This window comes from Clostridioides sp. ES-S-0001-03 (assembly GCF_020676075.1).
Taxonomy (GTDB): Bacteria; Bacillota; Clostridia; order Peptostreptococcales; family Peptostreptococcaceae; genus Clostridioides.
In genome coordinates, this window is the sequence record NZ_JACVWJ010000001.1 from 519,043 (window position 1) to 576,713 (window position 57,671).

At 29.5% G+C, this 57,671-nt stretch carries 49 protein-coding genes (2 of these 49 only partly in view); 45 read left to right on the top strand and 4 right to left on the bottom strand.

All coding sequences use genetic code 11. The features are described 5' to 3' along the window. From IC174_RS02255 to IC174_RS02410, 32 genes are all read left to right on the top strand, one after another. Positions 1–1,240 carry the 3' portion of an amidohydrolase family protein gene (locus IC174_RS02255; RefSeq protein ID WP_227482054.1) on the top strand. It extends 362 nt beyond the left edge of the window, so 1,240 of the gene's 1,602 nt are visible here — the last part of the coding sequence; the start codon falls outside the window, past its left edge; its stop codon occupies positions 1,238–1,240. Between the two features lie 1,008 nt (positions 1,241–2,248). Beyond that, positions 2,249–3,574: a solute carrier family 23 protein gene (locus tag IC174_RS02260; protein ID WP_227482055.1), complete on the top strand. Its 1,326-nt coding sequence runs from the start codon at positions 2,249–2,251 to the stop codon at positions 3,572–3,574. A 374-nt stretch (positions 3,575–3,948) separates the two neighbouring features. Continuing rightward, positions 3,949–4,437, top strand: a complete 489-nt coding sequence (locus IC174_RS02265; RefSeq protein WP_413927171.1) for a (2Fe-2S)-binding protein — start codon at positions 3,949–3,951, stop codon at positions 4,435–4,437. A gap of 3 nt (positions 4,438–4,440) precedes the next feature. Beyond that, entirely contained in the window at positions 4,441–6,693 is a 2,253-nt protein-coding gene (locus IC174_RS02270) for a molybdopterin cofactor-binding domain-containing protein (protein ID WP_227482056.1), read from the top strand. A gap of 133 nt (positions 6,694–6,826) precedes the next feature. Beyond that, positions 6,827–7,561 carry an SDR family oxidoreductase gene (locus IC174_RS02275; RefSeq protein ID WP_227482057.1) on the top strand — a complete coding sequence of 245 codons (735 nt, stop codon included), beginning with the start codon at positions 6,827–6,829 and terminating at the stop codon, positions 7,559–7,561. Positions 7,562–7,588: 27 nt separating this feature from the next. Continuing rightward, on the top strand, positions 7,589–8,548 hold the full coding sequence (gene mch, locus IC174_RS02280; RefSeq protein WP_227434349.1) for a methenyltetrahydromethanopterin cyclohydrolase: 960 nt from the start codon (positions 7,589–7,591) through the stop codon (positions 8,546–8,548). 36 nt (positions 8,549–8,584) lie between these two features. Further along, positions 8,585–9,565, top strand: coding sequence for a thiamine pyrophosphate-dependent dehydrogenase E1 component subunit alpha (locus tag IC174_RS02285; RefSeq protein ID WP_227482058.1), 981 nt, complete (start codon positions 8,585–8,587; stop codon positions 9,563–9,565). Continuing rightward, on the top strand, positions 9,565–10,542 hold the full coding sequence (locus IC174_RS02290; RefSeq protein WP_227434351.1) for an alpha-ketoacid dehydrogenase subunit beta: 978 nt from the start codon (positions 9,565–9,567) through the stop codon (positions 10,540–10,542). Before IC174_RS02285 ends, IC174_RS02290 begins: the two co-directional genes overlap by 1 nt. 17 nt (positions 10,543–10,559) lie before the next feature. Then, positions 10,560–11,825: a dihydrolipoamide acetyltransferase family protein gene (locus IC174_RS02295; RefSeq protein ID WP_227482059.1), complete on the top strand. Its 1,266-nt coding sequence runs from the start codon at positions 10,560–10,562 to the stop codon at positions 11,823–11,825. Positions 11,826–11,963: 138 nt separating this feature from the next. Continuing rightward, positions 11,964–13,361: an amidohydrolase gene (locus IC174_RS02300; RefSeq protein WP_227482060.1), complete on the top strand. Its 1,398-nt coding sequence runs from the start codon at positions 11,964–11,966 to the stop codon at positions 13,359–13,361. Between the two features lie 28 nt (positions 13,362–13,389). Continuing rightward, positions 13,390–14,397 (top strand): dihydrofolate reductase family protein, encoded by a 1,008-nt coding sequence (locus IC174_RS02305; protein WP_227482061.1) that lies wholly within the window; start codon positions 13,390–13,392, stop codon positions 14,395–14,397. Between the two features lie 58 nt (positions 14,398–14,455). After that, positions 14,456–15,856: a dihydrolipoyl dehydrogenase gene (lpdA, locus tag IC174_RS02310; RefSeq protein WP_227482062.1), complete on the top strand. Its 1,401-nt coding sequence runs from the start codon at positions 14,456–14,458 to the stop codon at positions 15,854–15,856. Between the two features lie 119 nt (positions 15,857–15,975). Beyond that, on the top strand, positions 15,976–16,323 hold the full coding sequence (locus IC174_RS02315) for a TIGR03792 family protein (protein ID WP_227482063.1): 348 nt from the start codon (positions 15,976–15,978) through the stop codon (positions 16,321–16,323). 163 nt (positions 16,324–16,486) lie between these two features. Then, a complete protein-coding gene (locus tag IC174_RS02320) occupies positions 16,487–17,830 on the top strand; it encodes a uracil-xanthine permease family protein (RefSeq protein ID WP_227434357.1) in 1,344 nt (447 codons plus the stop codon). A gap of 25 nt (positions 17,831–17,855) precedes the next feature. Beyond that, a complete protein-coding gene (locus IC174_RS02325) occupies positions 17,856–18,530 on the top strand; it encodes a flavodoxin family protein (RefSeq protein ID WP_227434358.1) in 675 nt (224 codons plus the stop codon). A gap of 230 nt (positions 18,531–18,760) precedes the next feature. Continuing rightward, positions 18,761–20,050 (top strand): hemolysin family protein, encoded by a 1,290-nt coding sequence (locus IC174_RS02330; RefSeq protein ID WP_227434359.1) that lies wholly within the window; start codon positions 18,761–18,763, stop codon positions 20,048–20,050. A gap of 28 nt (positions 20,051–20,078) precedes the next feature. Further along, a complete protein-coding gene (locus tag IC174_RS02335) occupies positions 20,079–20,759 on the top strand; it encodes an HAD family hydrolase (protein ID WP_227434360.1) in 681 nt (226 codons plus the stop codon). 101 nt (positions 20,760–20,860) lie between these two features. Next, on the top strand, positions 20,861–21,394 hold the full coding sequence (locus tag IC174_RS02340; protein ID WP_227434361.1) for a putative ABC transporter permease: 534 nt from the start codon (positions 20,861–20,863) through the stop codon (positions 21,392–21,394). A gap of 195 nt (positions 21,395–21,589) precedes the next feature. Continuing rightward, positions 21,590–22,609: a Gfo/Idh/MocA family protein gene (locus IC174_RS02345; RefSeq protein ID WP_227482064.1), complete on the top strand. Its 1,020-nt coding sequence runs from the start codon at positions 21,590–21,592 to the stop codon at positions 22,607–22,609. Positions 22,610–22,645: 36 nt separating this feature from the next. After that, positions 22,646–23,617 (top strand): Gfo/Idh/MocA family protein, encoded by a 972-nt coding sequence (locus tag IC174_RS02350; protein WP_227482065.1) that lies wholly within the window; start codon positions 22,646–22,648, stop codon positions 23,615–23,617. 242 nt (positions 23,618–23,859) lie between these two features. After that, positions 23,860–25,050 carry a D-alanyl-lipoteichoic acid biosynthesis protein DltD gene (gene dltD, locus IC174_RS02355; protein WP_227482066.1) on the top strand — a complete coding sequence of 397 codons (1,191 nt, stop codon included), beginning with the start codon at positions 23,860–23,862 and terminating at the stop codon, positions 25,048–25,050. Beyond that, positions 25,016–25,156: a hypothetical protein gene (locus IC174_RS02360; RefSeq protein ID WP_227434522.1), complete on the top strand. Its 141-nt coding sequence runs from the start codon at positions 25,016–25,018 to the stop codon at positions 25,154–25,156. Before dltD ends, IC174_RS02360 begins: the two co-directional genes overlap by 35 nt. Before the next feature lie 14 nt (positions 25,157–25,170). Further along, the gene (locus IC174_RS02365; protein ID WP_227434365.1) at positions 25,171–26,685 is read left to right on the top strand and encodes a D-alanine--poly(phosphoribitol) ligase; all 1,515 of its coding nucleotides are present in this window, start codon (positions 25,171–25,173) and stop codon (positions 26,683–26,685) included. After that, positions 26,685–27,833, top strand: coding sequence for a D-alanyl-lipoteichoic acid biosynthesis protein DltB (gene dltB / locus IC174_RS02370; RefSeq protein WP_227434366.1), 1,149 nt, complete (start codon positions 26,685–26,687; stop codon positions 27,831–27,833). Before IC174_RS02365 ends, dltB begins: the two co-directional genes overlap by 1 nt. A gap of 18 nt (positions 27,834–27,851) precedes the next feature. Beyond that, the gene (gene dltC, locus IC174_RS02375; RefSeq protein WP_227434367.1) at positions 27,852–28,082 is read left to right on the top strand and encodes a D-alanine--poly(phosphoribitol) ligase subunit DltC; all 231 of its coding nucleotides are present in this window, start codon (positions 27,852–27,854) and stop codon (positions 28,080–28,082) included. A 308-nt stretch (positions 28,083–28,390) separates the two neighbouring features. Beyond that, positions 28,391–29,176 carry a DeoR/GlpR family DNA-binding transcription regulator gene (locus IC174_RS02380; protein ID WP_227434368.1) on the top strand — a complete coding sequence of 262 codons (786 nt, stop codon included), beginning with the start codon at positions 28,391–28,393 and terminating at the stop codon, positions 29,174–29,176. Between the two features lie 257 nt (positions 29,177–29,433). Beyond that, positions 29,434–31,344 carry a 2-aminoethylphosphonate--pyruvate transaminase gene (gene phnW, locus IC174_RS21330; protein WP_227482067.1) on the top strand — a complete coding sequence of 637 codons (1,911 nt, stop codon included), beginning with the start codon at positions 29,434–29,436 and terminating at the stop codon, positions 31,342–31,344. 254 nt (positions 31,345–31,598) lie between these two features. After that, positions 31,599–32,441, top strand: coding sequence for a hypothetical protein (locus IC174_RS02390; RefSeq protein WP_227482068.1), 843 nt, complete (start codon positions 31,599–31,601; stop codon positions 32,439–32,441). Positions 32,442–32,480: 39 nt separating this feature from the next. Continuing rightward, entirely contained in the window at positions 32,481–33,251 is a 771-nt protein-coding gene (locus IC174_RS02395; RefSeq protein WP_227482069.1) for a polymer-forming cytoskeletal protein, read from the top strand. 7 nt (positions 33,252–33,258) lie between these two features. Further along, on the top strand, positions 33,259–33,879 hold the full coding sequence (locus tag IC174_RS02400) for a YhbD family protein (protein ID WP_227434372.1): 621 nt from the start codon (positions 33,259–33,261) through the stop codon (positions 33,877–33,879). A gap of 214 nt (positions 33,880–34,093) precedes the next feature. Then, entirely contained in the window at positions 34,094–34,528 is a 435-nt protein-coding gene (locus IC174_RS02405; protein ID WP_227434373.1) for a MarR family winged helix-turn-helix transcriptional regulator, read from the top strand. Next, on the top strand, positions 34,521–35,852 hold the full coding sequence (locus tag IC174_RS02410) for an MATE family efflux transporter (RefSeq protein WP_227434374.1): 1,332 nt from the start codon (positions 34,521–34,523) through the stop codon (positions 35,850–35,852). Before IC174_RS02405 ends, IC174_RS02410 begins: the two co-directional genes overlap by 8 nt. 395 nt (positions 35,853–36,247) lie before the next feature. Here the strand turns inward: IC174_RS02410 and rbr are convergent, their stop codons facing one another. Both rbr and IC174_RS02420 read right to left on the bottom strand, forming a co-directional pair. Beyond that, positions 36,248–36,835: a rubrerythrin gene (gene rbr, locus IC174_RS02415; RefSeq protein ID WP_227434375.1), complete on the bottom strand. Its 588-nt coding sequence runs from the start codon at positions 36,833–36,835 to the stop codon at positions 36,248–36,250. Between the two features lie 86 nt (positions 36,836–36,921). Continuing rightward, positions 36,922–37,359, bottom strand: a complete 438-nt coding sequence (locus tag IC174_RS02420; protein ID WP_227434376.1) for a MarR family winged helix-turn-helix transcriptional regulator — start codon at positions 37,357–37,359, stop codon at positions 36,922–36,924. Positions 37,360–37,479: 120 nt separating this feature from the next. Between IC174_RS02420 and IC174_RS02425 the strand changes: the two genes are divergently transcribed. Beyond that, on the top strand, positions 37,480–38,475 hold the full coding sequence (locus IC174_RS02425) for a YhdH/YhfP family quinone oxidoreductase (protein WP_227482070.1): 996 nt from the start codon (positions 37,480–37,482) through the stop codon (positions 38,473–38,475). Between the two features lie 199 nt (positions 38,476–38,674). On the opposite strand, the gene IC174_RS02430 is transcribed toward IC174_RS02425, so the two are convergent. Next, positions 38,675–39,601, bottom strand: coding sequence for a carbon-nitrogen hydrolase family protein (locus IC174_RS02430; RefSeq protein WP_227482071.1), 927 nt, complete (start codon positions 39,599–39,601; stop codon positions 38,675–38,677). Between the two features lie 397 nt (positions 39,602–39,998). On the opposite strand from IC174_RS02430, the gene IC174_RS02435 reads away from it, so the two are divergent. Then, positions 39,999–41,597, top strand: a complete 1,599-nt coding sequence (locus IC174_RS02435) for an amidohydrolase (protein WP_227434379.1) — start codon at positions 39,999–40,001, stop codon at positions 41,595–41,597. Positions 41,598–41,777: 180 nt separating this feature from the next. Here IC174_RS02435 and IC174_RS02440 read toward each other — a convergent pair whose 3' ends face one another. Further along, positions 41,778–42,320 carry a helix-turn-helix domain-containing protein gene (locus tag IC174_RS02440; protein WP_227434380.1) on the bottom strand — a complete coding sequence of 181 codons (543 nt, stop codon included), beginning with the start codon at positions 42,318–42,320 and terminating at the stop codon, positions 41,778–41,780. A 370-nt stretch (positions 42,321–42,690) separates the two neighbouring features. Here IC174_RS02440 and serS point away from each other — a divergent pair, with 370 nt between their 5' ends. The 11 genes from serS to IC174_RS02495 all read left to right on the top strand — a co-directional run. Continuing rightward, on the top strand, positions 42,691–43,962 hold the full coding sequence (serS, locus tag IC174_RS02445; RefSeq protein ID WP_227482072.1) for a serine--tRNA ligase: 1,272 nt from the start codon (positions 42,691–42,693) through the stop codon (positions 43,960–43,962). 198 nt (positions 43,963–44,160) lie between these two features. After that, on the top strand, positions 44,161–45,654 hold the full coding sequence (locus IC174_RS02450) for a histidine kinase (protein ID WP_227434382.1): 1,494 nt from the start codon (positions 44,161–44,163) through the stop codon (positions 45,652–45,654). A 128-nt stretch (positions 45,655–45,782) separates the two neighbouring features. Next, the gene (locus tag IC174_RS02455) at positions 45,783–46,481 is read left to right on the top strand and encodes a response regulator transcription factor (RefSeq protein ID WP_227434383.1); all 699 of its coding nucleotides are present in this window, start codon (positions 45,783–45,785) and stop codon (positions 46,479–46,481) included. Positions 46,482–46,766: 285 nt separating this feature from the next. Continuing rightward, the gene (locus IC174_RS02460) at positions 46,767–47,855 is read left to right on the top strand and encodes a hypothetical protein (protein WP_227434384.1); all 1,089 of its coding nucleotides are present in this window, start codon (positions 46,767–46,769) and stop codon (positions 47,853–47,855) included. Positions 47,856–48,035: 180 nt separating this feature from the next. Then, the gene (glyA, locus tag IC174_RS02465; RefSeq protein WP_227434385.1) at positions 48,036–49,292 is read left to right on the top strand and encodes a serine hydroxymethyltransferase; all 1,257 of its coding nucleotides are present in this window, start codon (positions 48,036–48,038) and stop codon (positions 49,290–49,292) included. Between the two features lie 356 nt (positions 49,293–49,648). Then, positions 49,649–51,250, top strand: a complete 1,602-nt coding sequence (locus IC174_RS02470; protein WP_227434386.1) for a GGDEF domain-containing protein — start codon at positions 49,649–49,651, stop codon at positions 51,248–51,250. A gap of 103 nt (positions 51,251–51,353) precedes the next feature. Then, a complete protein-coding gene (locus IC174_RS02475) occupies positions 51,354–52,832 on the top strand; it encodes a GGDEF domain-containing protein (protein ID WP_227482073.1) in 1,479 nt (492 codons plus the stop codon). Continuing rightward, the gene (locus tag IC174_RS02480; protein WP_227482074.1) at positions 52,832–54,121 is read left to right on the top strand and encodes a GGDEF domain-containing phosphodiesterase; all 1,290 of its coding nucleotides are present in this window, start codon (positions 52,832–52,834) and stop codon (positions 54,119–54,121) included. The genes IC174_RS02475 and IC174_RS02480 overlap by 1 nt, the downstream gene beginning before the upstream one ends. 36 nt (positions 54,122–54,157) lie before the next feature. Then, a complete protein-coding gene (locus IC174_RS02485; RefSeq protein WP_227482075.1) occupies positions 54,158–55,804 on the top strand; it encodes a peptide ABC transporter substrate-binding protein in 1,647 nt (548 codons plus the stop codon). A gap of 27 nt (positions 55,805–55,831) precedes the next feature. After that, on the top strand, positions 55,832–56,788 hold the full coding sequence (locus tag IC174_RS02490; protein WP_227482076.1) for an ABC transporter permease: 957 nt from the start codon (positions 55,832–55,834) through the stop codon (positions 56,786–56,788). Continuing rightward, positions 56,772–57,671: the 5' portion of an ABC transporter permease gene (locus IC174_RS02495; protein ID WP_227482077.1), read on the top strand. Its footprint extends 96 nt past the window's final position; only the first 900 of its 996 coding nucleotides appear in the window; its start codon is at positions 56,772–56,774; its stop codon lies beyond the right edge, outside the window. Before IC174_RS02490 ends, IC174_RS02495 begins: the two co-directional genes overlap by 17 nt.

A 57,671-nucleotide genomic window follows, 5' to 3' on the forward strand; every position in this document is an offset into this window, starting at 1 on the left:
TATAGATAAAAATAAGCATTGGGATAGTTTTATAGAATATTGTGATCTTATATCTAAGAGTGGAATAGCTATTAATATGGGATTTTTATTGGGTCATGGGACTATAAGATGGAGTGTTATGGGAGGGTCTAAAGATAGACCTCCTACAAAAAAAGAAAAAAATGAAATTACAGATATAATAAATGATGGCATGAAAAGTGGTGCTTTTGGAATATCTACTGGATTGGCATATATACCAAGTAAGTATGCTGATATTGATGAACTTGTTGATATTGCAAAGTTAATTAAGGAACATGATGGTATATATACATCCCATATTAGAGATTACATAGGAAGATATAATGCAGTAAAAGAAACTATAGAGGTAGGTCAAAAAAGTGGTGCTAGAGTTCAAGTATCACATTTAAGTCCAGTTGAAATAGAAGCCTTTGATGAGATATTAAAAGCTAGATACAATGGTGTTGATATAATGGTTGATACAGTACCAAGAAGTTCTGGACATTGTATGAAGAAAAAAAGAGTACTTCAATTTATTATGGCAATATCATCTAGTTTGTTTGAATTAGGTATGGATGGAGTTATGGATGCTCTTAGTAATGAAGAAGGAAGAGCTTTGATATTAAAAGAGGCATTTATACTTGGAGATAGAGGAAGTATAATACTTCTAAATACCAATGATATTGATATGGAAAAGAAATCAATACGTGAAATAGCTATGCAAAAAGGTATAGATGAGAATAAGTTATTACTAGATTTACTTTTATATGGAGATGAAGAACTTATATTTTGTCTAGGAGGAATGTACAGGGGAGATTTTCCTGATAAATTACATGATAAAAAGATAATAAATAATCCATTTGTTATGGTTGGTTCAGATTGTTTGTTTAGTGTAGGTGGAGATATGTCATGGTTTGAGCTTCAAAGAAGAGGGGCATTTCCAATTTTCTTTGATATGTATAAAAAATCAGGTGTAAGATTGGAAGAAGTAGTAAGAAGGGTAACTTCATTACCAGCTAACCAGTTTAAAATAAAGGATAGAGGTATACTTAAAGAGGGTAAAATAGCTGATATAGCAGTTATTGATATGGAAAACTACAGCTATCCTAGGTCTGAAGAGATTGACTTCTCAAATCCACAGTTATTAGCCAAAGGTGTTGAATATGTAATTGTAAATGGAAAAATTGCATTAGAAGAAGGTAAAGTTACTAAAAATCCATGTGGTGAAGTATTAAAAAGATAGATTATTAAAAAGATAAAGTATTAAAAAATAATAGAAATTTAGAAATTAAATAAATAGCTAGTAAGAAAAAACGAAGTTTGAATATTATTTAAATAAAAATCACTCTTCGTTTTTTTTCGTAATAGTAATAGATATTAATTTATAGCAATAATAAAAAGCATGAGTAATAAGAAATGTACAAAAAATAATTTACTTTTATAATAAAAAATTAAGATTTTTATTTATTGAAATATGTAGAAAAATTGGGAAAATAAATGGTTATAATTTTGAAAAATAAATTTTTTGTAAGTATGTAAAGATAAACTTTTTACAAAAAAATGTTAAAAAAATATCTAATAGAAGAGAATTTAAATATCAGAGAATGAGAAAATAATAAAAAATAATTATTTTTTTTATATATATTAAAATAATATTGTATTATAAAATATATGTACTATGTCTGATTTTATTAAATAAACAATAAAATATTTATATTTATCCAATAATTAAAATTTTTATGATTATTATATATATCTTTATTTATTATATTTACTGAAATAGTGTTATATGGCTAAAATAAGAAGTTGTATATATTTTATAGAAATAAATATTAAACTGAATTTAGATAATAAAATAACAAAAATTTGAAAATTAAAGTATTTTAATACTGATTTTATTCTACAAATTGATTATTATTTTTACTTTAATAATTCTAAATAAAACTAAAATTAAATTGTCAGAATAATCTTGACAGTATAAAATCGTGACTGTATAATACAATTAAAAATCGGATTAATTACCTAGCTTACAAAAAATAAAAATGATGCTAAAAGCAAACGTTTTATTTTTTTAGTAACTAATCCTCCGCCACTCCTTAAATTAGAGCTTTTCTAATTTCAAAATGTATTACTAAAACTTCATAATGTAACTGTGCAATATTTATTAGGCTCTAACTTTTAAGGTTACTAATAATTTATTACATAGCTCCATACATTTGGCGGCAATGGCGGGAGCGATAAGGGGTAAGATATGGAAAATTACAAGTATGGATTTAATGACAAGCCAAAGCTTCTAACAGCAATACCGCTTAGTATGCAACATGTTTTTTCTGCTTTTGCAGGTACTATGTCAGGTGCTATTTTAGTAGCTGTGGGCATGGGTCTCTCACTAAGTGAGACTGCATTTTTGATTCAATGTTCGATGTTGATTGCAGGAGTGAGCACCATACTGCAATCTATGGGAATTGGACCAATAGGGTCACGGTTGCCAATTGTTACTGGTGGAAGTTTCACCTTTGTAGCACCATTAATTGCCTTAAGTACAAATAATGATGTTGGTATTGCTGGAGCTTTTGGAGCAGTACTTGTAGGAAGTCTAGTTTTAACTTTAGTAGGACCTCTTGCAGTAAAATATTTACATAAATATTTTACACCTACTGTTACAGGAAGTGTTGTTTTGGCAGTAGGGTTATCACTTATGAGTTCTTCATTTGACTACGCAGTATCTTTTGATGCTCATGGACCTAATGTAGTTGCTAATTTTTCTTTAGCTATATTCACATTATTATTAACACTTATTTTAAATCAATTTGGAAAAGGTTTTCTAAAAGTAGCATCCATAATAATTTCAATAGTAATAGGGTATGTAGTAGCAATAATATTTGGTATGGTTGACTTTTCTAGTATGGCACAAGCAAATTGGTTTGCAATGCCAAAACCTATATACTGGGGATTGGAGTTCAACTTGGGCGCTATTATAACCATATGTACAATTCATATTGTTACAGTTATGGAAATAATAGGAGATACGACAGGTGTTGTCAGTTCTGTTGAAAACCGTCTACCTACACAAAAAGAATTGATGAGAGCTGTGAGAGCAGATGGAGTTGGAAGTTGTTTTGCAGCCTTGTTTAATGGGCTTCCAGTTATATCAGGTAGTCCAAACATAGGAATAATTTGTATGACAGGAGTTGCAAGTAGGTACATAGTAGCACTTGGAGGAGTAATGTTAGGCGTATTAGCATTTTTCCCAAAGTTTGCCCAGATATTAGCTTTAACACCAGACCCAGTTATTGGAGGAACCTTAGTTATGATGTTTGGAACAATTGCATCATCAGGTATTAAGGTTATTGGAATGGGAAAGATGACAAATCGTAATATAACAATTTTAGCAGTCTCATTGGGCATTGGTATGGGTGGTTATTTTAATCAAGCTGCATTAGCATTTTTACCAAGCCTTGTAGTCACTTTAATGACTGGTATATCTGGAACAGCTTTATTATCTTTAATACTAAATATTGTATTGCCTAAGGAAAAAGAAGATGTAGCGGAAAGTAAAGTAAGTTGTAAAGCTTAGAGAATGTAATTCTAAAGGATATCCAAGAAGGAGCGCCTTGCTTCTATTTTTTTTACCAAAAATAGAATTGAACTTTGAAGGAAACCTAATAGCTTGCATTTGAGCAGAATATAATCTGAAAGGATATCCAAGAAGGAGCGCCTTGCTTCTATTTTTTTTACCCAAAAACCTTAAAAAACTAAATAATCAAAAGATATGATACTCATTTTAATAAAAGTATAATCTGAAAGGATATCCAGGAGGAGCGCCTTGCCCCTCCTTTTTTAACAGTAATTATGGATTTTACTTGTCAAAGGAGAGTAAATAACTTGGATAAATTAATCAAAGATTAAATTTCATAGAAAATATTAAAATTTAAATTATGTGGGGAGAAGGTGGAGATTATAGATGTTATTGAACTTGATATAAATGGCAGATTGAGAAAGGTGAGTATAAAAAAAAGCTGGACTTTACTTTATGTTTTAAGAGAAGTGTTTAATTTAACTGGAAGTAAGTGTGGATGTAGTACTGGTGATTGTGGAGCTTGTAAAATAATTTTAGATGGAGAAGCAGTTAATTCATGTCTGATTCTAGCAAGAAACGCAGTTGGGAAAAAGATATTGACAATTGAAGGGTTGTCAGATGGAATCAATATACATCCAATTCAACAAGCATTTATTGATTGTGGAGCTGTTCAATGTGGATATTGCACTCCAGGGATGATAATGTCGGCAAAAGCCTTACTAGACAAAAATCCAAATCCTTCTGAGGCAGATGTTAGAAAGTCTATAGATGACAATCTTTGCAGATGTACAGGATATGTAAAAATTGTTGAGGCTATACTTTTATCAGCAAAAAGGATGGGGGGTATAAGGGGGGTATAACCTGTGAGTAATAAATTTAAAATTATTGGTGAGAGAGTCCCAATAAGAGATGCTGTACTTAAAGCTACTGGCCAACTTAAATATACTGCGGATATGAAAATTCCAAATATGCTTTATGCTAAGGTTTTATTCAGCCCTATAGCGCATGCAAAAATTAAAAAAATAGACACATCAAAAGCTGAAAAATTAGAAGGTGTAAAAGCCATAGCCACTTATAAAAACTCACCTCAAAAAGCCTTTAATAGTGCCATGAGATTTTATGAACATGAGTTGCCAGAGGTTGAATATATCTTTGATGATACTGTTCGTTTTGTTGGTGATAAAGTTGCAGCTGTTGCAGCTGAAGATTTACAAACTGCTGAAAAAGCATTGAAGCTTATTGAGGTTGAATACGAAGAATTACCATCAGTATTTAATCCAGAAGAAGCAATACAAGAGGGTGCATATCCAATCCATAAAGGTGGAAACAAGCTTGCAGTAAGTGTACAACAGTGTGGAAATATTGAAGAAGCTATGAAAAAAGCTGATTATATTTTTGAAGATAAGTATACACTTCCAGCTATACATCATGGTGCAATAGAAACTCATGTGGCTATTGCAGATTATGATTACAGTGGAAAACTTACTGTTTATAGTCCTAATCAAAATACTTTTGGCTTTAGGATAATCTTATCTAAGTTATTTGAAGTACCAATGAATAAAGTTAGACTAGTAAGTCCAGCTATTGGAGGAGCTTTTGGAGGTAAATTAGAGATTACAATTGAGCCAATTGTAGCATTATTAGCAAAACTATCAGGTAGGCCAGTCAAACTAGAACTTAACAGGAGAGAAACTATTGCTTCAACAAGAACTAGACATGGTGCAGTTGTATATCTAAAAACAGGTGTTATGAAAGATGGTCAAATTGTAGCACAAGATATGAAAGTTCTAACAAATACAGGAGCATATGCATCAAGTGCTTTAAATGTAATTGGAGCAATGAGTCATAAAGTATTTAAAGCATATAAGATTGAAAATATGAGATATACAGGAATACCAGTGTATACAAACACACCAATTGCAGGAGCAATGAGAGGATATGGTTCTCCACAAGCTTTTTTTGCACAACAATCCCAACTAAATAAAATTGCAAAAAAACTAAATATGGATATTTTAGATTTACAGCTTAAGAACTTAGTTGAACCAGATGGAATAGACCAACGATTTAAAAGTCCTCATGGTAATCCAAGACCAATAGACTGTATAAAAAAAGGTGCTGAAATGTTTGACTGGAAAAAACAAATAAGACAGCAAAATGAATCAAATGGTAGGTTTTTAATTGGTGTAGGTATGGCAGTTGGTTCACATGGAAATGGATGCTTTGGGGCACATAGAGATATAACAGCCTTAATGTTGAAAATGAATGAAGATGGTTCAGCTGTATTATATACAGGTACTCATGATATGGGAAATGCATCTGTAAGTGTCCAGGTGCAAATTATATCTGAAGTACTTGGAATAAGCCAGGAAAAAATAGAATGTATACAGGCAGATACAGAAGCATCACCATGGAATTTAGGAGATTATGCAAGTAGAGGAGTTTTTGTATCTGGAAATGCAGCTTTAAAAGTAGCAAACTCAGTAAAAAAAGAACTTTTAAAAGAAGCATCCCAACTCTTAAAAGAGGATGAAGAATATATAGAATTTAAGGACGATAGAGTTTATTCTATCAAAAATAACAACAAACAAGCCACTTTATGCGATGTCATGATACATGCTCAAAGGGTAAGTTTAAGAGAGATTATAGGAGCTGAAACTTTTGCATCTCAAACTGGAGCGAGTTCATATGGTGTACATTTTGCTAAAGTTGAGGTTGATACTAAACTGGCAAGTGTAAGAGTTTTAGAATATGTTGCAGTACATGATGTGGGTAAAGCTTTGAACCCAATGTCTGTAGAAGGTCAGATTGAAGGAGCAATTCAAATGGGAATAGGATATGCGTTAACTGAAGCGCTTGAGTTTGATAATAGAGGAAAAATAAAAGCTAATTCATTTCGCTCGTATCATATGATAAAGGCTAGTGAAATGCCACAAATAAAAGTTGGAATGATAGAATGTGGAGAACCTGGAGGTCCATTTGGAGCTAAGAGTATAGGTGAATGTTCTGTTGTACCATCAGCACCAGCAGTAGCAAATGCAGTAGCAAATGCGTTAAACTGTGATTTTTATAGTTTGCCATTAAAGAAAAATATTTTAATGGATAATATAAATATTTAATGTTGTTTTATACAAAAGAAATTAGTTATACAAAGTAAAAAGATATTTATTTAAAATACTTTAGATATTGAAATGTAAGACATTTTTCTAAATATAAGTTTGAATTATAAGAATGTAGAGGATGTGATGGATTGTGAATTTAAGATTTAAAGATAAGGTTGTTGTGATAACAGGAGGAGGGCAAGGATTAGGAGCAGGATTTGCTTTAGATTTTGCTATTGAAGGAGCAACAGTAGTCTTAATTGGTAGAACTAAAAGTAAATTGGATAATGTTGCAGAAAGAATCATTAAATCTGGTGGTAAAGCCTTTGTTTCAGTTTGTGATGTAAGCAAACCAGAAGAAGTAGAAGTTTGTTTTAGTGAAGTAATAGATAAATTTGAGCGTGTAGATGTATTGATTAATAATGTAGCTCTCCATAAATCAGCTCCAGTAGTTGATACTACAATTGAAGATTGGGATGTTCAGATAAAGACTAATTTAAGTGGAACTTTTTATTGTACTAAGGCTGTTCTTAGAACAATGATTGATAAAAAGTATGGAAAAATAATAAATATTAGTTCTACAGCAGCAAAACATTTTTTTCCGGGTTTTGGGGCATATGCTGCTTCTAAAGGTGGGATGGTAAGTTTTACTCAAACTTTATCAGAAGAAGTAAAAGAGTATGGAATCAATGTAAATGCAATATATTTAGGTATGACTAATACTGAATATACAAGAAAAAGATTTGACTATGATGATGCAGTTACGATACCACTTGAAGAAATGTTGCAAGTGGAAGAAGTATCAAAAGTTGTAACTTTCTTAGCATCTGATGAAGCAAGTCCAATAATGGGAGCTGCAATTGATGTATGTGGGAAGGAGGCATAAATAAAATATATATTGAGAGGTATAAAGATGATAAGTTTAAACAAGAAAGCTATGGTGGTAGTAAGAGAGATACTGGAAGATGCAGAGGCATTAGGGTGTGAAGTTGTTAAGATGGATTGTGGAGCAACTATAATTGATATGGGATTAAATTGTAGTGGAAGCTGGAAAGCAGGTGTTTTATTTACTAGGGCTTCTATAGGCGACCTAGGAACAGTATCATTAGGAGATTTTAAATTAAATGATGAATATTCTTTCTCAGCAGTTGAAGTATTTATAGATAAACCATTGATTGCATGTATGGGTTCACAGATTGCTGGATGGAAACTTGGAGAAGGTGAATTTGCAACTATTGGGTCAGGACCAGCAAGAGCTTTAGCAAGAGTTAAATCAGACTGGTATTTTGAAATGACTCCATATAAAGACACTTATCATGAGGCAGTCCTATGTATCCAAGATATAAAATATCCTAATGATGAAACGGTCTTAGAGGTTGCAAATGCCTGTAAAGTAAAACCAGAAGACACATATATATTAATTTCACCAAGTACATGTATTGTAGCATCAATGCAAGTGTCAGCAAGAATTATTGAGCAAGTATGCCATAAGATGTTTGAAAAAAACTTTGATGCAGGTCAAATTGTACTTGCTAGAGGAAAAGCACCAATCGCACCTGTATTAAAAGATGAACTTAAGACTATGGGAAGAATAAATGATGCATTGATTTATGGTAGTGAAACTGAGTTTTGGGTGGATTCGACTGATACTGCTATTGCAAAAACTATACACCAGTTGGCAGGGAAAACTTCGTCTCCAAATTATGGAGAGTTGTTTGAAGATGTATTTGAGAAGGCAGGAAGAGACTTTTTCTATGTAGACCATGATGTACACTCAATAGGCAAAATACAGATACATAATATAAATACTGGGAAATCATTTTCGGCAGGAGAAATAAATTACTCAGTACTTGAAAAAAGTTTCTTAAAATAAACAACTTAAAAATTTATTGATTCAGGGGGAGATAAGATGGCATTAGGTAAGTTAAGATTAGAAAAATTATACCGTGACATGGTTATGATTCGCAGATTTGAAGAAGTAATAGAAGTATATGCTGCCAATGGAACAATACCAGGATTTGTTCATTTAAGTATAGGGCAAGAAGCTTGTCAAGCAGGCATAGTTGATGCACTTAGAAAAACAGATTATAAATTTCCAGACCATAGAGGTCATGGAACTATAGCACTTTGTGGTACTGACCCAAAACTTGTAATGGCAGAAATTTTTGCTAAGTCTACAGGAATAAATGGTGGTAGAGGCGGTTCAATGCATATAAATGATATTGAATGTAGAAATATGGGGTTTAATGGAATACAGGGTTCAACTATGGTAACTTGTCTTGGTACAGCTTTTGCATCTGTGTATAAAGAAACAGATGATGTTACAGCAGTATTTCTAGGAGATGGAACTTTAGGAGAAGGAACTTGCCACGAAAGTCTTAATATGGCAGCAACATGGAAACTTCCTATAATATATTGCCTACTTAATAATCAATATGCTATATCTACACACTATACAGATTCACATCCTCAAAAAGAATTAAAAACTTGGGGCGAGGGGTATGAGATTCCAAGTTATAGGGTAGATGGAAATGATGTAGAAGCAGTAATTGAGATAGTGGAAATAGCAGCAGATAGGGCAAGAAAAGGTGAAGGACCAACTTTAATAGAATTTCTCACTTATCGCTGGCAAGGTCATTTTGCAGGAGACCCAGCAGCATATAGACCTGAAGAAGAAGTTAAGTATTGGAAAGATAGAGACCCAATCAAGTTAACTAGAAAGATACTTATTGAAAGAGAAGGTATGTCAGATGAATCACTTAAGCAAATAGAAGAAGAAATAGAGGCTGATGTTCAAGAAATGCTGAGATTCTCATTGGAGAGTCCATCACCAGATATTAAAGATGCAGTTACACACACATATGTTGATAGAGAGGTGGAGATAAGATAATGGGAAGAAAACTTTCATATGGAATGGCAATAAATGAAGCACTTCATCAAGCTATGGAAAATGATGATAGAGTTTTTATACTAGGTGAAGATGTAGCTAAAATGGGTGGAGATTTTGGGATTACTAAAGGAATAATGGCTAAGTGGCCAAATAGAATAAAAGATACAGCTTTATCAGAATCAGCTATATTGGGATTATCAAATGGTGCAGCACTTTGTGGACTAAGACCAGTTCCAGAGATAATGTTTGCAGATTTTTTGGGAGTTTGTTTTGACCAACTTGTAAATAATGCAGCAAAATTAAATTTTATGTTCCAAGGAAAAGCACATTGCCCAATTACTGTTCGTGCTGTACAGGGAGGTGGTATACGCTGTGCATATCATCATTCAGTTTGTGCAGAGTCATGGTTTATGAATACACCTGGGCTTGTAGTAGTTTCACCAACAACACCTTATGAAGCTAAAGGGATGTTGCTTTCAGCTATAAAAAACGATAATCCTGTATTATTTTTAGAACATAAAATGCTATACAATGTCAAAGGAGAGGTGCCAGTTGAGCCATATGAAATTCCTCTATATGAAGCTGAGATTGAAAAAACTGGAAGTGATATTACTATAGTAGCTACTCAAATGATGTTAGGGTTAGCACATAAAGCAGCAAGTCAACTTGAAAAAGAAGGGATTAGTGTAGAGATAATCGACCTTAGAACTGTATTTCCTTATGATAAAAAAACTATAGTAGAGTCAGTTGCGAAAACTAGTCGATTGGTTATTGCTCAAGAAGGTCCAAGAGTTGGAGGATGGGCTGCTGAAATATCTGCAATGATAAATGAAGATGTATTTGAGTATCTAAGTGCACCAATAAAAAGAGTTACATCAATTGATGCTCCAGTAGCATATGCACCAGTTTTAGAGGATTTTGTTCTACCAAAATTAGAAAATCTAATTAAGGCTTGTAAGGAAGTTATGCAATATTAGTCAGGGGAGGATAAACAATGATTACAGAGGTTAAGATGCCGAAGTTTGGTCTTTCTATGGAGGAAGGAACAATTGGCACATGGTTGATTGAAGAAGGAAGTGTAGTAAATAAGGGTGATGAAATTTTAGAAGTTGAAACTGACAAGATTACTAATACTGTTGAAGCACCAGAAAGTGGGGTATTGAGAAAAAAATTTTTTGAAGAGGGCGATATTGCTAATTGTGGAGAACTAATTTGTATAATTGCAGAAGCCAATGAAGATATTAGTGGATTTAACTTGATAGATAAAACTGATAATGAAAAAGAGGTAGATATTTTAAGTTTAGAAAATGCAACTAAGAAAAAAGATTTAAATATAGAGAAAAAAATAACTCCGAGAGCTAAAAAAATAGCTGAGGAAAAAGGAATTAACTATTCAAATATAGAGGGTACAGGAATACATGGTTCAATAACAATTGATGATTTGAAAAATTTCATGAACAATAATCCAGTAGAAGAAGTTATGGAAGTCAATCAAAATAAAGTAGTAGAAAAAGAAGTACGGCAAGAAGTTACCAATATTTCTCAAGTTAATAACATTAAGGTAAACATAGGAGAAAATGATTTGGTAACTAAGATGACACCAATGCAAAATGTAATAGCAAAAAAAATGCATGAGAGTTTATTGACAACAGCTCAAACTACAATTGCCACTGAATTAGAAATTACTAACTTATCAAAAGTATATAAAGGATTGAAAGAAAAGTATAAAAAAGTAGGAGTTAAATTAAGTTATACAGCTCTTATAATAAAGGCTGTAGCTGAAGCACTTGAAAATCATCCTAAACTTAGAACACAAATAGTTGATGAAAATCATTTTAAAGTAAGTAGCGAAATTAATATAGGTGTAGCTGTAGATATTCCAAATGGCTTGGTGGTACCTATAATAAAAAATGCAAATTTAAAAGACTTAAAAACAATATGTATTGAACTAAGTGATTTAAGTGATAGAGCTAAAAATAACAAGTTAAATTCTGATGAAATGAGTAATGGAACTATTACTATAACTAACTTAGGGATGTTTGGAATAACATACTTTACCCCAGTATTAAATACACCAGAAAGTGCAATTTTAGGTATTGGAAGTATAATAGAAAAAGTTCTTGTAAAAGATGGTGCATTTTACGCTGGTTCAACAATGAATATGAGTTTAACTCATGACCATAGAGTAGTAGACGGAGCTCCTGGAGCACGTTTTCTTCAAGAAGTCACACAAAATCTTTTAGATTTTAGATGGATGTAATTCAGCCAGATTTAAAGTGATTTTATAGTATACTAGTAATCTGACAGATAGTTTGTTATGCGTTTCTCGAAAGATTTTTTCTCTCCAAACTATCTGTCAAAATTAAGATATAGCAAAAAATTATATGGAGGTTACTACATGAGAAAAGTAGATTTGATAATTAAAAACGCTTATCTAATTTCAATGAATAATGAGAGGGAAATACTAAATGATGCTTGTATAATAATTGAAAAGAACAAGATAATTGATATAGGAAAGAAGAATTTACTAGAAAAATACATCTCTGAAAAAATTATAGATGCTAGAGGTAAATTTGTTTTACCTGGATTTATAAGTACTCATTCTCATCTATTTCAGACTTTGCTAAAGGGATTAGGAAGAGATAAATTATTGTTAGACTGGCTTGATAGCTCTGTTAGAAGAGCTATACATAAAATAGATGAAGAATGTTGCTATTATGCAGCTTTAACAGGATGTATAGAAGCAATTAGAACAGGTACAACTACTATACTTGACTATATGTACTGTCATGGAAAAGAAGGTCTTGATGATAGTATAATTCAAGCATTTGAAGACTTAGGAATAAGAGGAATACTTGGTAGAGGATTTACAGATACAAGTAAATTCCCAAAAGAATTTGGTTGTACCTATCATGATACAGAACAAAAGTTTTTTGATGATGTCAGAAGATTAGAGAAAAAATATAGAGACCACTCGAGAATAAGTTTAGCATTAGCTCCTGGTATTATATGGGATAACACAGAAGAAGGATACAAAGAAATGAGAAATATAGCCAATGAGCTTCATATTCCAATAACTATGCATTTACTTGAGACTAAGGACGATGATAAATACTGTTTAGAAGATAGAGGTATGAAGACTGTGCCATATCTTGAAAAAGTAGGAATTTTAGGGCCTGACTTTATTGCAGTCCACTGCATACAAATGTCAGATGAAGATATAGAGTTATTTAAAAAATATGATGTTAAAATATCTCATAATCCAGTATCTAATATGGTTCTAGCAGCAGGAGTAGCACCAATTCCAAAGCTTATTGAAAATGGATTGACTATAAGTTTAGCTTGTGATGGCTCAGCGAGTAATGATACTCAAAATATGTTAGAAGTAATGAAAATGACTACATTATTACAAAAAGTTACTCATAGAGATGCAAAGCTTTTACCTTCGTCAAGTGTACTGGAAATGGCAACACTTGGAGGAGCAAAATCCATAAATAAATTAGACTGCTTAGGGTCAATAGAGATAGGAAAAAATGCTGATATTATAATTTATAATCCATATAAAAGTGCAATTTCTATACCAGTTCACGACCCAATTAGTTCATTAATATATTCATCTACTCCAAATAATATAGAAACTTCTATTATAGATGGAAAAGTAGTTATGGATAAGAATCAAATAGTTAATATAGATGAAGAAAAAGTAATCTATAAAACTCAAAAAATATCAAGTAAGTTAATAGAGGATGTTGGTCTAGGAAATATGCAATGGGGAAAAAGAATTTATGGATTATAAAAAATAATTGAGAGAAGGTGGTCAAAGTATGAATAAGCTTGAGTTTTTCAATATACCAAAACATAACTTAAAAATAAATGTATTAAATAGAAATGAAAAGATATTAGACAATATAAAAGAAGAATCTAATGAAAATATCTGTATACCAGATGCTTTAGAGTATTATACAGAGTTGTTTTTTCCAAAATCAAAAGATAAAAGACCATATATATTTTCATCTATGGTGCTTTCATCTGATGGAAAAATGGCATATGAAGACAATAAAGCAGGCCCTTTAATTGGAAAAAATAATTTTGTTGATCCAGATGGAGCCTTGGCAGATTTTTGGGTTTTAAATGTTCTAAGAGCATATTCAGATGCTGTAATTATAGGGGCTAGAACGTTGCAAAATGAACCTGGGATAACATGCCATGTATTTGATGAAAGTTTGACACAGCAAAGAAAAGACTATTTAAATAAAAAATATCAGCCATGTGGAGTAGTAGTTTCTTTTGATGCTAGAGATATTCCATTTGACCATTATACATTTAGAGTTGATAAGAGTCAGGAATATAAAATGGTTATAGCCACATCTCCAAATGGTTGGGATTATATAAAAGAAAATTCTCCTTTAAAACACATATGTATAGGGAGTTTTAATTCAATTAAGGATGTTGATGATTATAAATTTGAAGAATTATACAAAGATTTTGATGTTTGTCCTGTAATTGTTACTGGTAAAGATAGTACTCCAGACTCTAAGATATTACTTTATGTACTTAAAAATCTAGGGATAGAAAAAATGTGTATCGAATCTCCTTCATACTGTACTCACCTAATTGAAAATGAATTATTAGACGAATATTTTATGAATTATTCCATGGTATTTGTTGGTGGAAAAATGACTCCAGGCTGTACAACAGCTTATAGCCATTTAGAACATCCACATTCGGAACTATTGATAGTAGGAATGCATAGAAATAATTTTATTTTTACACGTCAGAAACTTTGCTATGGTATTAAAAATCAAGTAGATTTAACAAGCTATAAATATTGATACTAAAATTTTAATTATAGATATTAATATCTATAACTTAAAAGGAGGAAAAATAAATATGAACGCTGATTTAATCGTAATTGGTGGTGGTCCAGGTGGGTATGTTGCAGCGATTCGAGGAGCTCAACTGGGGTTAAAAGTTATAATTGTAGAAAAGAATGAATTTGGAGGTACTTGTCTAAATACAGGTTGTATTCCTACAAAGACACTATTTAAAGATGCACAGGTTTTAAATTATTTTAATCATGCTGAAGAATATGGGATAAAAGTTGATGAATATAAATTAGACTTGGAAAAAGTTCAGAAAAGAAAGAAACATATAGTTAAGACCTTAACTAGTGGTGTAAAAGGATTATTAAAAGCAAATAAAGTGACTGTAGAAAAGGGAGAAGCAAAGTTAATAAGTAAGGATTCTGTAGAGATAAAATTAGAAGATGGCTCAAAGAAGATAATTAAAGGAAAAAATATTTTAATTGCATCTGGTTCAAAATCTTCTAAGCCTCCTATTAAAGGGATTGATTTGGAGGGAGTAATAACAAGTAAAGAAGCTTTAGAAATAACTAAGTTGCCTCAGAAATTAGTAATAATTGGAGGTGGAGTTATAGGAATTGAGTTTGCAGGAATTTTAAATGAATTTGGTTCAGATGTAACTATAGTTGAGTTCTTGAATAATATAATTCCTATGGTTGATAATGAGGTATCTAGTAGGTTAACTAAACTACTTAATAAAAGGGGGATTAAAATACTACTTTCATCAAAAGTAGAAGAAATATCTAAGAGTGATAAAGAACTAGTAGTAGATATAAATCAGAATGGAGAAAAAACAAAGATTGCTTGTAATAATGTACTTATATCTACAGGAAGAGAGTTAGATGTAGATGGACTAAATCTAGATAATTTAGGCATCAAATATGATAAAAAGGGAATAAAAGTCGATGAAAATTACTGTACATCTGTACCAGGTATTTATGCAATTGGAGATGTAATTGGAGGAATAATGCTTGCACATGTTGCATCTGAAGAAGGCAAAGTAGTTGTTGAACGAATTGTAGGGGAAAAAACAAGTGTAGATTATGACTTAGTACCAAATTCCATTTTTACTTTTCCAGAGGTATCTACAGTTGGATTGTCTGAAGAAGAAGCCAAAAATAAAAACTTAGACTATGTCGTTGGTAAATTTCAGTTTTCTGGTAATGGAAAAGCTCTTACAATGAATGATTCAGATGGTATGGTTAAGGTAATTGCTTCAAAAGATAAGACTACAATATATGGGGTTCATATCATAGGGCCTAATGCTAGTGATTTAATTCATGAAGCTGTAATTGCAATGAAAGCAATGTTGACAGTTGAAGAAGTTGTAAGTACTATGCATGGACATCCAACCTTATCAGAAGCTTTTGCAGAAGCTACTATGGGAATAGTAGGTAAAGCAATACATGTACCTCCTGCTAGAAGGTAGTCTTGCAAGAAGTAAAAATAAAGAGTGGTTATATGCAAGAATATTATGTTGAAAGTACTTAAATGTAAAAAGCATTTAAATAAAAAAGTAGTCAAATATTAAAGAGGGAAGTATATAATATGAAATTAAAATCATTTGAAAGACCTTTATTTATTGAAGAGCTAACTTTTAGGATAGATACTAAATTAATAGAAAAGTACTTACAATTAGATTATGAGATTTGGATTAAAGGTCTAGAATTATTAGAAGGATTTGCTGGTTCTGAGATATGGATTAGTGAAAGTAATCCAGAAGAAATAACATCAATAATATATTGGACAGATTACAAGTACTATAAAAATATTGATAAAGATTGGTTAAGTGATAGAAAGAAAAGAATGTCTGAATTAATGGGAGAAGGAAATTTAGAGTTTGTAAGAGCAGAGCATGATGTCAATAAAAAGTATAAACTTAGAGAATATAAATAATAAGATTAAGTGCACTAAACAACTATACATAAATAATATTTTAGTTAAAATAAATATCATTTAAGTTAAGAATTAACTAGATTAAGATGTGTATAGCTCAAAATTAATTGTTAATAAATTCATGGTCGTAAAGAAAAATAAAATTTATGGGAGGATTTATTTTATGAAAGAGCACGATACATCAAAATTTCATCTAGAGGGAAAACCGCCTTTTAAGGAAGCTTTACCTTTAGGATTACAGCATTTTGTTTCAATGATAGCTGGTAATATGGTTCCAGCTATGCTTATATCGAATATAGTAGGGCTTGATAAACAGATGTCAACTATGCTTATGCAAGGTGCTATGTTGGTAGCTGGAATAGCAACTTTACTACAATTGTACTCAATACCACTATTTAAAGGGCATAGGCTTGGTTCAAAGCTTCCTGTAATAATGGGAACAAATTATGTGTTTTTAGGTGCATGTCTTTCAGTAGCTGGCAAATATGGGCTTAAAGCTCTTTTTGGAGCTCAAATTGGAGGGGCAATAGTAGTGTTTTTTATAGCCTTTGGAATTAAGAAGATAAGACATTTATTTACTCCAATTATAGCAGGTACAATGATTGCCTGTATGGGTATTAGTCTATTTCCAACCGCTGTAAAAAATTTAGCTGGGGGAGAAGGCTCAGCCACATTTGGAGAACCTATAAATTTCGCAATAGGACTTATAGTTGTTGTAGTCATAATTTTGCTTATGAAATTTGGCAAGGGTTTGGTTCAAGATGCTGCAATTTTAATAGGTATAATATTTGGTTATTTAGTATCACTTGCATTTGGATTGGTTGATTTTTCTGCAATTCAAGGGACATCAATACTTTCTTTTCCAAAGCCATTGGCATTTGGTCTAGAATTTAGACTTGATTTAATATTAATGTTTGCCATTTTATTTATGGTAGCTATAGCTGATATGATGGGAGCAGCAACAATTGCTACAATGGGAGCTATGAATAGAGAGGTTACAGATAAAGAATTAGAGTCTGCTACAATGGGAAATGCATTAACATCTATAATTGCATCTGTATTTAGTTCAATACCAACAGGAGTATTTGGTCAAAATGCTGCAATCGTAGCTATAAATAAAGTTACTAGTAGATTTGTATTGTCAATTACAGGAGTAGTATTAATTTTAGTTGGATTTTCGCCATTATTGGGTGCAATAATAACTACTATACCTTCATGCATAATAGGAGGGGTCGCTTTAATCGTATTTTCATCAATTGCTATGGCTGGTTATGATATGATAAGTCAATGTGGATTTACGTCAGATAACAATCTTATAGCAGGAGTTTCAATTACCTTAAGTATAGGTATAACTTCAGTTCCTCAGACTTTAGAAAAGTTTCCAGAGATTATTAGAACCTTAGTTGGAAATTCTTGTATAGTATCAGTATTTATTGTAGCAATGATAATTAAATATATATTATCAATAAAATCGAATAAGTCTAATGATATAAACATAGAGGCTTAAATTAAAATTTGTGGGAGGTATAGTTATGGCTAAGATACTAGGAATATGTGGAAGTCCAAGAAAAGGAGCAACTGAATATGCAATACTACAAGCTTTAGAGGAAGCTAAAGAAATACCAGGAATAGAAACTGACTTTTGGACTGTAAGAGGAAAAAATATAGGTCCATGTATACATTGTGATGCTTGTATGAGAAAAGCAGAAAAATGTACTATACAAGATGATATGGGCGAACTAGAAAAAAAATTGCTAGAAGCAGATGGATTTATAATAGGTTCTCCTGTTTATGATATGGGAATAACTGCTCAATTGACTGCTGTGTTAAATAGATTAAGACATATGTATTTAGTACATGGATGTAATTTGCAAAATAAAGTAGGAGCTGCTATAACTACTGGTGGAACTAGATATGGTGGACAAGAAATGGCCAGATTACCAATAATAAATTTCTTTTTAATGCATGAGGTATTGGTAACAGGAGGACTTATTGGAGGATACACTGGTGCTAGTATTTGGAGTAAAGATGCAAAAGAACAAGGTGCAAAAGATGATGAAGTAGGCATGAATACGATAAAAAGACTTGGGAGAGGTCTAGCAGAAGCTGTTAAAATATCTAAATATGGTCTTGAAAAATGGAATATTGAAAAAGAAGAATTAGGAATAACAAGTGAAACTGAAAAAAGTCCTGTAAAAGACCACTAAAATTTATATTGCCCATACGTAAAATTTAATTAGCCCCTCTTAATATATGATACAACCCATCATAAATATTAAGAGGGGTAATTTTGTATTTAAAATTATTTGTAATAAAATAAGATATATTAATAAATATGATAGAATATATATTATAAATTAAATTTTATAAATATAAGGGGGGAACTTTGAGTTCTTATAAATTTCTTATGTTATAAGATTATAAGGGCCAATATTTTATGCGGGAGTTATTAAATGTAACACTTATAATAGTACTTGTTTTAATAAATGCATTTTTTGTAGCTTGTGAATTTGCTATGGTAAAGCTTCGTAGTTCTAGGATAGATACTATGATAGCTGAAGGTAATAATAATGCTAAAAGGTGCAAAATAATAAAAGATAATCTAAATTCCTATCTTTCTGCATGTCAACTTGGGATAACACTTTGTTCACTTGCACTAGGATGGATGGGAGAATCTACAGTTAAAGAGTTAATATTGCCAATAATAAGTATATTTAATCTTAGTGAAAGTGTTATATATACAATATCAATTTCTATTTCCTTTTTAATTATAACAATGGTAGAAGTTGTAATAGGGGAGCTTGTTCCTAAAGCCTTAGCACTTTATAATACAGAGAGAATAATGCTAAGTACATCTTTTTTGTTGATTGGATTTTATAAATTGACATACCCAATAATATACTTTTTTAATCTAAGCACTGATTTATTTCTTAAGCCATTTGGATATTCACAAGCAGATGAAGTTGATGAGCCACATACAGGTGATGAAATAAGATTATTAGTTGAAGAAAGCTATAAAAGTGGGCTTATAGATGAATCAGAGCAAAGATTAGTTGACAATATTTTTGAATTTGAAGAAAAGAAAATTAGAGAGATAATGGTACCTAGAACTGATATGATTTGTATATATGAAAGTGACTCGGAGGAAAAGATATTATCTATTTTGAGAGATGAAGGTGTTACTAGGTATCCAGTATGTAAGAAAAATAAAGATGATATATTAGGATTTGTACATATAAGAGATTTGTATAATCAAAAAATAAACAGAAATAAAATTGAACTAGGAGAAATACTTAGAGATATTATATATATATCAGAAAATTGTACTATAGATAAGGCTCTTGAGAAATTAAGAAAAGAAAAACTCCAACTTGCTATAGTGGTAGATGAATATGGTGGTACATCTGGTGTAGTAACAATTGAAGATATACTGGAAGAGATAGTAGGAGAAATTCAAGATGAATTTGATAAAGAAGAAACTCATATTAAGAAAATAGGAACAAGTTCTTACTTAGTTGATGGAACTGAATCAATCAATGATATCAATAAATACTTTGGGCTTGATATAGAACATGATGGATTTGATAGTATAGGTGGTTGGATATCCTATATGCTTGGTTCAAACATTAAAGTAAATCAAAGTGTAACTTTTGAAAATTACAATTTTACTATATTAGAATTGGATAAATTGAGGGTTGTAAAATTAATCATAAAAAGTGTAATATAATTATATCAAAAAATATTGGAGGAATTGTATGCAAAAAGTAGAAGGAATTATTTTTGATATGGATGGAGTTTTGTTTGATTCAGAGAGAATCTCTCTTGAATTTTGGATAGAGACATTTGAAAAGTATGGATACACTATGACTAAAGAAATATATACATCTGTTATGGGAAGGAATCGTAAAGGGATAATAGAAGGTCTTACTAAGATATATGATAGCTCTGTGCCGATATTAGATTTGTATGATGAGAAAACTAAAAATATGATTGAATTTATGGATAGAGAAGGAGCTCCTATCAAATTAGGAGTTAATGAATTAATATCTTTTTTAAAGAAAAATGGGTATAAAATGGCAGTTGCAACTTCTACAAAACGAGAAAGAGCAGTTAAAAGATTAGCCAAAGCAAATTTAAAAGAATACTTTGATGCTATAGTTTGTGGAGATGATGTTGTAAACTCTAAGCCAAATCCAGAAATATTCTTAAAGGCAGCCAAAAAGATAAATGTTAATCCAGAAAATTGCATTGTTATAGAGGATTCCCCTATGGGAGTAGAGGCTGCTTATAATGGGGGTATAAAATGTATAAATGTACCTGACTTAAAAGAGCCAGATGAACAAATTAAAGAACAATCACATAAGATACTTGAAAATTTATTGGAAGTTAGAGAATACCTAAAAAGTTTAGAATCTAAAGAATGTTGTAGCCTATAATATGAAATATTAAATCAAAGAATTTAAATTTAATTTCTTTGATTTAGAATAAATCCATGAATATGAGAAAAAATAATTATAAACAATTAGGAGGAATATTCATGGATAGTGTAGGTTCTCTATTATATTTTTTATTTAATTTTTTCTTGTATGGTTTTATAGGTTGGATAATTGAAAATTTATATAGTTATTTTACTCAAGGTCATTTTCAAGAAGATGGATTTTTGAATGGTCCATTTAAACCAATGTATGCAATTGCAATGTCTATTATAATAGAGGTCTCAAGGTTTATTGACCCAAATAATATATTTGCATTGCTTTTACTATGTTTAGTAGTGCCAACAACAGTAGAGTACATCACAGGCATAATTATGAAGGTATATTTTAATAAGGTATATTGGGATTATTCAGATTATAAGTACAATAATAGAGGAATAATATGTTTAAAATTTTCTATGTACTGGACTATATTGACTTTTATTGGAGTAAGGTATCTTCAAGTGTATGTAGTTGATAATTTATATAGTTTAATAATACCTTATTGGCCAATTATAGCAACTGTATTATTGATAGCATTGTTTGTGGATGAAATTTTTACTATAAAATTCCTGAGAGGAAATAGAGATATAATATAACTTTAGAAGTATAAGGTAAGTTTAGATTGTAGTTAAAAGAAAGCTATGCTAAAATGGTGAAATCATTTAAAGTTAGCTTTCTTTTTTATTTGATGAAGTTAACATTCTAATAAGTTTCAAAAGTTTATATAGAGTATTATTTATTATATGGTATTACTTATTTAAAATAAATTATAAAAAATGAGGAGTGTTTGAATGGTGAGTAAAATAAGATTTTGTATTATTGGTACAAGTAATATATCAAAACTATTTTTAAGAGCTGCATCTAGGATTGAAGAGTTTGAACTAGTTGCTGTATATTCAAGAGATTTAGAAAAAGCTAAGGAATTTGGAAAGATGCATGGGGCAAGTCTGTTTTTTGACGATTTAGAAACCATGGCTAAATCAGATGGTATAGATGCTATATACATAGCTTCTCCAAACGCAATGCATTCAAAACAAGCTGTTACCTGTTTAAAACACAAAAAACATGTGTTGTGTGAAAAATCATTAGCATCTAACTTAGAGGAAGTAAAATTAATGATAAAGGTTGCAAGGGACAATAATGTATTGCTTATGGAAGCTATGAGAATTACATGTGTTCCAAATTTTAAAGCAGTTAAAGAAAATTTACATAAGATAGGTAAAATAAGAAGATTTTTTGGAAGCTATTGTCAGTATTCTTCAAGATATGATAAATATAAAAATGGAATTATAGAAAATGCATTTAAAAAAGAACTGTCAAATGGTTCATTGATGGATATTGGAGTGTACTGCATACACCCTATGATAAATCTATTTGGTGCTCCAAAATGTGTGAAATCATTTTCTCATATGCTTCAAACTGGAGTAGATGGAGAAGGTTTGGCTATATTCCAATATGATGGTATGGATGCAGTAGTTCAGTATTCTAAAATAGCTGATTCTTACATACCATCTGAGATACAAGGAGAAAAGGGAAGTATAATAATTGAAAGACTTAATTTGTTTGAAAGGGTGGTTATTAGATATAAAGATGGAACTGAAGAAGATATATCTATTTTAAAGGAAAAAGAAGAAGAGAAACCTAGAGAAATAGAAGGAATATATCATGAACTTATTGAGTTTATAACTCTTATAAATAATAATAAAATAGAGTCTGGTATAAACTCACATGAAAATTCAAAGATAGTAATGGGAATTATGGATGAGATAAGAAGACAAGGAAAGATTGTCTATCCAGCTGACAGTCTGTAATTTATTTAAAAATATATAGGATATGAGGTGGTAAATATGGAGAATATAAATTGGGCTATATTGGGTCCTGGAACTATTGCATCAGAATTTGCACAAGCTATGAGTGAGGTGAATTGTAAAGTGTATGCTGTTGCTTCAAGAAGTCTTGAAAGAGCAAAAAACTTTGCAAATAAGTTTGATATAGAAAATGTGTATGATGATTATGATAAAATGCTAGAGAATAAGAATATAGATGTAGTGTATATATCTACTCCACATTGCAATCACTATGAATATATAATGAAAAGTCTAAAAAATGGTAAACATGTGTTGTGTGAAAAAGCTATAACAGTAAATGGAAGTCAACTAACTGATATTATAACTTTAGCTATTGAAAAGAACTTAATAGTAGCAGAGGCGATGACTATTTATTATATGCCTTTATATAAAAAATTAAAGGAGATAGTAGAGTCTGGAAGTTTGGGAAAAATTAAAATGATACAAGTATCCTTTGGAAGTTGCAAGGATTATGATGTTAATAATAGATTTTTTAGTCAAGATTTAGCTGGTGGGGCATTGCTTGATATTGGTACATATGCACTTTCATTTGCTAGGTACTTTATGTCATCTCAACCGAATGAAATTTTAACAACTGTTAAGAAATTTGAAACAGGTGTGGATGAACAATCTGGAATAATTTTAAAGAATTCTGAGAATGAGATGGCTGTAATATCATTAACTATGAGAGCTAAGATGCCAAAAAGAGGTATTCTTGCATGTGAATTAGGATTTATAACTGTAGAAAATTTCCCAAGAGCATCAAAAGCTACAATAACTTATACAGATGGTGGAAGAATTGAAACTCTAGAATATGGTGATACAGAAAAAGCTTTAAAGTATGAAATTGAATATGTCAATAATTGTATATTAAATAAAATAAAAGCCAATACTCTAGAATCATCTATAGATGTCATGAATTTAATGGATGAAATAAGAAAGCAATGGGGATTAAGATATACTTTTGAGTAAATTTAATTTTAAAATAAGTTAAATTGTATACACAATTAAGTATTAAAATGTCAAATTATAAAAAGAAGAAAATCACTAAAAAGATTCCTTTTTCAGTGATTTTCTTCTTTTTTTTTACAAATTTGTAACAGAATAAAAAAAAGTTTTGGAGATTTTATTACAATTTTGTAGTTGAATATATACATTAAAACTAATATGATTAATAATAACATAAATTTGAATATTTTTAGAGGAGAGAAAATATGAGAAAATTGATATACTTTATTACACCATTTATAATAGGCGTAGTATTTTTATTTGGGTTAGACAAATTTCTTGATTCTAAAACTGATGAACTTTTGAGGGAGAAAAATCTACTTCCAATTATGGATGATACTTTAAGTGATATAAAGGATAAAGGTGTTACAGCAAATAATCATTTTTTGAGAGAAAAAGATATTATGATTTTGGGGTCATCAGAACTTAGTAATTCAACAAAACAACATCCAAAGTACTATTTTAATACAGATAGGAGCAAAAACAAAGTATTTGCAATTGGTAGAGCTTATACTCAGACATTACAAGATGCTGCAGTGTTAGGAAGTATGAATCCTAATATTGATAATAAGAAGGTTGTCTTGTTAATTTCTATGCAATGGTTTATGGAAAAAGATGGAGTCACAAGTCACCATTACCAGTCTAGGTTTTCACCAATACAATTTTATCGTTTTTTAGATAATCCAAAGATATCTAAACAAAATAAGATTGAATATATAAAAAAATCAAGTAAGCTTTTATGGGGTAGTGACGAATATAAGGCAGAAGCATTGTATGCCAAGCTATATGAACCTAAGACAGTGTATGAGAAAGCTGAGAAGGTGTTATTAGAGCCTTATTTTCAAGGGAGAAAATACTGTATAGAGCTTAAAGAAAAAGGGATACTTTATAAGAAATTAATTAGGCTAGATAAACACAAAAAAGAAGGAAGAAAAAAAACTATAAATTGGTCACATGAGAAAAAGAAAGCTATTGAAGATGCTAAGAAGAGAGTAGGTAACAATCCTCTAAACATTGACAAGTATTATTACAATGAGCATTTTAAAGATGGTCTAGAGCAATATAGAGGAAGAGACAAGGGCATAGACTTAGTAACATCTAAGGAATTTGAAAGTTATAAGCTTTTATTAAATGTATGCAAGGACTTAGATATTAAACCAGTTGTTGTACTAATTCCAAGTATGGGCAAATTCTATGATTTAACTGGTATCTCTGAGAAAGAAAGAAATCAGTTTTATGATAAGGCACAGAATATAGCAGAAAGTAAAGGCTTTGAAGTTATGAATCTTAAAGATAAAGGTAAAGAGAAATATTATTTAAGAGATGTAATGCATCTTGGAACGAAAGGATGGGTAGATGTCTGTGAGAGATTATTTAAAATATTTAAAGAGCAATAAAGAATTAGTAACTAGTATTTGTTTAACTATGATTATAATATTGGCAATAGGTGTTTTAACATTTACACCATTTAAAGAGTTGCCATTTATTTATAATGGATTTTAAAGGAGAATTTTTATATGAAAATTATTGAAGGAATAAAAAAATATTCAAATACAAATAGAATAGCATTGACATGTAATGGAGATAAACTTTCTTATAAAGATTTAAATGAGTATTCAGATGCTATATCAGTTTTTCTAAAAAATGTATACAAAGAAGAAGATACTCCTATAGTAATCTATGGTAATAAAGAAAATATGATAATGGCATGTATGATAGGAGCTTTAAAATCAGGTAGAGCATATGTTCCTCTTGATATTAGTTTTCCACTAGATAGAGTTTTTGAAGTTACTAAGGAAGTAAAGCCAAAAGTATTATTTAACTTTAGTGATGAAAAAGACTTTGGAGATATCAATGTAATTGATAAGAATAAATTAAATGATATAATAAGTGAGTATAAAGGAAAGTCATTACATAAAGAAAACTGGGTAAAAGGTGACGAGAATGCATATATACTATTTACATCAGGTAGTACTGGAAAGCCAAAAGGGGTTCAAATAAGTTCAAATAACTTAGATAGTTTTGTAGATTGGATAAGTCCTTATTTAAATATAGATGGAAGTGAAAAAGTAATAATGAATCAAGCAGCATATTCTTTTGACCTTTCAGTGACAACAATATATCCTGGTCTTGTTCATGGAGCTACATTATTTTCAATATCAAAAGATGTACTAGCAGATTATAAAGAGCTATTCAAACAATTTGGCGAATCTAATATTGCAGTATGGGTATCAACACCTTCTTTTGCAGGTGTATGTGTAACAGAAAAAGAGTTTAATAGTAAGATGCTTCCTAAACTTGAATCCATGATATTTATAGGAGAAGCACTTTCAAAAAATCTTACTAAAGAACTTATGAGTAGATTTCCAAATACAAGAGTTATCAATGGATATGGACCAACTGAAGCTACTGTTGGCGTAAGTGTAAATGATATGACTCAAGAAGCTATAGATGATGAAAAGAGCCTTCCAGTTGGATATCCTATGCAAAATTGTAAAATAAAAATACTTGATGAAAATGGAAATGAACTGAAAGAAAATGAAAAAGGTGAGATTATAATAGTTGGACCATCAGTTTCAAAAGGTTACTTTAATAATAAAGAGAAGACTGAAGAAGTATTTTTCTATGATGAAATAGATAGTGTAAAGTGGCGAGCTTATAAAACTGGTGATATGGGATATCTCTTAGATGGAAATATATACTATTGTGGAAGAAAAGATTTTCAAATTAAGTTAAATGGATTTAGGATTGAAATAGAAGATATAGAAAATAATTTGAGAAAAGTTCATAATGTAAAAAACGCAGTAGTTTTACCAATATATAAGGATGAAAAAATTGCTTATTTAAAAGGTATTGTTGAGTTAAATGAGAAGAATGATTTAGGTAATATCAAAAATGGGATGATGATAAAAAAGGAACTAGGAAAGTATATACCTTCGTATATGATTCCAAGAAATATTGCAATAATTTCTGAGTTTCCAACAAATATCAATGGTAAAATAGACAGAAAGAAACTTATGGAGGAAATTTAATGATTTTTTCACAGTATGGAGATTATTTTTATCTTTACATATTATTATTAACATCAATACCAGCAGTGATTTTAGGTTTAATGGGTAAAAATATAAAGTATTATGGTATGTTGGCAAGTTTATTTATGATATTTTTGATTGTAGGAATAGATGTTCAGTTTAAATACTTGTTGATATTTATCATTTTAGAAGTAATAATAGTCAAAGGATACGAATATGTAAGAAGAAAAACTAAAAACAAATATATATATTGGGGATTTTTGTCTGCATCAATGCTTCCGATAATAATTAATAAAATATCTCCAGTTACATCTTTTGGATTGATTGGATTTATTGGAATATCATACTTAAATTTCAGGGCTATACAAATGGTTATTGAAATTTATGATGGTGCTATAAAAGAAGTTAAGATTTCAGATATGCTTTATTTTATGTTGTTTTTTCCAACACTGAGTTCTGGTCCTATTGACAGGTCAAGACGATTTGAACAGGATTTAGAGAAGAAAATATCTAGAAAAGAGTATCTAGAAGAATACTTATTGCCTGGAATAAAAAACATTGTTATGGGAGTAGGTTATAAGTTTGTTATAGCATTTTTGATAAATACATATTGGGTGTCAATAATACCTAAAGATATGAGGTTTATAAACATTTTAAGTTATATGTATGCATATAGTTTATACCTGTTCTTTGATTTTGCAGGATACAGTTTATTTGCTATAGGTACAGGATATATATTTGGAATAAAAGTACCTATAAACTTTGATAAACCATTTATAAGTAAGGATATGAAAGAGTTTTGGACAAGATGGCATATAAGTCTTTCAAGATGGTTTGGAGATTATATTTTTTCAAGATTTGTTATGTCTTCAATGAGAAAGAAAAGATTTAAGAAAAGAACTACTGCTGCTCATGTAGCTCAGATGATAACAATGATAACAATGGGATTTTGGCATGGACTAACTTGGTTTTACATTGCTTATGGTGTGTATCAAGGCTTAGCACTTGTCTTAACTGATATATATCAGAGAAAATCTAAATTTTATAAGAAACATAAAAAAGAAAAATGGTTTGAGAGAGTTCAAATTTTCATTACATTCCATATTGTATGTTTTGGATTATTGATATTCTCAGGATATTTAGCTTAATTTTAAGGAGGCAAATTTATGCAGGAAACAGTTATAGAAATATTTGAAGATGTATTAGGAACTGATGAGATAAGAGATGATTTAGACCTTAACTTATTTGAAACAGAGCTTTTAGACTCATTAGCTATAATTGAAGTTTTACTTGAGATTGAAAATAGACTTGGAATAGAACTTCAACCAACTGATTTAGAAAGAAAAGACATGTCTACTGTAAATAATTTAGTAAAATTCTTAGAAACAAGAAAATAAATTAATAACTAAACGTTTAATTATTAATTTACATAATAAAAGATTATAAAGTCCATCTAATATTGATATTTGATGGATTTTTTTATTGTAAAGAGATATAACTTAGTTGTATAAATAATAAAATAGTGAAAAGTTTAAGGTATGAATGAAAGATTGCATGCTATATAAATTAATAGTAATATCTATTGTAAGATATACTATATTAAATTGAGTGAAATATCTTTTGTCATATATTAGAATTACTTTATGAGCTTAGATGTTAATTATAATCTTATAAAAGTAGAATACATATTTAGGAGGAGAACTTAATGTCTTTAAATTCAATAGATAGAAAAAAAGAAATATTAGAACTGCTAGATGCAAAAGGAAAGGTGAATACTAAAGAATTAGTAAAAAAACTAGAAGTATCATCGGAAACAATAAGAAGGTATTTGGAAGAATTAGAAAGTGAAAATAAGTTAAAAAAGGTTTATGGTGGTGCTGTAAAAATAAATTATGGAGTAATTGAGCCAGAACATATAAAAAGAAATAGCACTAATTTAGAAAAGAAACAAAGTATTGCTAAGTATGCAGCTAAATTTGTGAATGATAATGAATCAATTGTAATAGATGAAGGGACTACTAATTTACAAATTGTGGATTACATAGTTTCTATAAAAAATCTAAAGGTTATCACCAGTTCTTATCCTGTGCTATCAAAGTTGATTTCATATGAAAACCAAGGCGTATTTGATGGAGAAGTTATATTCATTGGTGGTAAAGTAAATTTAAAACATCAAAGAACAGCATGTCAGATGTCAATAGATGCTATGAAAAACTTATATGTAGATAAAGCATTTATATCTAGTGAAGGTATAATTGACAGCTTTGGAATTAGTAGCATAGACCAAAGTAAAGCTTTATTGTCAAAAGAGTATATAAGAAATTCAAAGGAAAGTTTTGTATTATGTGATAGTTCTAAGATAGGAATTGTAAGTATGTACAAGATAGCTGATTTGAATGAATTAGATTTTGTTATTTGTGATGCAGAACCTCCAAATGAATGGAGAGATAAATTAAATGAATCAAATATAACATGGATAGAAGCAAAATAGAAATGATAAATTTATAAAATTTAACCAATTCATAGATTTAACCTAAAAAGAAGATTACAAATTTTAATTTTTTGTATAGAGTTTTAATGTGATTTTTTTATTAAAAACTAAAAACAAGTAAAAACAACTAAAAACATAAATTTAATATACATTTAACCTAAATATGATGTATAATTAACATGAAAAAGTTATACTTTAAAAGTAAAAACAATTAAAAACACAAAATTTCTAAATGAGAATCTATGGAGGTTATAAATATGAAAAAGTTATATGGAGAAAAAATAAAGGCAGTAGTATTTGACTGGGCTGGAACAACAGTAGATTATGGATGTTTTGCACCTCTTAATGTATTTATAGAGATATTTAAAAGAAGAGGTATAGATGTAACAATGGAAGAAGCAAGAAAACCTATGGGAAAATTAAAAATAGATCATATAAGAGAAATGTGCGAAATGGATAGAATAAAAAATATTTGGGCAGAGAATTTTGGAGGATTTCCAACAGAGGAAGATGTAAACAAACTTTATGCTGAATTTGAACCTATGTTATTTGAAACTCTAGAAGAGTATACAACTCCAATTCCTCATGTTGTTGAAACTATTGAGAGATTAAGACAAAATGGATTAAAAATAGGTTCTACAACAGGTTATACAAGAGAAATGATGAATATAGTTGAACCAAATGCAGCTAAAAAGGGATATTCACCAGATTTTCTTGTAACTCCATCAGAAGTATCTCAAGGAAGACCATATCCTTGGATGTGTTATAAAAACGCTGAAGCTTTGGGAGTATCTCCAATGAGTGCTATGGTAAAAGTTGGAGATACATTAAGTGATGTAAAAGAAGGTGTAAATGCTGGAATGTGGAGTGTTGCTGTAATAAAAGGTTCAAGTGAATTAGGACTTACACAAGAAGAAGTAGAAAATATGGATAAAGAAGAATTAAAAGTTAAGATGGAAGCAGTTTCAAAGAAATTTAAAGAAGCAGGAGCACATTTTGTTATAGAAACTATGGCTGAATTAGAAGATGTTTTAGTAAAAATAGAAAATGAAACAATTAAGTCAGATTTTGTACCAGAAAATGATTACATATTACTTACACCAGGACCATTATCTACTACTAAATCAGTAAGAGCATCTATGTTAAAAGATTGGTGTACATGGGATGTTGAATATAATGATTTGGTACAAGATGTTAGAAGAAGACTAGTATCTTTAGCTACAAAAAATACAGAAAAATACACAAGTGTATTAATGCAAGGTAGTGGTACTTTCTCAGTGGAAGCTACAATAGGAAGCACTATTCCAAAGAATGGTAAACTTCTTGTAATTGCAAATGGAGCATATGGGAAGAGAATGAAGGACATATGCAGTTATTTAAATATAGAATATGTTGACTGTACATTTAGTGATGTAGAAGCAGTTGACTTAAACAGAGTGGAAAATTTATTGAAAGAAAATAAAGATATTACACATATATCAATGGTTCATTGTGAAACTACTACAGGTAGATTAAATCCTATACAAGATATAGGTAAGATTGCAAAAAAATATAATAAAGTTTACATAGTTGATGCAATGAGTAGTTTTGGTGGAATTAAAATTGATGTTGAAGACTTAAATATAGATTTTTTAGTGAGTAGCTCTAATAAATGTATACAAGGAGTACCAGGATTTGGTTTTATAATAGCTAACAGAGAAGAATTAGCTAAATGCAAAGGAATTGCTAAATCTTTATCTCTTGATGTATACGCTCAATGGGAAACTATGGAAAATAATAATGGTAAATGGAGATTTACTTCTCCTACACATGTTGTAAGAGCTTTTTATCAAGCATTACTAGAGCTAGAGGAAGAAGGTTCTGTTGAAAAAAGATATGCTAGATATAAAGAAAATCAATTTACAATATCTTCGAGATTAAAATCTCTAGGGTTTGATACATTGGTGAATGATGATGCTCAGTCACCTGTAATAACAACTTTCCTATATCCTAAGAATGCAAAATTTGAATTTATGGAATTCTACACTTATCTAAAAGAAAATGGATTTGTTATTTATCCAGGTAAATTGACTGATGTAGATACATTCAGAATAGGAAGTATAGGAGAAGTTTATCCAAAAGATATGGATAGATTAGCTGAGGTAATCGAGAAATTTATCAACATGTAGATTATAGAAGTTCATTGATAGGTTATAAAGTTTAGAGACAAGTATATGTAAATAGTTAAATAATAGAGGGTATTTTATTTGAATTGGAAATCTAAGAAAGATTCATAGTTCATATAAAATATTTCCTCTATTATTTTTTTGTCTGTCTTTAAAGGAGCATTGTTTTATTCATCGAGATTATTATACTTGACAACGTAACAATGTTTTGTTATATTATATTCAAGAACAAAATAAGTTATTGAAAGGAAATCATTATGGATGGAGAATTACGTTCGCTAAATTTTAATGGAATGGGAAAATGTAAAGGTGGAATTTTTGATGAAGTTAATATAGCAGGTACAGGAAAAATAGATGGAAATATAAAATGTAATAAATTTGATTCTTCAGGTTCAGCAAAAGTGATTGGAACAACAGAATGTAATGAGTTTTTTACAGCAGGATTGAGTAAAATTGAAGGAAATATATTTGCATCACAAGTGACAATATTTGGACTTCTTAAGTGTACTGGAGACATAAATTCAAGTAAAGTTAAATCTGGAGGAATTATCAATGTTGGAGGAAACTTAAAGTCAGATATTATTAGCGGAGAAGGATGTCTAAAAATCAATAGGAGCATAGAATGTGAAAGTGTTGACTTAAGTGGAATTTTGGATTGTAATGGATTTTTAAATTGTGAAGAACTCAAGATAAGTTTGCATGGAACTTCTAATCTAAACGAAGTTGGTGCATGTAGTGTAAATATAAAAAAGGGACATGGCGATTATTGTAAAAGCTTTTATAGAGCCGAAAAAAAGAGTGGAGATTTTGAAAAGGCATTTTCTAATCTTAGAAATCTAGGTCTACTGTCAGTTAAAAAATATACAGAAAGTAGATTATTAGCAAATGTTATAGAAGCAGATGAAATCAGTTTAGAAAATAGTGAAGTTAAAATTGTAAGAGGTAAAAATATTAACATAGGCAAAGGTTGTTATATAGAGAGTTTGGAGTACAGTGAAAACATAGATATTGATGAAAGTTCAATAGTTGTTGAAATAAAGAATGTAAATGGAAAAGTAAGTCTAAATAATGAAAAAGTAAATCTAAATAAAGATAAGTAATATTTAGGCTTAAAATAAAATTTAAAATGAGGTAATGATATGGAAAATGGAACTATAAAAATACTTGGAGAAGGATTTATCAATAGTGGAGAATATGAAAGTATAAAAATTATGGGAAGTGCTAGGTCAAAAGGAAATATAAAATGTAATGAAGTAAATGTATTTGGAAATGTAAAGTTTGATGGAGACATTAGTATAAAAAACTTTGTAGTAAATGGAAAAGCTACTATAAAAGGGAGTCTTAAAGCTGAACGTGTAAGGGTTAATGGGCAACTTAGTATAGATGGAGATGCAGAAATAGATGACTTGATTATAACTGCTCAACAGAAAATTAATGGAAATTTAAAGTGTAATAATGTTACAGTAAAAGGTCAATTAATTGTAAGTGAAAGTATTTATGCACAGGATATAAAAGTTTATGGTGAAATGAGAAATAAAGAAAATATAGAATGTGAAGATATAAAGGTTCATGGAGCAATAAAATGTGATGGTCTTTTAAATGGAGAAAACATATATATCTATTCAGGAGGAGGTTCTTATTGTAAGGAGATAGGAGCAACTAATATAGAAATAGGTAGAAGTAAAGATATTTTTACATTTGGGATTAAATTTATTAACATTTTTTCAGGCAAATTTAAATGTAATTTGATAGAGGGAGATTCTATTGAATTAGAAGATGTTTCAATAAAGGATATACGAGGAAAAAGCATATCCTTAGTAAGCAATTGTGATGTTGAAAATATTGAATACAGTGACAAGTTGTTAGTTTCAGATAATTCGAGTGTAAAAAATAGTACAAAGGTGGGCTAGAAAAATTATGGAAGAATTGATATCTAAGAAAGATTTATTAAGCAAAACTAATATATCTTATGGGCAGCTATATAGATGGAAAAGAAAAAATATAATACCAGAAGAATGGTTTATAAAAAAATCAGCTTTTACAGGTCAAGAGACGTTTTTTCCAAGAGATAAAATACTAGAAAGAATAGAGTTAATACTATCTATGAAAGAAGATACATCTCTTGATGATATTGCAAACATGTTTACAAAAAAAGATACCAATAAAGAGTTTGACATTGACTTTATTTTGGAGAAAGAAGCTATATGTAATTACACAAAAGAAATATTTCAAAATTTATATAAAAAAGAACAGAGTATAGGCAAAAAGGAATTGCTTATATTGAGTATAATAGAGAAATTTTTAGTTAAATCCACAATAACATTTGAAGAATTAAAATTAATAGTAAATATAATAGAAGAAAATTTTAAATCAATATACAATGAAAATGGAAGAATTTATTTGTTTAGGAAGTTTGGTGTTCCATTTGTAATAGGATGCTTGGATTATAAACAAGTAAAATTTGAAAAGGATGTAGTTAAAATTGTTGAAATTGACTTAATGAAAGAAATAAATGATATAAGTATTAAGTTATCATAGTAGATTATTGTAGATTACTTATTATGTAGGAGAAGAGTTAGGATTTAAGTATGTAGAAAACACACACTAATGCAAAAGTGTGCGTTTTTATTTTTCTATAAATTTTCTTAAATACTACATTTTTTTTAGAGTTTAAATATTCTATTGACTATAGTCCTAATTAGTACTATACTAAAATAGTACTGATTAGGACTGTTTTATTAGGAGGGATATTATGGAAATTCGTGAACAAATTAAACTTGTAAATGCTGTTTTAAGTGGAACTTTAGATTTATACAGGGTATGGGCTAAAAAGCATGATTTAAATTATAATGCATTAGTTATCTTATATACTTTAGATGAGTATAAGGTATGTACGCAAAAGCAAATTTGTGAGTGGTGGGCTTTACCTAAACAGACGGTACATGGGATTTTGATGGAATTTGAAAAGAAGGGATATATTACTATTTCGTCTAATTCTGAAAATAAAAGAGAGCGTCTGGTTTCTTTTACAAAGAGTGGAAAACAATTTACTGATTCAATATTAGAACCACTTCATAGCATGGAAGAAAAGGCTATTGAAAAATTAGGAGATGAAAAATGGAATCAACTTATTGCTTGTAATACTGCATACTATGAATTGTTAAAGGAGGAAATTAAAAATGGATAATGTATTAGCTAAAAAATTTACATTTACTTCTTTACTATCTTTTGCAATTCCTAATGTTATTATGATGATTAGTTTATCTATGTACATTATTGTTGATGGTATGTTTATTTCTCGTTTGCTTGGTACAATAGCATTATCATCTACGAATATGGTATATCCAGCTATCAGTTTTGAAATGGCTGTAGCAATCATGGTTGCAACGGGTGGAAGTGCTATAGTTGCTAGAAAGATGGGGGAAGGAAAACAAGAGGAAGCAAGAAAAAATTTGAGTTTCTTAATCATTGTAGAAATATTGATTGGTATTTTTATTGCTATTATTGGAAACTTGTTTATTGATGAAATTATTTTGTTTTTAGGTGCAAGTTCAATACAAGCTCCTTTGTGTATTACTTATGCTAAAATACTTTTTAGCTTTGCACCTGCATTTTTTCTTCAAACAGCATTTCAGACTTTTCTGGTTACTTCTGGTAAACCAACACTTGGTCTGATTGTTACGTTGTTAGCTGGAGTTGTGAATATTGTGCTGGATTATATCTTTATGGTTCCATTGAATATGGGTATTGCTGGTGCAGCGATTGCAACTGGATTAGGTTATTGTATTCCTGCAATTGTAGGTTTAGCCTATTTCTTTTTTGCAAGAAATAATCCTCTGCACTTTGTAAAACCAGAACTAAATTGGAATGTGCTTTTTCGTTCTTGTACAAATGGGTCATCGGAAATGGTAACAAACTTAGCAAATGCTGTAACAACATTTATGTTTAACTATACTTTTTTGCAATATTATGGTGAAAATGGTGTTGCTTCTATAACAATTATCCTGTATTTCCAATACATCTTTACAGCTATTTATTTTGGCTATTCCAATGGAATAGCTCCAATTATCAGTTTTAAATATGGACATGGTGATAAAAAGCAACTACAAGATATATTTAAGAACAGTATATTATTTTTGATTATTAGTTCAATAGTATCGAATATTTTAATTCATTTGACTATAACAAAGTCATTGACTATTTTTACTTCAATTAACAGTGATGTTTACAATATTACACTTTATGGTTTTTCCTTCTATTCTCTAGCTTTTGTGATTATGGGATTTGGTATTTTTTCTTCTGCAATGTTTACAGCATTTTCTGATGGGAAAACATCAGCTATTATATCCTTTTCTAGAACGTTTATTTTTATTTTAGGTGCTATTCTTATTCTTCCAAATATATTTGGAGAAATAGGAGTTTGGATAGCTGTCCCTGTTGCAGAATTTTTAGGATTATTTATTTCTCTTTTATTTTTGATTAGAAAAAAACATTATGGCTATTGTAAATAAAACCTTAATTAAGGTCAATCCTATTACTCATACTACAACAGATAAGAATGTAAAAAGCAAGTTGTAAAATAAGATAGAAGTATACCCCAACAATACGAAACATATTGTTACAATATGTGGTGTAGGATATAAATTCAATGACAAATTGAAACAGCAAAAGGAGAAGTGCCATTTTTAATAATTGCACTTCTCTTTATTTTTATTGTATCAAAGTCTTTGATAAATATTAAATAAGTGGTAAAATTAGTTCTCAAGTTTTTTTATACTTTTAGAATACTGTATTTAATGGATAATATCATTTTTATAATATAATTTCATATTAGAATAATCTAATATTTATAAAACTAGATAGTATCAATATAATAAATTGCTTAAATACAGTAGATTATTTTTACTTATTCAAATAATGAATTTTTAAAGTCCAAGAAATATCCTTGTGGATGAAGACAAACAGGGCAAGCTTTTGGAGCTTCTTTACCAATATGAATATGTCCACAGTTTGTACATATCCATTGGATATCTTCATTTCTTCTAAATAAAGTACCTTCTTCTAAATCAGTAGCATATCTACCAAATCTATCACCATGAACTTTTTCTATTTCAGCTATATTTTCAAATAATTTAGCTATAGCTTCAAAACCTTCTTCACGTGCTGTTTTTCCAAAGTTTTTATATACATCATCCCACTCTTGAAGCTCATTATGTTGTGCAGCTTTAAGATGTTGAGCTGTTTTATCATATAAATCTACAGGATATGCTCCTGATATACTTATATTTTCTCCAGCAAATTCTTTTAATTTAGTAAAAAATTGTTTTGCATGTGACTTTTCTTGGTCAGCAGTATAATTAAATAAAGATTCTATTATATATAATCCTTCTTTTTTTGCTACAGATGCAGAAATATTATATCTATTTCTAGCCTGGCTTTCACCTGCAAAAGCTCTCAATAAATTTTCTTTAGTTTTACTGTCTTTTAAATTCATATTATACCTCTCTATTAACAATAAATTTTTACAATATTTGATTCTTTTTATTTATTATTCCAAAACTAGATATAATTATGCTCAATTTAGTCAGCATTTTTGAAATTATTATTGATTTTTTTTAAAATTCTAAGAAATTCTTGCTTTTCCTTTTCTGTGATATTACAGTAGGCTGTTTCTTTAACTTGTGATGAAATACTATTGAATGTATCCTCTATTAGCATTGCTTTCTTTGTAAGTTTTATATATGTAATACGTTTGTCATTGTCACTCTTTTGTCTTTCTATATATCCTAGACTTATAAGTTTATTAACTAATACTGTAACAGTAGATTTGTCTTTTCCTATTTTAGTTGCAATTTCTTTCATTGTAAGTATTCCATTATTTTCATAAAGTGCAGTGAGTATATTTCCATGTGTAGGCAACAATTCATTTAAACCGTTTTTATTGAGTTTATTTTCAATGAATTTAAGCATATTAGCTTTTGTCTTACTTATAAAATGTATGATATATTTATCTTCCATAAATTAATCTCCAATCTTTAAATTATTTGAGGTACTTTGAAATAAAAAGTAGTTTGACATAAAACTATTTTTCAACTATAATTAGTTTAACATAAAACTAAATGTATTGGGAGGAAATTTATGAGTAAAAATTTTAAATCACTATATATTACAGAAGAAGAGGGACGTTTTAAGAGAAATATAATCGAAAGAGATATAGATGAACTACCAGAAGGAGATGTTCTGATAAAAGTAAAATATTCTTCACTAAATTATAAGGATGCACTTTCAGCAAATGGAAATAAGGGTGTAACTAGAAAATATCCTCATACTCCAGGAATAGATGCATCTGGTGTAGTAGAATTTAGTAGTTGTGATGATTTTAAAGTTGGAGATGAAGTTTTGGTAACAGGTTATGATTTAGGAATGAACACCTCTGGAGGATTTTCAGAATATATAAGAGTTCCTTCTAATTGGGTTGTCAAACTTCCAACTAATCTTTCTCTAAAAGAAGCAATGGATTATGGTACAGCAGGATTTACAGCAGCTTTATCTGTATATAAATTTGTAAATACTGTAGACAAAGATATGGGAGATGTACTAGTTACTGGTGGTACTGGAGGAGTTGCTGTGATTGCAACTAAAATATTAGTTAAATTGGGATATTCAGTTGCAGTTTCAACAGGAAAATTGGAAGAACAAAAAGACACATTATTAAAACTAGGTGTTAAAGATGTTATACATAGATCAGAAGTAGATGATAATTCAGGGAGACCTCTACTTAGACCAAGATGGGCTGGAGTAATAGATACAGTAGGAGGAAATACTTTATCAACAGCAATAAAGACAACTAATTATTGTGGAGCAGTTACAACATGTGGTAATGCAGGTGGAATTGATTTTACAAGTTCAGTATATCCATTTATATTAAAAGGTGTTACTTTATATGGTATAGATTCTGTAGATTGCCCAATGAATTTGAGATTAAAAATATGGGACTTATTGTCAAATGAATGGAAGCTAGAAGATTTAGATGACATGGTAACTGTAGTATCATTAAATGAATTGAGTAAAAGCATAGATTCAATAATAGAAGGAAAGCATGTAGGAAGAACAGTAGTTGATTTAGGATTGTAGTGAAGGTTAGGTTTATAGTTAAGTTAACTGATTCTGAATATATAATTGGTTCTTAATATATAGTTAAGTAAGTTTTAATGTAAAACTATAACATCAAATCATAAAATAAAAAATGAGATACCTTAAAATTATTTTATTTAAGAGTATCTCATTTTGATTTTTATGTAAAAAGTTTATGTAAAGATTTTGGATAAAAAGACTATTCGTGAACAATTAATTCAAATACATCAGGTCTTGAATAGTGACCCTCTGAATCAAAATCTAGTCTACTAAGAACTATTTGTTCTAAATCTAAATCAGCTATTAATATTTCTTCTTTATTGAAAATAGGGCCTGCTACATATTTTCCAAAAGGGTCAACTATGCAACTTCCACCTGGACACATAATCTCTGGTTCTGCATCAAGTTCTTTATAATAGTTAAGGTCAGTTGGGTACATATTTTTTTCAACATATTGATTGCATCCAATAACAAAGCATCTTCCTTCTAAAGCGATATGCTTCATAGTTGATTGCCACTCTTCTCTTGAATCAGCAGTAGGGGCTATATAAAGTTTTACACCTTTAGCATAAAGAGCTGTTCTAGCTAGTGGCATGTAGTTTTCCCAACAAATTAATGAACCCATTTTCCCATATGGAGTATCAACAACTGTAAGAGTGCTTCCATCACCTTCACCCCAAATGCATCTTTCTGTTCCTGTAGGTTTAAGTTTTCTATGTTTACCAATAAGTTTACCTTCTGGTGAGAAAAATAAGTTTGTACAATAAAGAGTGCAATTTATATCGTTTCCATCTCTTTCTGTTATTCCCATTGATAGATATACTCCTGCTTCTTGGGCTGCTTTTCCTAATAAATCTGTTGTAGCACTAGGTACTGGTACAGAATTATCATAGTATCTTTTCCAATCTTCTCTACCTTTCATTGTTCTACTTCCAACAACAAATCCAAATGAAAGTCCTCTTGGATATGCAGGTATAAATGCTTCTGGGAAAACTACTATATTTGCCCCTTTTCTACCAGCTTCTTTAATTAATTCTAATGCTTTTTCAACAGTTTTATCTAAGTCCATTATAATTGGTGATGCCTGAACAACAGCAATTCTTACATTTTTATTTTCTTTGTTCATAAAAACCTCCTAAAAAATATTTGAATTTGTTGATTTGAACAGATTACATCAGGTTTTATTTGAGAAAAAAGTATCTTATCTTGTAAATAATGATGTAACTGTATATTTAAAATGATACATCATGATTTAGCAAATTACAATTATACAAAAAAATAATTCATATTAAGTACTTTTTTTATTAACATATAATATTAATTTTTCACATCAATATTATGACTATTAAATTATAATATTTATAATGAATAGTATTTATTTCTTGGCGAACAATAATTAAAAATGAGATTTTTATATATTAATATTAGTTAATATTAAAAAAAATAAGCTTAATGAAATACGAATAATTAATTATAAAATACTAAAATAAATTTATCAAAATAGACAATTTAAGGAGAACTTTATGAAAGAAAAAATTTATTATAATGGAAATATCCTTACAATGGAAGATTCAATATGTGGAGATGCTATTCTTATAAAAGATAAAATAATAAAAAAAATAGGAACAAAAGAAGAAATTCTAGCTTTAAAAAATAATGAAACAGAAGTCATAGATTTGCAGGGTAAAACATTGATGCCTTCCTTTATAGATTCACACAGTCATTTGACAGCTTTTGCTACTACTCTAAGATTAGTTCCTTTAGAAGATGCAACTAGCTTTAAAGATATAGTAAAGAAAATACAAGATTTTAAAGATTCAAATGATATAAAAAAGGGTGAATGGATAATTGGTTTTTCGTATGATAACAATTTTTTAGAAGAAAATATTCATCCAGATAAAGATTTATTAGATAGTGCATCTTTAGAAAATCCAATACTAATTTCACATGCTTCTGGTCACATGGGAGTTGCAAATACTTTAGGATTAAAAAAATTAGGTGTTACTCATGAAACACAAGACCCAGAAGGAGGGCATATAGGCAGAGTCAAAGGGAGTAAAGAGCCAAATGGATACTTGGAGGAAAATGCCTTTTTTAAAGTATCATCTAAAATAAAACAACCATCATTAGATGAAGTTTGTAATCTAATTGAAAAAGTACAAGATATTTATTTAAGTTATGGTATTACAACAGCACAAGAGGGATTAATGGCAGATAATCAATTTAATCTCTTAAAACTAATGTCAAATCAAAATAGACTAAAAATAGATATTGTAGGATATGTAGATTTAAAAAATAGTAAATCTGTAAAAGATGATAATAAAAATTTTGTAAAGAAATATGTAAATAGATTTAAAATAGGAGGATATAAGATATTTTTAGATGGTTCTCCTCAAGGAAAGACAGCATGGTTAACGAAACCATATGAAAATTCAGAAGATGGTTATCGTGGGTATTCTATATATAAAGATGAGGAAGTAGAGAAATTTATAAACATTTCAGTAGAAGAAAAAATGCAACTTTTAACTCATTGTAATGGGGATGCAGCGGCAGACCAGTTGATAAACTTATTTGAAAAAGTTATAACAGGAAAAAATATTAAAGATAATATGAGACCTGTGATGATACATGCTCAAACTGTAAGAGAAGACCAAATTGATGAAATGGAAAAAATAAACATGATACCCTCATACTTTGTAGCTCACACATACTATTGGGGAGATATTCATATTAAAAACCTTGGGGAAGATAGAGCATTTAAGATTAGTCCAATTAAAACAACTATAGAAAAAGGTTTAATTTATACTTTACATCAAGATACACCTGTAATAGCACCTAATATGCTTGAAACAATATGGTGTGCGGTTAATAGAATTACAAAAAAAGGAGTATTGATAGGTGAAAATGAAAAAATAAGCCCATTAGAAGCTTTAAAAGGTGTTACTATAAATGCAGCATATCAATATTTTGAAGAAGATAAAAAGGGTTCAATCAAAGAAGGTAAACTAGCTAATTTAATAATACTAGATGAAAATCCACTTACTGTTGACTCTCTTAAAATAAAAGATATTAAAGTTTTACAAACAATAGTAGAAGGGGAAGTATTATATTCATTAAAATAGATATGAATTATATTCTTTTAAATATTATGTAAAAGTATTGTATAAAAAATATTATGTAAAAATAAAATCTAATAAAATAGGTAGAGTTAAATAATATTATATGTGACTGAAGGGCTAGCTTATTAGGTCTAAAGGTTCATTGCCATAATTTTATTAATTCTGCCTTGAAAATTTGTGTTTTTAGGACACAACTATGTAGATTACCTTACTTTCAACTTCACTTGGATTTCCCCATTTATGTCTCATACCAAAAGGTATTTTTACACTATCACCTTCATTTAATTCAAATATATCATCTTCCAAACTAAGTTCAACACTTCCTTTAAGTATATAAGCAACTTCGTCTCCAGCATGCCCATTTTTTTCTTTACAGTAAGACTTAGGGGACAAATTCATAATGGCAAATTCGAATTTATTAAATGGATTATTGGATAACATTTCATATAAAATATTTTCTGATTCTGGAAAAATTACTATTTTTCTAAGATTGTTTCTTACAATTAATTCTGAATCATCAATAGAAGGAACGAAAAAAGTAATTAATGGTACATTTAAAGCATTTGAAATTGATTTTAAAAAATTTATGGATGGATTTACGCTTCCTTTTTCTATTTGACTAATTAAAGAAGGTGTAACTTTAATTAATTTAGATAAATCTTTTATACTAATGTTCTGTTTTTTTCTACATAAAGTCAATTTTTTACCTATACTTGAATTACTCATTAAAATCCTCCCATTCTAACATCTGACAAAGAATATATAAAGAATTATATCAGAAGGTAAAAAAATTTATATGAAAATTGATAATTATATAAGATTGATAAAAAAAAAGTCAAAATAGATAATTGATTGCTAAAATTAGCATAATTATAATGAAAGTAAAAGTAAGATTAATGATGAAAAATTAAATTATATTAATTTAATTAAATATAATTTGACAATATGTAAAAAAGTGAGTAAAATATAACTAAATAAAAATAATAGGTTCGGATAAGACAGAAAAAGATTTCTTAACCTTAAGCAAATATACTATTATCAAAGTTAACTGAGATTAAGAGATAACATCCAATCTTAAAGTATTGAGGAGGAAAAAATGCTTGATATAAAAAGAATAAGAGAAAACTTAGATTGTATAAAAAAAGCAATGGAAAGAAGAGGTGAAAAAGCCTTTAATCTTGATGAAGTAGTTAAGTTAGATGATGAAAGAAGAAAAATTCTTCAAGAAGTTGAGGTTATGAAAAACGAATTAAATACTGCATCTAAAAATATACCAAATCTTATAAAAGAAGGTAAAGATGTAGAAAATGAAAAAATTAAGCTAAAAGAGTTATCTGACAAGATTAAAGTTATAGACCAAAACCTTAAAGATGTAGAGGAAAAAATGGAATACTTGTTAATGAGAATTCCAAATGTACCACATTCAGAAGTACCACAAGGGGAAACCGATGAAGATAATGTTGAGGTGAGAACTTGGGGTAAGACGTCTAATTTTGATTTTGAATCTAAAGCTCATTGGGAAATAGGGACTGAGTTAGGTATACTTGATTTTGAAACAGCTGGTAAAATAACTGGTTCAAGATTCACTCTTTATAAGGGATTAGGAGCTAGATTAGAAAGGGCATTATTAAATTTTTATCTAGATACAAATACAACAGTAAATGGATACACAGAAATTATTCCACCATTTATGGCAAATAGAAATAGTTTTTTGGGTACAGGACAACTACCTAAGTTTGAAGAGGATATGTTCAAAATAGAAGGATTAGATTACTTTTTAATTCCAACATCAGAAGTTCCTTTAACTAATATACATGCTAATGAAATACTTAAATTTGAGCAACTACCAATAAATTATACAGCATATACTCCTTGTTTTAGGTCAGAAGCTGGTTCTGCTGGAAGGGATACAAGAGGTTTGGTAAGACAACATCAATTTAATAAAGTAGAAATGGTAAAAATAGTAGCTCCAGAAGAATCTTACAATGAATTAGAAAAATTAACTAATAATGCTGAGAATATGCTACAATTATTAAATTTACCATATAGAGTAGTAAAAATATGTACAGGTGACTTAGGATTTACGGCTTCTTTTAAATATGATGTAGAAGTTTGGATGCCAAGTTATAACAGATATGTTGAAATTTCATCTTGTTCAAACTGTGAAGATTTTCAAGCCAGAAGAGCTGGAATAAGATTTAAAAGAGACAAAAATTCTAAAGCTGAATATGCACATACATTAAATGGTTCTGGACTGGCTATTGGAAGAAGTGTAGCAGCTATATTGGAAAATTACCAACAAGCAGATGGCTCTGTAATAGTTCCAGAAGTTTTAAGACCATATATGGGTGTTTCTGTTATTAAATAACAATTAAGATATATATTTTTAAATAATAAAGTAAGCTATAAATAATTAAAAAATAATAATTAATATAATAATGTGTACAAACTAATGAATATTGATATAGTATAGCTATCATATGAAAGAGTATGTGCACATTTTTATTTGATAATTTATTTAAGGGTAAATGAATATAAATAATCTATAAACAGAAAGGGTTTTTTTATGAAAATTCAAAATACTGAGTGGGGATATATTGAATGGAAACATACTTATGATGAGAATAACCCAAAACAAGCTATGAATATATATATCGCAGTTACTATGCCAGGTAAAAAACATTTTAATCATGTTCATTATGGTCAAGAACAGATGATATATATTTTAGAAGGAGAAGGGTTATATATTATAAATGGAGTTTGGAAGCCATTTTCGCAAGGTATGATTTTTTACATAGAATCTGGTAGCACACATGAGTCTATAAATACAGGAGATGGACCAATAAAAGAACTTATTGTTTCAAATAATGTAGGAAATATAGGAGAAAGTGAAGTTATAGAAATCAATCCTAATAGCGATTTAAAAAAGACCTTAATAAATTATAGTGAAAGTACTTTAAATTTATATGCAGCAGTAGAATCAATTCGTGGTCAGTTTATTGATCCATTTAAAATTCCACTGATTATATATGATGATTCTTGGAACATAGTTTTAAAAAATCCATATTTTCCATTATTTTGTTTTGAAAAGTGTAACCCTATGAAGTTTCCTAAAAATTGCGATTGTATGAATCAAAAAAGTAGCAATCAATTCATATGTAAGTATGGGATAACTATATATAATATTCCAATATTATACAAGAACAATAGTATTGGAGTTATTCGAGGAGGATATGTATTGTTATCTGATTTAAATCTAGATACTACTCATAGTAATTTATATGATATTCCAGAAGGTGCTGCTAGGAGCATAAAAAGATTATTAAAGCAAATATCTAAAAACATAATAAATTTTTGTTCATTTAATGATATAAGAAAAGATTTACAAGAGAAAGAACAAACTATTGCAAGAACATATCACTATGGAGAACAACTTGAAATGAATCTAAAGGTAGCACAGGATACAGTTACTAATTTGAGAATAAATCATCATTTTTTATTTAATACTTTAAATTCAATGGCAAGTATAGCACTTGATGATGGTTGCTATGATTTATATAGTGCAATAATAGATTTGTCTAAAATGTTTAGATATACAATGAGGTCGGATTTAAGGTTTGTAGAATTAGAAGCTGAAATATTATATATTAAAAATTATTTAAATTTGCAAAAGTTACGTTATGGTAATGCATTAAAAGTTGAATATGTTATTCCCAAAGAGTTATATAAGATTTCTGTACCTTTCAATTTTATTCAACCTATTGTAGAGAATGCTTTTACACATGGTTTTAGAGATATTGATAAAGAAAAGCAAATTAAAATAGTTGCAAGTGTAGATTGTCAGTATGCTGTTATAAAAATCTGTAATAATGGAACTATTTTGGATGAAGGTACTATTGAAAAAGTGAAAACAGGTATTCATAGTAATAATGGTCATGGTCTATCTTTAATATATACAAAGTTCACATCTGCTTATGGAAGTGATTTTGAGATGAATATTAAATCCAATAGTAAAGAAGGTACTTATATAATTATTAAAATCCCTCTTGAAAATGAATAAAGAATATGTATAAAACTTAGATAAAATTAATAAGTTTTATCAGTATAAAGAAATATATTAGATGTTTCTATATTATTTTTTACATCTTACTTTTTTGTACATCATTAAGCTAAAAGGGAGGAATTCTCATGAGAAGAGCACTAATAATAGATGATGAAGAAGCTGTTTTAAAAATAATAACACATTTTATAGAGATGAAAGATATGCCAATAGAAATTGTTGGGAGAGCAACTTCTGGTGACGAAGCAGTAGAAAAGATAATTAGTTTAGAGCCAGATATAGTATTTATAGACATTCAGATGCCGATATATAATGGGTTGGAAGTAATAGAAAGAACATCTCACATATCTAAAAAAATAAAATTTGTGGTAATAACTGCCTTTGATTATTTTGAATATGCCCAAAAAGCTTTAAGATTAAATGTAAAAGATATACTTCTTAAACCACTAGACTTGAAGGAGTTTACTAGGTCTGTAGAAAAGATTATTGGTTATCAGTATACTAGCAATGATTTGTTAAATGAAATACTAGAGTATATAAATTTAAATTATAGTGAGGATTTAAAATTAAATGATTGTGCTAAATTATTTTTAACTAATCCATCCAATATATCTAGGATTTTTAAAAGTAATTTGAATACTACCTTTATATCATATTTAAATCATATACGAATAGAAAAATCTATAGAATTGCTTGAAAATACAAAAAAAAGTATAAATGAGATTGCGGAAATAGTTGGATACAACAGTCTAAATAACTTTTATAAGAATTTTAAGATAGAAAAAGGGATGACACCCAAAGTTTATAAATTGAATATTAAAAATTGAAATTGATAAATAAAAAGTCAATATAGATAATTGTTTGAAAATGTCTGGATAAGTATACTTTAATTAATAACAAAAATTAAAGCGCTTTAAACATATTTAATAACATTGAACCTTATAAAAGATGTACCTATATATATAAAAAAATATATATAAATAAAAATTAAAAAATATACAAAATAAAAAAAGTGAATTAAATATTATTCCAAAAAGACAGAATATTCATTTAAATTCGCTGTAAATTTATATTTGTTAAAGAAGGTAACTTTATAATGGAGGTAAGTTGATATGTCAGACAAAGTAAATATTAAAAATGTTATCTGTATTGCAGGTGCTTATTTAGCAACAGCAATAGGTTCAGGATTTGCGACTGGTCAAGAAATACTCCAATTTTTTGCATCCCAAGGATATATGGGATTGATTGGAGCATTAATATCGATGGTACTATTCTCATTTCTTGGTGTTGAAGTCATAACAAGGGGGAGAGAGTTAAAACTTAAAGAGCCAACAAGAATTTACACTTTTTATTGTGGAAAGATTCTAGGAAAATTTTATGAATGGTTTAGTCCAATATTTTTATTTGGAATTCTGATAGTAATGATTTCAGGTGCTGGTTCAACTTTAACTGAATATTATGGAATAAATCCTTATTTAGGAAGGGTATTAATGTCTATTGCTACACTAATCACAGTATCCATGGGGCTTGAAAAATTAGTAAATATACTTGGGCGCATTGGACCAGTAATAGCAGTATTTACTATTGCAGTTGGATTAATAAGTTTATTTAAGCACTTAGATGGATTACCTGTTGTTGGAGAGGCAATGAAAAATATTGAAGTTACAAAAGCATCAGGAAGCCCAATAGTTTCAGGTGTAATTTACAATACATTAAATATAATTGTAATGATTGTATTTTTAACAGGTATGGGAGCTTCTGTTGAAAATAAAAAAGATGCTTTCTGGGGAGGATTATTAGGTGGTGTAGTTTTTATGACTGCTGGTATAGTTATGTATCTAGCTATGATTTCAGATATAGGTAACCTGTATATGAAAGAGATACCATCCCTTTATCTAGCAGATAATATATCTCCTATTGTAGGTGTATGTTTCTCAGTTGCACTTATATTAGGTATCTATACAACTGCTGTTCCACTTTTATGGTCTGTGACTAATAGAATTGTTGAAGACAAACACCCTAAATTTAAATTAGTTACAACAGTAGTAGCTATTTTGGCTTGTATTGGTGGCTTTTTACCATTTGGTAAGCTAGTAAATATTTTATATCCATACACAGGTTATATGGGACTTTTAATTTTAGTTTGCATGGTATATAGGGCAATTACATGTAGAGAAAAATCAACTCAAAGTCAGGAATAAATATAGTTAGGGTAATTGATAGTTGAGAAAATTTCTTATTGTAATACAAATTATAAAAAAGTCAAAATAGTTAAATAAATTGCAAATTTTGATAATATAATTAATTAAAATATTATAGTAGAATATAAATAAAAATTAATTAAATTTATAAAAATAATTAAATTAAGAAGAGGTGTTATTATGTTAAAAACAACAAGAATTTCAGACCCAGAGTTATACGAAATTGTAGCTGGTGAATTGGTTAGACAAGAGCATAATATCGAGATGATAGCTTCTGAAAGTACAGCACCAACAGAAGTACTTGAATTAAGTGGATGTGTATTTACAAATAAAACAGAAGAGGGTTATCCAGGAGCACGTTTCCAAGCAGGTTCTGAAGAAGCAGATAAACTTGAAAATCTAGCAATAAAACGTGCAAAAGAAATATTTGGAGCAGAACATGTAAATGTACAGCCTTACTCAGGTTCTACAGCTAACTATTGTGTATATTCAGCAATATTAAAGCCAAATGATACTGTTTTAAGTATGCGTCTTGACCAAGGGGGACACTTAACACATGGTAGTACAGTAAACTTCTTACATGATATTTATAAATATGAATTTTATGGTGTAGATTCAAATACTGGTCGTATAGATTATGATGCTCTTGAAGCGAAGGCAAAAGAGTGTAAACCAAAACTTATAATTGCAGGGGCAAGTTCATATCCAAGATTGATAGATTATGAAAGAATATCAAATGTTGCAAAAGAAGTAGGAGCTTATTTTATGGTAGATATGGCTCATGTTGCAGGTTTGGTGGCAGCAAAAGTAATACCTAGTCCTGTACCTTATGCAGATTTTGTTTCTTCATCTACAACAAAAACTTTCTGTGGACCAAGAAGTGGTATTGTGCTTTGTAAAGCTGAACATGCAAAGAAACTTGATAAAGGTGTTTTCCCAGGAACATTAGGTTCTATACATCTTAACACAGTTGCAGCGAAAACGTTTTCGCTATTGTATTTAGGGACAGATGAGTTTCGTAAAATAATGGAGCAAGTAGTAGTAAATGCTAAAACTTTGGCAGCTGAACTTATTTCTCACGGATTTAGTATAGTAAGTGGTGGAACTGATAATCATATAGTAATGGTTGATTTAAGAAGTAAAAATTTGACAGGAAAGCAGTTTGAAAAGGCTCTTGAATATGTAGGAATAACGGTTAATAAAAATGTTATACCTGATGACCCACAATCACCATTTGTAACTAGTGGCGTTCGTATCGGTCTTACATCAATATCTCAAAGAGGTCTTAAAGAAAAAGAAGTTGTGCAAATAGCAGGAATAATGAATAAGGTAGCAGAAAATATTGATAATAAAGAAGTATTAGATGAATGTAGGGTAGAAGCTCAGGAACTTATAGCTAAATTCCCATTATATCCAGAAGGATATTTTGAAGATTAAGTATATTGATTTATATAGCTCACAACCTATAAAGCCTATAACATAAAACCCAATAATATATAATTATTATAAGGAGATGCCTCAAAATAAAACTTTGAATCATCTCCTTTTTTTGTAGAAAAATAGAAAATGGAATTTCTAAGAACTCCTAATCTATGTAATAATTTAAATGAAAGTTTATTTAAAATCTTAAAAAACTGTGAACCATTGATATAAGAGGAAAATAGGTATGTTATTGCCAACAATGGACAGCAGTATAGTCTATTTAATACTTATGATACACAAATGTAGATCTCATTGTGGAAAGCCTCACTTGTGTGTTATAATGTTGTAAAAAATAAATTTGGAGTAATGCCATGATTGAAAACTACGTTTTGTGTGAAATTGAGGAATTAAAGAGAAAAATACATGAAAACATTAATGTGAACGATGATGTTATTTGTGGGATTTGTGATAAACTGATTTCGATTTCAAAAGAAAGTAAAGATTGGCAAAGTGTGGCTTTTGGACATGTATGGCGTGCCGATTATTATTTCTATGTGGAATCAAATATGAAATGCGTATCAAAAGAGTTGGAGTATGCACAAGAGTATATTAATGAAAAGAATCCAAGTGAATTATTAGAAAAATTTTATGCACTGTGTAGTTTACTTTCTTTAAATTCATATGATAAACAGTCTGCATTTAGATACACTTTAAAAGCATTGGATGTTTCTGAAAGATTAGACATCAGACATCGCATTGGTATAAATTATGGGAATATTAGTGCTTATTATTTGGACTATGAATTATATGATGAAGCACTGTTCTATTTAGATAAATCAATGGAAGTATTGCGTTCTTTGCCAGATACGAAGCCACGTTTTCTGCGAATGCTGTTAATTAATTTCATTAATATATATTTAAAATTAGGTAAGCTTGAATTGATGAAATCAACTATTGAAGAATTGAGTTTACTTCCCTTCGAAGAGAAAGATTTAAAAATATATGTTGATTATGCATATTTGCTTTATTATGCAGAGATACAGAATCAAGAAAAAAGTTTATATTATCTACAGGAAATGCAGAATGATGGACTTATGACTTTTCCAAATCGTGTTTATCTCATAGAATTTTTGATGAATGCATTAGAAGCAATGATATCTATCAAAAACAAAGTAAAATCAAGTGAATTATTACAATCCTTACAAGAGCTAATAAAAGAAGATGAACCAGAGCCTTTATTGAAATTATGTAAATTGAATATTAAGTATTCACAGAAATTTGAGACAAAAAAAGAATTATATTACCATTACCACGAGTATTATGATTTATATTTAAAAGCACAGAATCAAGTAAATCTATTAAAAGTAGAAGGTTTACGTGCAAAAATTGAATTGAATGACACTTATACTAAGTATACTCAATCAAAAAAAGTATTAGAAGAATTATATGACCTTGTAAATTATGATGAATTGACTAATGTATACAATCGTTATTATTTTAATATTAAGCAAGATGAAATTCTCAATAGTAATAGATATACTAATATTGGTCTTGCAATATTTGATATTGATTACTTTAAAGAATACAATGATTATTATGGTCATTTGGAAGGTGATGAAATATTAAAACAAGTAGCAAGTAGCTTGAAAGAAAAGGCAAATGAACAAATGGCAGTCTTTCGCTATGGTGGTGATGAATTTGTTTGTCTTAGCTGGGATTTGAATTTTGAACAAATGGCTGAATATGTTAATCAAGTAAAAGAAGCAATAAAAGAAAAAAGTCTTGAACATATACATTCACGATGTGAAAAAATAATAACATTGTCAATTGGATATGGTAATAAGACAGTTTCAACTAAAGTTGATGTACTTAATTTATTTGATGAAGTAGATAAAGCACTATATGATGTAAAGAATAATGGTAGAAATAATGCTAAATCAATAATTGCTATGGAAGAGGTGCATAATGAATAACTATAATGTAGCACTTGAACAAATTCAATTGCTGATTGATCGAATTCAGTGTCGTTTTGAGCATAATTCTAGGTTTAATAAACACGATTGTGATAGGTTACTAATGATATCAGAACAGTTAAACTACTTCTATGGACAAGCATTGGCTCATGTGTATTTGGCACAATATTTTCAAATGAAATGGGATGTAGATGCTTATAATTTTCATTCAGAGAAGGCAAGAGAAATTGCTGAGAATAAAAATTATTTTGATGTTTTAATTGAATATTTTAAAATAGAGGGCTTGCGAAATGTTACTATTTGTGACGAAATAGCAGCTCTTACTATATATTTAGAAGGAATCCAAATTGCTTATAAAATTAAAGATAAAAAATCATGTGCTATTTTCTATAACAATATTGCTGATATATTTTACACAAGTGGTGTATATAAAATTGCAGAGCAATTCTATACAAAAGCATTAGATGTTATAAAAGATATTCCTATAAAAAGTGTGCTTTTTTATTACAAGTCTATACTTGTGAATCTATTACACCTTTCTTGTGTTCAAGGAGAATTAGATAAAGCCCTGAAGTATCATGAAAAATGTTTAAGCGTAAAATGTGAAGTTGGCATTTTACCTTTATTATTTATGGAAGGAGAAATACGTCTTTTATTATTAGAAAATAAGGAAACAGAAGCGTTACATAAAATAGATAGTTTGATAAATAAGTTGATTAAAAATAAGGAAGAAGCGTTTTTACTGAAATCCATTTATTTATATTTAATGGAATTTTTGCTTTTGTTGAAAAGAGAAGAAGACGCAGCATGGTGCTTAAACCAATTAGACACATTGTATAAAAATACGAATCAAAATATAATGATACAAATTCAAAAATTACATGTTCAATATTCAATTCTATTTGGGCATGAAACTGATGAACTTTATGAAACTTTTTATGAAACCATATTAAAAGGAGAAATGGACAGTAAGATATCAATGGGCGAAAGCTTCAAAAGTCTTCTTTCTCTCTATGAAAGAGAAAAAGAACAGAATCTTATGTTGGAAAAGCAAGTTAGTCTACAAACAGTAGCAGATATAGATGAACTTACAAAAATTTATAATCGAAGATACTGTAGTAAACTTATAAGTAAATTAATCCAAGATGATGAGGTTTTATCCATTGGATATGTTATGGTTGATATCGATTTTTTCAAAGAATATAATGATTACTATGGTCATTTAAAAGGTGATGAGGCAATAAAAGAAGTTACTACTTTATTAAAGAAGAACTTACCAAACAATGCTTTTGCTGCACGATATGGAGGAGATGAATTCACCTGTATATTTGTTGATAGAAGTGATGATGAAATTATTACATTTGTTGAATCAGTTCAAAAAGAGCTGAGAGACAAAAATATTGTACATTTAAAAAGTAAAAATTCCAAACAGCTCACTTTATCTTTTGGGATATATAATGAGATACATATGCATGGTTGTGATGAATTAACTCTTATTAAAAATGCTGATTTAGCCTTATACCAATCCAAAAATAAGGGAAGAAATGTATATACAATTTATAAACAAAGGAGCCAATCGTAATGGAAACGGAAAATAATAGCACCTTAAAGCGTGATATGTATGATACTTCATATATTTTGGAAAAATATTGTAAGATAAAAGGTAGTGATGAAAGATATGCTTTAATACACTTGAACATTAAAAATTTTCGCTATTTTAATACAAAGTATGGAAGTAAAGCAGGTGATGAAATCCTGACATTGGTTTTTCAAAAAATAACCACATTTTTAGAAGAAAGGGAGTACGCTGCATATTTATATGCGGATAACTTTGCTTTTTTAGTAAGGTGTGATGATTCTAACTATCTTATATATGAACGATTGATACCACTAATTGACATATTATATCGTATAGATGATGAGCGGATTTATAGAAATCTTTTTATGTCTATGGGTATTTATGTGATTATTAACCCAGAAGTCTCATTTTATGATGCACTAAATTATGCGAATTTGTGTAGGAAAGAAAGTGAAGCTTTACTTAATAGAAGTTCTTGTATAGAACTTTATGGTGATTCTTTTTATAATAGTTATATGGACCGTATGAAACTGGAAATAGAGACAGCAGATGCATATAAAGGTTATGAATTTGTCACGTACTTACAGCCCAAAATCAGTCTAATAAATGGAAAGGTTATAGGTGCAGAGGCATTACTTCGTTGGTTTGATAAAGATGGAAACAGCATGCCATTATATAAATTTCTGCCTATTTTAAACCAAAATGGCTACATTAAATTAATTGATATTGATACTTTTGAACAAATGTGTCAGTACTTGGATACAAGAATAAAAAACAATCAGAAAGTTGTGCCAATTAGTTTTAATATTTCAAAGTCACATTTTTATGACCCAGGGATTGTTCAAAATTACATTGATGTGTTTGAAAAATATGATATTCCGAAGCACTATATTGAAATTGAATTTATGGAATCAATTTCTTTAAATGATACTGAACGTTTAAAAAAAGTAGTATCTGATTTCAAAGAATATGGGTTTACATGTTCACTAGATGATTTTGGAGATGGTTATTCTTCTTTTAATGTATTACTTAATGCTCATTTTGATATTATCAAGATGGACCGTCAGTTTTTTTTAAATAACTTAAATGGCAATAGTAGTTTAGTAATAAAGACTATTATAGATTTAATTCATTCTTTAAATATGAAAGTAATTGCTGAAGGCGTAGAATCTAAAGAACATATAGAGTCTTTAAAAGAGTATAGATGTGATATGGTTCAAGGTTATTATTATTATAAACCTATGTCAATTGATTCATTTAATATGATATTGGATGTGCAGGATGATTGTTAGGAATTATATGAATTAATTATTTAGAGGGAGAAAAATATGAGATACAAAAAAATTATAACATTATTAGTAGTAGCTATACTTGCACTAAATTTGGTGGCATGTTCCACACCTACTCAAGGAGATGCAACAAAAGGCTCAGTTTTTCAGGGGACTCAAGGAAAAGAAATGGTAACGTTAAATGTTACATCTGAGCCAACAGAATTGAATCCAATGAGAATGAGTGATACTATTGCACAAAGTATTCTCTATCATTGCATGGCTGGATTCACAAAGTTGAATGAGAAGGATGAGCCAGTAGCTGATTTAGCAGAACGTTGGGATATAAATGATGCGAACACTATTTATACAATGCATCTAAGAAAGGATGCAAAATGGTCAAATGGAGACCCAGTAACCGCGAATGATTTTTACTATTCCTGGGTGACACAGATGACGCCTTCTACTGGAAGTATATTTGCTTCGTATATATACAAGAATATTAAAAATGGAGAAGCATTTTATAAGGGTGAGATTGACGAATCACAACTTGGGTTAAAAGTATTAGATGATTATACATTAGAAATTCAATGGTCTCATCCAATGACTAATGGCTTGTTTTATTTGTCACAGCCATATTTTTTGCCAATAAATAAAAAGGCTTATAAGGCAATTGGTGATAAACAGTACGCTAAAGAGGCCGATAAAATGGTAACAAATGGTGCATATAAAATAACAGAATGGGTTCATGATGACCATATTACAATGGAGAAAGCTGAAGAATATTATAATGCATCAGAAATTAATATTCCTAAAGTTAAGTTGGTTATGATAGGAGATGCAAATACAAGTTTGAATGCATTTACTGCTGGAGAAATTGATCTTTGTAACCTATATAACGAACAAATTAAACTCGTGGGAGACAAAAGTAAAGATACTATTCAATCCTATATAGATGGAGGTTCTTGGTATTTAAGCTTTAATACACAAAATGAGTATCTTTCTAACATAAACCTAAGAAAAGCACTTGCCTATTCTATTGATGTACAAAGTCTACTTAATAATGTAATTAATGATGGTTCTATAGCAGCCAATGGTCTTGTACCAGGTGTTATAAAAGGTGTTGATGGTAAAAGTTATGCAGAAAAACGTGGTAGCTTATTTAAGTATGACAAAGATAAGGCAAGGGAATTCCTTGACAAGGCACTTCAAGAACTTGGGATAGAAAAGAAAGATATTAAACTTGTATTTTGGACATCAGATACAACATATAATCAGAATCAGGCTGCCTACTTGCAACAACAATGGAAAGAAAATCTTGGACTGGATGTAGAACTGAAATCTACAGCAGTCAAAGCTTTGTCTGAAGCAAAAAGAAATGGTGATTATAGTTTTGCAGTGGATGCTTGGGGTCCTTCTGAGAATGATGCAATTACATTTTTGGAGAACTATACAACAGAAAATATGAACAATTATGGAAAGTATTCCAATCCAAAGTATGATAAGTTGATTGAGGATTCAACTCATGAGAGTGATTCTAAAAAGCGTCAAGAGATACTGATACAGGCAGAAAAAATTCTAATGGATGATATGGTTATAGGACCGATGTATTTTACATGTACTACTTATGCAGTTTCTGACAAACTAGTTGGTCTAGTACGTACACCATTTCAATTCTTTAACGTTTTAAATGCACATATTAAGTAAATAAAAAACATGACAGGAGCAGACAATATGTCTTTACAAATGAGGTATATCGCTAAGCGACTTATTTATGCGGTACTTACTGTATGGGTTTTGATTTCCATTACATTTTTACTGATGCAGATGCTTCCAGGAGACCCTTTTTCTGGACTTAAGGTAATTAATCCTGAGATAAAAGCTTCTTTAGCCACAAAATATGGTCTAGATAAACCTGTATTAGAGCAGTACGGAATATATGTGAATAATTTGATACATGGAGATTTTGGTTCTTCAATTGTTTCTGGTCGTCAAGTCACAGATATTATAGCCCAGGCATTCCCAGTTTCTTTAGAACTGGGAATACGGGCTTTGATTTTTGCAATCATTTTGGGATTTTTGTCAGGTATTATAGCTGCTTTGAAGCATAGGACAAAGTGGGACACATTGATGATGATTTTGGTGCTTCTTGGGGTGTCTGTTCCATCATTTATTATTGGTGCTTTGTTGCAGTATTTTTTTGGAATTGTGCTGTTTCAATTTACTGGTATCCATTTTTTTGCAATTATAGGATGGGGGAGTGAAAATAGCAAGATTTTACCTGCATTTGCGCTAGCTTTTGGCTCTATGGCAAGTATTGGAAGATTAATGCGCTCTAGTATGCTTGATGTACTTGGGCAGGATTATATTCGTACAGCAAAAGTGAAAGGAATCAAGAAAAAAGATATTATCCTTCATCATTGTCTACGCAATGCATTAATGCCAGTGATAACAGTTCTTGGTCCTATGACAGCAGTTCTGTTGACTGGGACATTTGCTGTAGAATATGTATTTTCTATTCCAGGTCTTGGAAAATACTTTGTGGACTCAGTACAGGCCAATGACTATCCAGTGATTATAGGAACAACATTATTTTTTGGTATGTTTCTTGTGTTGTGTAATCTAATCGTGGATATTTTGAACAGCTGTATAGACCCTCGCGTGAGATTAGGAGGTGAGGAAAATAGATAGTAGTAAAAGAGTACTTGTTCATGAAGATTTTTCATCTATTGATGGCTGTAATTCAGATATGACTAATAACGAACAGGTGTATCCCTCTATGAGTTTTGCAAGGGAGACCATATCCATACTACGCCACAATAAAATTGCAGTAGTATCATTTATAATGATACTTATTCTTATGATAGGTTCAGTATTTTTTCCAATATTTTGTAATTTTGATTTTTCATCTCAGAATGTGGCATATGCAAATAACCCCTTTTTTAGTAAAGATATGAGTAGTGGTTTTACTCATATCTTTGGTACAGATAATCTTGGGCGTGATATTTTTGTACGTATCTGGTATGGGACACGAGTATCACTTCTAGTAGCAGGGGTGGTAGCTATCATAGACTGCATAGTAGGAGTAGTATATGGTAGTATTTCTGGATATATAGGTGGTATGGTTGACAATGTAATGATGCGTACATTGGAAATCATTAGTGGAATTCCATACCTTGTTGTTGTTCTTTTACTTATGGCAGTGCTTCCACAGGGAATTGGAACTTTGATTATTGCCTATACCCTTGTAGGATGGACTAGTATGGCACGATTGGTAAGAGGACAGGTGGTTTCTCTTATGGGGAGAGAATTTATAATTGCTGCAAAAATTATGGGAGCAAGTATGGGACGGATTATTTTCTTCCACTTAATTCCTAATATGTTAGGTATTATAATTGTACACATGACATTGAGCATTCCAGGAATTATATTTACAGAAGCATTCCTATCAATGTTGGGAATGGGAGTTCCACCACCATATCCATCATTGGGAATTATGGCAAATGAAGGTGTTGCTGTTTTTCAGACTTATCCAGCAAGGCTTGTAGTGCCAGGATTATTTATTTGTCTGATA

What these genes read in the sequence shown, in the direction of transcription:
- IC174_RS02260 (WP_227482055.1), top strand. Translation starts at nt 2,249, where the DNA reads ATGGAAAATTACAAGTATGGATTTAATGACAAGCCAAAGCTTCTAACA.
- mch (WP_227434349.1), top strand. Translation starts at nt 7,589, where the DNA reads ATGATAAGTTTAAACAAGAAAGCTATGGTGGTAGTAAGAGAGATACTG.
- IC174_RS02285 (WP_227482058.1), top strand. Translation starts at nt 8,585, where the DNA reads ATGGCATTAGGTAAGTTAAGATTAGAAAAATTATACCGTGACATGGTT.
- IC174_RS02290 (WP_227434351.1), top strand. Translation starts at nt 9,565, where the DNA reads ATGGGAAGAAAACTTTCATATGGAATGGCAATAAATGAAGCACTTCAT.
- IC174_RS02295 (WP_227482059.1), top strand. Translation starts at nt 10,560, where the DNA reads ATGATTACAGAGGTTAAGATGCCGAAGTTTGGTCTTTCTATGGAGGAA.
- IC174_RS02300 (WP_227482060.1), top strand. Translation starts at nt 11,964, where the DNA reads ATGAGAAAAGTAGATTTGATAATTAAAAACGCTTATCTAATTTCAATG.
- IC174_RS02305 (WP_227482061.1), top strand. Translation starts at nt 13,390, where the DNA reads ATGAATAAGCTTGAGTTTTTCAATATACCAAAACATAACTTAAAAATA.
- lpdA (WP_227482062.1), top strand. Translation starts at nt 14,456, where the DNA reads ATGAACGCTGATTTAATCGTAATTGGTGGTGGTCCAGGTGGGTATGTT.
- IC174_RS02315 (WP_227482063.1), top strand. Translation starts at nt 15,976, where the DNA reads ATGAAATTAAAATCATTTGAAAGACCTTTATTTATTGAAGAGCTAACT.
- IC174_RS02320 (WP_227434357.1), top strand. Translation starts at nt 16,487, where the DNA reads ATGAAAGAGCACGATACATCAAAATTTCATCTAGAGGGAAAACCGCCT.
- IC174_RS02325 (WP_227434358.1), top strand. Translation starts at nt 17,856, where the DNA reads ATGGCTAAGATACTAGGAATATGTGGAAGTCCAAGAAAAGGAGCAACT.
- IC174_RS02330 (WP_227434359.1), top strand. Translation starts at nt 18,761, where the DNA reads ATGCGGGAGTTATTAAATGTAACACTTATAATAGTACTTGTTTTAATA.
- IC174_RS02335 (WP_227434360.1), top strand. Translation starts at nt 20,079, where the DNA reads ATGCAAAAAGTAGAAGGAATTATTTTTGATATGGATGGAGTTTTGTTT.
- IC174_RS02340 (WP_227434361.1), top strand. Translation starts at nt 20,861, where the DNA reads ATGGATAGTGTAGGTTCTCTATTATATTTTTTATTTAATTTTTTCTTG.
- IC174_RS02345 (WP_227482064.1), top strand. Translation starts at nt 21,590, where the DNA reads ATGGTGAGTAAAATAAGATTTTGTATTATTGGTACAAGTAATATATCA.
- IC174_RS02350 (WP_227482065.1), top strand. Translation starts at nt 22,646, where the DNA reads ATGGAGAATATAAATTGGGCTATATTGGGTCCTGGAACTATTGCATCA.
- dltD (WP_227482066.1), top strand. Translation starts at nt 23,860, where the DNA reads ATGAGAAAATTGATATACTTTATTACACCATTTATAATAGGCGTAGTA.
- IC174_RS02365 (WP_227434365.1), top strand. Translation starts at nt 25,171, where the DNA reads ATGAAAATTATTGAAGGAATAAAAAAATATTCAAATACAAATAGAATA.
- dltB (WP_227434366.1), top strand. Translation starts at nt 26,685, where the DNA reads ATGATTTTTTCACAGTATGGAGATTATTTTTATCTTTACATATTATTA.
- dltC (WP_227434367.1), top strand. Translation starts at nt 27,852, where the DNA reads ATGCAGGAAACAGTTATAGAAATATTTGAAGATGTATTAGGAACTGAT.
- IC174_RS02380 (WP_227434368.1), top strand. Translation starts at nt 28,391, where the DNA reads ATGTCTTTAAATTCAATAGATAGAAAAAAAGAAATATTAGAACTGCTA.
- phnW (WP_227482067.1), top strand. Translation starts at nt 29,434, where the DNA reads ATGAAAAAGTTATATGGAGAAAAAATAAAGGCAGTAGTATTTGACTGG.
- IC174_RS02390 (WP_227482068.1), top strand. Translation starts at nt 31,599, where the DNA reads ATGGATGGAGAATTACGTTCGCTAAATTTTAATGGAATGGGAAAATGT.
- IC174_RS02395 (WP_227482069.1), top strand. Translation starts at nt 32,481, where the DNA reads ATGGAAAATGGAACTATAAAAATACTTGGAGAAGGATTTATCAATAGT.
- IC174_RS02400 (WP_227434372.1), top strand. Translation starts at nt 33,259, where the DNA reads ATGGAAGAATTGATATCTAAGAAAGATTTATTAAGCAAAACTAATATA.
- IC174_RS02405 (WP_227434373.1), top strand. Translation starts at nt 34,094, where the DNA reads ATGGAAATTCGTGAACAAATTAAACTTGTAAATGCTGTTTTAAGTGGA.
- IC174_RS02410 (WP_227434374.1), top strand. Translation starts at nt 34,521, where the DNA reads ATGGATAATGTATTAGCTAAAAAATTTACATTTACTTCTTTACTATCT.
- rbr (WP_227434375.1), bottom strand. Translation starts at nt 36,835, where the DNA reads ATGAATTTAAAAGACAGTAAAACTAAAGAAAATTTATTGAGAGCTTTT.
- IC174_RS02420 (WP_227434376.1), bottom strand. Translation starts at nt 37,359, where the DNA reads ATGGAAGATAAATATATCATACATTTTATAAGTAAGACAAAAGCTAAT.
- IC174_RS02425 (WP_227482070.1), top strand. Translation starts at nt 37,480, where the DNA reads ATGAGTAAAAATTTTAAATCACTATATATTACAGAAGAAGAGGGACGT.
- IC174_RS02430 (WP_227482071.1), bottom strand. Translation starts at nt 39,601, where the DNA reads ATGAACAAAGAAAATAAAAATGTAAGAATTGCTGTTGTTCAGGCATCA.
- IC174_RS02435 (WP_227434379.1), top strand. Translation starts at nt 39,999, where the DNA reads ATGAAAGAAAAAATTTATTATAATGGAAATATCCTTACAATGGAAGAT.
- IC174_RS02440 (WP_227434380.1), bottom strand. Translation starts at nt 42,320, where the DNA reads ATGAGTAATTCAAGTATAGGTAAAAAATTGACTTTATGTAGAAAAAAA.
- serS (WP_227482072.1), top strand. Translation starts at nt 42,691, where the DNA reads ATGCTTGATATAAAAAGAATAAGAGAAAACTTAGATTGTATAAAAAAA.
- IC174_RS02450 (WP_227434382.1), top strand. Translation starts at nt 44,161, where the DNA reads ATGAAAATTCAAAATACTGAGTGGGGATATATTGAATGGAAACATACT.
- IC174_RS02455 (WP_227434383.1), top strand. Translation starts at nt 45,783, where the DNA reads ATGAGAAGAGCACTAATAATAGATGATGAAGAAGCTGTTTTAAAAATA.
- IC174_RS02460 (WP_227434384.1), top strand. Translation starts at nt 46,767, where the DNA reads ATGTCAGACAAAGTAAATATTAAAAATGTTATCTGTATTGCAGGTGCT.
- glyA (WP_227434385.1), top strand. Translation starts at nt 48,036, where the DNA reads ATGTTAAAAACAACAAGAATTTCAGACCCAGAGTTATACGAAATTGTA.
- IC174_RS02470 (WP_227434386.1), top strand. Translation starts at nt 49,649, where the DNA reads ATGATTGAAAACTACGTTTTGTGTGAAATTGAGGAATTAAAGAGAAAA.
- IC174_RS02475 (WP_227482073.1), top strand. Translation starts at nt 51,354, where the DNA reads ATGATATCAGAACAGTTAAACTACTTCTATGGACAAGCATTGGCTCAT.
- IC174_RS02480 (WP_227482074.1), top strand. Translation starts at nt 52,832, where the DNA reads ATGGAAACGGAAAATAATAGCACCTTAAAGCGTGATATGTATGATACT.
- IC174_RS02485 (WP_227482075.1), top strand. Translation starts at nt 54,158, where the DNA reads ATGAGATACAAAAAAATTATAACATTATTAGTAGTAGCTATACTTGCA.
- IC174_RS02490 (WP_227482076.1), top strand. Translation starts at nt 55,832, where the DNA reads ATGTCTTTACAAATGAGGTATATCGCTAAGCGACTTATTTATGCGGTA.